A 56,719-nucleotide genomic window follows, 5' to 3' on the forward strand; every position below is an offset into this window, starting at 1 on the left:
GCTGGCTTGGCGGCTGGTTTCGCAGCAGCAGGTTTAGCAGCTGGCTTGGCGGCTGGTTTCGCAGCAGCGGTTTTGGCAGCAGGCTTGGCGGCTGGCTTGGCGGTAGCTTTGGCCGGAGCTTTCACGGCAACCGCTTTTGCAGGGGTACGCGCGCCCAACACTTTGGCTACGGCTTCCTTCACACGACCAACGCCCTGGGCCAGTTTCAGGCTTTCTTGAGCGTCTTTTTTGAGTTGGGAAATGTAGGTGCGGGTTTCAGCTTGGCGATCCTTGAGGGCGTCCAGCAGGTCCTCAAGTTCTTTGACAGCGTCTTTGGCTTTGGCTTGTGCCTTGGCCTTGCCGGCAGTGGCGGCGTCTTGCAGTTTGGTGCGGGATTTGTGCAGCTTCTCTTGCGCTTTACCGCGTTGTTTTTCCAGCTTGGCGAGCAGCTTTTCTGCATCGGCCAACGCTTGGGAACAAGCGCTTTCCAGGTGTTCGAGCAAGCTGCCCGACAGTTGTTGGAGTAAATGCAACGGGGTATTAACAGGCTTCTGTTTGGCCGACATGGTTTACCTCCTGGCTGACGTGGGTGCGGCTCATACTAGCCCTCTGCTCTTACCGCCGCTAGGGCATGTTGACAGTATCGTTTGCGTTGCGTTGCAACGTGCGAAAATTCTTATCGATATAACGAAAAACCGCGCCACTTTTTACCCACCCACACTGGCATAATCCGTCGCACTTTCGGCGGGAGGATGCCCATGTCGCGTTACCTTTTTCTAGTGCTTGGCCTGGCGGTTTGCACAGCCAATGCGGGCGAGCAAACGCCGTCCAAAACGACGGCCCCAGACCCGCACGACCTCGCCTACAGCCTAGGTGCCAGCCTGGGCGAGCGCTTGCGCCAAGAGGTTCCCGACCTGCAGATTCAGGCATTGCTCGAAGGTCTCAAACAAGCCTATCAAGGCAAACCCCTGGCTCTGGACAATGCGCGCATTGAACAGGTGCTCGCCCAGCACGAAGCTCAAAGCGAAGCCGATGCCCAGGTTCCACAAACCGAAAAAGCGCTCGCCGCCGAGCAGCAATTTTTAGCCAAGGAAAAAGCACTGAGTGGCGTGCGCGAATTGGCGGATGGCATCCTGCTCACCGAGCTCTCGCCCGGCAGTGGCAGCAAGCCATTGGCCAGTGATGAGGTACAGGTCAAATACGTGGGGCGATTGCCCGATGGGACCGTCTTCGATCAGAGCACGCAACCGCAGTGGTTCCGCCTGGACAGCGTAATCAGCGGCTGGAGCAGCGCCTTGCAGCAGATGCCGGTCGGCGCGAAATGGCGCTTGGTGATTCCTTCTGCCCAGGCCTATGGCGCCGACGGCGCAGGTGAGTTGATCCCACCCTACTCGCCCCTCGTATTCGAGATCGAACTGCTCGGAACCCGCCACTGACCCCATAAAAAACGGTGCGCCATGCGCACCGTTTTTTTATCTCGCCATCAGGGGTCAGGCCTGGGTGGCGGACTCTTCCTTGTGCGCGTTGTGCAGCACTTCGATCAGGCAATCTTCCAGCTCGAATCGCTCGTGAAGCAGCGCGCCCAGCTCTTTGAATTTTGCCGCCACGCAGTTGCCGGCGTCGCACAGATCGGTGAACGCCAGCAACTTTTCAGTGATGACGTCGATACGCGGATAAATGGTTTCGGCAAGGTCCAGGCCACGCTGATCGTCAAAGGCTTCCGCCTCCTTGGTCAGTTGCTCGTAGACCCCGAAGTGGCCAGCAGACACGTAGTCCACCAAGACCCCACAGAAATCCTGCAATGGTTCGCGGTTCTGGGACAATGCTTCGGGCTTGGCACCGAGAGCATCAAAGGCCCGAACCAGTTCGTGACGTGCCTTCAGCCAGCTGTCGATCAGCTTGTGCACTCCACCCCAGCGTTCCTGAGCATTCTGACAACTTTCCAGCATGATGATCTCTCTTCCCTAGTAGGGGCGCTGCCGCCTGGTGCCCGCGCAACACTTCAAGGATAAAGCAGCAACCGGACAAGGCTGCATCTGACAAACGGTTTTACTGATGCGTGCGGGCCAGATTATGCCCGCATGACTATGGCTTCAAGGTACGCAGGACAGAAAGTTCATACAAGTGTTTAATCCCGTCCTACTACCTTCGGCCCACACTCAGCGCTTTGCCAACCCCGAGGGCTGGCTCAAAAACAGTCGTGAAAACTGCAGGACACCAAGGATCAGCATCGCCACGAAGCACAACAGGCTCCATTCAGGCAGGCTCAAGTCAAACAGCGTCCAATTGATCTCGACGCAGTCCACGGAGCCTTTGACCGTCGATTGCAAGGCCTGCCAAAACGACAGGTTTTCAAGCATGGACTGCAAGCTGGGCCAGCAGTCAGCCGGCTGATCCGATGCGACATTTTGCAGCAACACCTGGCGCACAGCGGTGACCGCTCCCAGCAATGCACACCCCATGCTGGCCACCCCGTACAGGATGACCGCAGAGCGCTTGGGGTTATGAAGGGCGGCCACCAGGTTGATCACGGTGAATGTCGCCACATAAATGCGTTGGACCTGGCACAGGAAGCAGGGGCGTAGCAGCGCGCCGTACTCGACATAAAAAGACGCGCCCAACGTCAGCGCACCCGCCAGGAAGGCCAGGAAAAACAAGGAGCGTGAAGGGGCCAAAGACATTGTTGATCCGTACCGCAGGAGACAGGCCGCTACGGTAGAGGAAAGGCCTGACTCCTTTCAATACGCGCTGGAGCAGACGATTCGGCGAGGGCATGAGGATATGCCGTCAGAGTCTGGATGACTTGGGGCGGCCAAGAGTAGGAATTTGCTTCCTCATCTACTTGCCCCTGTATTTACAGGGAATCGAAGGGCTGGCTCCAGAAAATTCCGAGCCAGCCTCCGCTTGCTTTCCTACTTCACGCTCGCACGGGCACTGGCAAGGGTGACGCCAGCAAACGGTTGTCCAGAAGTCCCAGACCTTCCTGGAACAACTGGTTACTGCGTTCAGTGTCACCCAGTTGCGCAAGCAACCGTGCCAACTCGGCACAGGCTTCAGGATTGCGCTGCACCTGCAGGCTGCTTTCAAGGTAGTCCCGCGCCTTGCCCCACAAACTGTTCTGCAGGCACAGGCGGCCCAACGTCAGCAGCAGGCTGGCATCGCCCGGGTGGTCCTTGAGCCAGCCTTCGGCAAACTTCAACTGGCGGGCCGGATCGCTACCACGCAGCAGACCATAGAGCCGGATCAAGTGGCTGTCATAGCCGCGCTTGATAGCGCCACGCAACACTTCCTCAGCCTTCGTATCGGCACCCAATCGGCGCAGTTGCTCGGCGTAGGCCAAGACCAATGGCGGCTCCTGACGCTGGGCAGACGTGAGTTGTTCCCACGCACGCTCAAGGGACTGCAACCCGGCTTCACTCTGGTCTTCACGCTGGGCTGCCAGGCTGAGGTTCTCACCCCAGGCACGGCGCTCGAGTTCGGCCAGCTCCGGGGGTGGCAAAACCTTGTCTTTGCGCAGCTCAGGCATCAGCCGAATCACCGACGACCAATCGCCGCGCTGCTGATGCAGGCGTTGCAACTGGCGCAGCACCTGGGCGTTATGCGGGTGGCGCTCGTGCATCGCCTGCAAGGTGGTCAGCGCACCCTCGGTATCACCACGGTCCAGTTGCAATTGCGCATGGCTCAGGGCAACCGCCAACTCAGCTTGGGGTTGACGCTCCAGGGCGCGCTCCAACAAACCGTCGGACTCTTCATAACGCCCCTGCTCGTTGGCCGCACGCGCAGCACCGAGGTAGTAAAGCAGCGGCTGGCGCTCGGCTTCTGCGGCACGGTGCAAGTGGCGTTCGGCGCTGGCCCAGCGGCCTTCGGCAAGGTCCATCTGGCCCTGCTCGATCGCAATCTGTACGCGCCGGCTGCGGTTGCGCCGCGACCACGGGTTGACCACCCCACCCGACGTCGTGAGCAGGCTCAGCAGCACGCGGATCAGGTAGATCGCCAAGCCGAGCACAAATACCGCCACCAGCGTGGCCCACAGGCTCGACTCGTAATGCAACAGATGGGGATAGGTAATCAACACGTAGCCGGTGTGTTTCGAAATGCCCACGGCCAGTGCCAGGGCGATCGCAACGGCCAGCACCAGGATCACATAGAAACGCTTCATCGGCTCTACTCCTGGGTCGCCGGCGTACCCGCCGCCGCCTTGGCTTCATCAGCAGACAGGTGACGACGATCCAGGTAGGCCTGCACCGCCGCAAGGCTCGCCGCCAGGTCCGGTGTCACCACCGAAACGGCCTTGGGCTCAAGTTCGGCGATACGCGCAAGCATGGCCTTGCTCTGCGGATTGTCCTGATTGAAGTTGTCCTGCAACACGCTGCGCGCTTCGCCGAGGGCACGGCTGTACACCGCCGTTTCGCCATTGAGCGCGGCCCACTGCGCCTGCTCGAGTGCCAGGCTCAACGCCAGGCGTACCTGGTTCAAGCCCTGGCCGGCGAGCAGCGGACGGATGTTGTCATCCGGGTTGAAGTCGATGCGGAAGTAACGGGAAATCTGCTCCCACCATTGGCTCCAGCGGCTTTCCGTATCGGTGGTCGGGCGCCCTTGCGAGGCCGGCTCGGTGAGTTGGTATTCCGGCGCGATGGCTGCCAGTTGCACCACCTGGTCACGCAACGCTGCCAGTTGCAGGTACAGCCCGGTACGGTCCGGCTGCTCGACACTGCGCAGGGCAACAAGGCTCTTGGCCAACTGCTCACGCGCGGCATAGGAACCTGGGTCGCTCTGCTCACGCAGAATTTCGTCGGCACCCTGCACCAGCGCCTGGGCACTGTTGATGTCCTGCAGGGCAGAAAGGCGCAAGCTGGCCAGACGGATCAGGTGCTCGGCTTCTGCCAGGCGCCAGTCCTGGCGGCTGGCACCCAGCACGGTTTCCAGGCGCTGGCTCAGGCGTTGCTGATCGCCTTGTAGTTGGGCGACCAGACGACGACGCTCCTCCAGTTCATCTGCGGCGGGCAGCTGTGCCAGGCGTGCAGCCAGTTGCTGCTGGCTCTGCTTGAGCGACTGGGATTGGTCATCGAGGGTCTGCACCTGCCCCAGCTGTTGCTGGCTGCTGGCTTGCAGGGCACGGACCTGCCAGATCCCCCAACCGCCGGCAGCAACCCCTGCGGCGCCGAGCAACAGGGCCACGACTGCCAGACCATTGCCACGACGTGGCGCGGTGACCGGTGGCTCAACCGGCGCACTCAGTGCGGGCTGGGCTTCTTCTTTAGGCAAGGCTGTTTCGCTCACGTATCCGTCCTTTGCGTATTCAGAGAGTGGGAGCGGCTTGCCTCATGGGACAGAGCTGCGCAACGCCACTAACAAAGCCGCGGCACTCGCGCCGCGACAATCCACAACTTTTTCTGCGCCCGCCGCCCGCGCCATCTCACAGACTCGCGGGCTCGGCACGAACAACGGCAACTGTGCCACAAGCGGCCAATCCGGGCCGGCCAACGCCTGCAGGTGCAAAAAACCCTGCCCACTGCTGACCACCAGGCCATTCAAGCGTTCCAACTGGATGCGTTGCATCAGCACCCCGACGTCATAGGCCGGCAGGAAACGGCGGTACAACGCCAGATACTCGACACTAGCACCTTGCTCGCGCAAACGCTCAGCCAGCAGCTCCCGGCCGCCCTCCCCGCGCAGGATCAACACCCGTGCACCGGGCCGTGCAATCGCTTCGCGCAGGGCCGGCAGCGCCAGCAAGGCCTCGCTGTCGTCACCGGTTTGCGGATAATGAACGTCCAGGCCCTGGTCGGCCAGTACCTGCGCAGTCGCAGCACCGACACTGAACCACGGCAGTTGCGGCCAGCGTCGGTCCAACCGCTGCACAGTGAGGCGCGCAGCCGGCTTGCTGACGACGATCACCGCGCAATAGCGGCCTAGATCATCGAACACAGCCTGCTGTGCCGGGGTGATGGGTAAAGGTTCGGTGTCCAGCAAGGGCAGGCTGCTGCTGAAGATGCCCGCATCGGACAACGTCGCCACCAGTGCTGCCGACTCCTCGGCAGGCCGCGTCAGCAGCACACGCCAGTCGGTCACTGTGGACCGGCCTCGCCATAGACTTTCTGCAGAATGGCGCCGGCGCCTTTTTCCAGCAGCTCTTCGGCCACCTGGATACCCAGGGCCGTGGCATCGCGTTGCGGGCCGCGCACCTGGGCGGTGAGCAAGGTACCGCCCTCAGGGTCGCCCACCAGGCCGCGCAACCACAGGTTTTCACCCTCAAGCACGGCGTAGCAGGCGATCGGCACCTGGCAGCCGCCGTTGAGGTGCTTGTTCAAGGCGCGTTCGGCGGTCACACGGACTTCGGTGTCGGGGTGATCGAGAGGCTTGAGCAGCGCGTGGATTTCACTGTCGGCGGTACGGCATTCGATGCCCACGGCGCCCTGCCCGCCTGCTGGCAGGCTGTCTTCGACGCTGATGGCCGAGGTGATGCGATCCTCGAAACCCAGGCGGATCAGGCCGGCGGCGGCGAGAATGATCGCGTCATACTCACCCGCATCCAACTTGGCCAGGCGCGTATTGACGTTGCCCCGCAGGAAGCGGATCTGCAGGTCCGGGCGGCGGGTCAGCAACTGTGCCTGGCGACGCAGGCTGGAGGTGCCGACGATGCTGCCCAGGGGCAGATCATCCAAGGAGGCGTAGGTGTTGGAAACGAAGGCATCACGTGGGTCTTCACGCTCGCAAATGCAGTACAGGCCCAGGCCTTCAGGGAAGTCCATCGGCACGTCTTTCATGGAGTGCACGGCGATGTCGGCTTCGTTTTCCAGCAGCGCGGTTTCCAGCTCCTTGACGAAAAGCCCCTTGCCGCCGATCTTCGACAGCGGCGAGTCGAGCAGCTTGTCGCCGCGACTGACCATGGGCACCAGGGACACTTTGAGGCCCGGATGGGCCTGCTCAAGGCGTGCTTTGACGTATTCGGCCTGCCACAAGGCCAGGGCGCTTTTACGGGTGGCGATGCGGATTTCGCGAGAGGACATGGATCAATCCGTACTGAATAGATACGGCAGATAATAACAGCTCAGGCAAATACGCTTTGATTTGAATCAGCAAGTGCGGGGCCTCCCTGGCCGCGCCGCACCGGGATAAGACATTATGGCCTGGCTCCAGCCCTTGGGCTAAAGATGCTGCATCATCTTGCGCACACCGGCCACATGGCGGCGACTGACGATCAGAGCGTCGCCGTTAAGCCCCTTGAGGAACAATTGGAAGTGCCCCAGTGGCGTGCGTTGCAGGCGTTCTATTCGCTCACGGGCAACCAGCGCGTTGCGGTGGATGCGCACGAAACGATCGCCAAATTCATCTTCAAGGGCCTTGAGTGGCTCGTCGAGCAACACCTCGCCGGCCTCGTGGCGCAGCGTCACGTACTTGTGATCGGCAATGAAGTAGACCACCTGGCTCAGGGGAATCAGCTCGATGCCTTTGCGGGTACGCGCACTGATATGGCTGCGCGGTCCATTGCCGCTCTGGGCTGCCGGCTGAGTCAAGGCGGCAAGCTGGACGCGGGTTGGGCGCTCGGCCTTTTTCAGGGCCTTGAGCAAGGCGTCGCCCGTCACCGGCCTGGTGAGGAAGCTGACACCGCTGGCTTCCAGCGTCTCCGCGGAAAACTCTTCAGCGGTTGCGCAAAAGACCACGGCAGGTGGCGACTCTCGCTCGCTCAATCGGGCCGCAACTTGCAAGCCATCGAGGCCCGGCATACGGATATCGAGCAACACCACATCCGGCTTGAGGCTGTCGATTAGCGCCAACGCCTCTTCACCGGTGGTGGCGCTCGGTTCAAGGACTGTATAACCCTCAAGTTCACTGACCAGTCGGCTCAGTCGCTCGCGGGCTTGGGGTTCGTCATCAACGATCAGGACATTCATATTGCGCTGGATTCCTGCGTGAGTCTCGCACAAGGATAGCGTAGACAGGTGCGGTGACTTGCGTCACAGCGATCCACGCTAAGACTAGCGCGAGCGGCAAAAAGTGCCCCGAGAGCGGCACCCATATTTACCCGGACCTGTTCAATTGCGCCCAAGACCTGCTGCCTTCGGGCACTGTCGTAGGGTTTGCTGATACACAATCCGAATACCCCCCTTTTTAAATGGATAGTCTGGGTTCTGACCGCATCACCCGACTTTGGTGCATTCACGCTCTATCAGTGCAACTGTAGACGCTCACTGAGACGACATTGTGCAATCGTCAAATATCGTTTCAATAAACCGCTGCCCCCAGTCTCTTCCCGGACGCGTTCGGCGGCAAGGCACTTAGCCATCCTTCGCACAAATAAAAATGCCGACCACCCGCAGCACCGCGTTCCCGGGCAACCCTGTTATTATCGCCGGCACACCTCAACGCCTCTTTTAAGCAGATCACGAGCGAATCCATGAGCACCGACAAGACCAACCAGTCCTGGGGCGGCCGCTTCAGTGAACCCGTCGACGCCTTCGTCGCCCGCTTCACCGCCTCCGTCACGTTCGACCAGCGCCTCTACCGCCACGACATCATGGGCTCTATCGCCCACGCGACGATGCTGGCCAAGGTCGGCGTACTGACCGACGCCGAGCGCGACAGCATCATCGACGGCCTGACCACCATCCGTGGCGAGATCGAGGCCGGTACGTTCGACTGGCGCGTCGATCTGGAAGACGTGCACATGAACATCGAAGCCCGCCTCACCGACCGCATCGGTGTGACCGGCAAGAAACTGCACACCGGCCGTAGCCGTAACGACCAGGTGGCCACCGACATCCGCCTGTGGCTGCGTGACGAAATCGATCTGATCCTGGGCGAAATCACCCGCCTGCAAAAAGGTCTGCTGGAGCAGGCCGAGCGCGAGTCGGGCACCATCATGCCGGGCTTCACCCACCTGCAAACAGCGCAGCCTGTGACCTTTGGCCACCACCTGCTGGCCTGGTTCGAAATGCTCAGCCGCGACTACGAGCGCCTGGTGGATTGCCGCAAGCGCGCCAACCGCATGCCCCTGGGCAGCGCCGCACTGGCCGGCACCACCTACCCGATCGACCGCGAATACACCGCACAACTGCTGGGTTTTGACGCCGTAGGCGGCAACTCCCTGGACGGCGTGTCGGACCGCGACTTCGCCATCGAATTCTGCGCCGCCGCCAGCATCGCGATGATGCACCTGTCGCGCTTCTCCGAAGAGCTGGTGCTGTGGACCAGCGCGCAATTCCAGTTCATCGACCTGCCGGACCGCTTCTGCACCGGCAGCTCGATCATGCCGCAAAAGAAAAACCCCGACGTACCTGAGCTGGTACGTGGCAAGAGCGGCCGCGTATTCGGCGCGCTGATGGGCCTGCTGACCCTGATGAAAGGCCAACCTCTGGCCTACAACAAGGACAACCAGGAAGACAAGGAACCGCTGTTCGACGCCGCCGACACCCTGCGCGACTCACTGCGTGCCTTTGCCGACATGATCCCGGCGATCAAGCCCAAGCACGCGATCATGCGTGAAGCGGCGCTGCGCGGTTTCTCCACCGCCACCGACTTGGCGGACTACCTGGTTCGCCGTGGCCTGCCGTTCCGCGACTGCCACGAAATTGTCGGCCACGCGGTGAAATACGGCGTAGACACCGGCAAGGACCTGGCGGAAATGAGCCTGGAAGAACTGCGTCAGTTCAGCGACCAGATCGAGCAGGACGTGTTCGCCGTGCTGACCCTGGAAGGTTCGGTGAATGCCCGTAACCACGTGGGCGGCACAGCACCGGCGCAGGTCAAGGCAGCCGTCGCACGCGGCCAGGCCCTGCTCGCCAGCCGCTAGACCTCGTTTTCTGCTGCAACGCGGTCAACCCTCTGGGAGCGGGCTTGGTCGCGAAAGCGGTATTTCAGTCACCGATACATTGACTGATCCACCGCTTTCGCGAGCAAGCCCGCTCCCACATTTTGAGCTGCGCTCGTCGTAATTATTTTTTTGCCGCAATCATCGCCATAAACGCCGGCATCGCGGCTTCCCTGTCCGCCGCAACCTTCTGCGCATTGGGCATGGCATGCAGCTTGTCCAGCAGCGCTTTCGCCTTAGGCATCTCAGCCAGAAAATCCAGCCCAAACAACTTCTCGCCCACCACGCAGGCGAGGTTCATGCTGTACATGAAATACAGATCGGCAAGCGTGAAGCTCTCCCCGGCGACATAGGGTGCGAACTTGCCATGTCGCCCCAGCGCCCCCACCCCCAGCAGCAATTCGGCCTTGGATTTGTCCTTGATCGCCTCCGGCACCGGCATACCGAAAAACGCTTCAGCGAAACAGGCGCGGGCTGGCAACTCGATGTACAGCTCGATTTCCCGACACAGCGCCAGCACCTGAGCGCGCTGGAACGGCTCGGCGGGCAGCAGTGAAGGACCTTCCTGGGTTTGCTCGAGGTATTCGAGGATCACGCTGGTCTCGTTGATAAACCCCTGCTTGACGCCCAGTACCGGCACCTTGCCTCGCGGGCTGACCGCCAAGGCTTCGGGGGTTTGGCCAGCGTAAAAAGGCACCTCTTCGAAAGGCAGCCCTTTCTCCAGCAACGCCAGCTTGACCATGTTGTAGTAGTTGCTGACCGAAAAACCGTAGAGCTTGAGCATTGCAGGTGCCTCCAGGCCGGGTATGGGGTTGGCTGCATGAGTTATAGATCCGAAGCGTCCACCTGACCAGCAGCATCACCCGCCTGAATGGGCGTAGACTGGCGCCCTTTCCTTGAGGAGCCTGCCATGAGCGAGCCGACCGATATCGACAACGACGAAGAAGAATTCGCCGAGACCACCCTGATCGAAGCGATCGAAAACCAGATCGAAAGCGAAAACCCGCCTGCCGCCAAGGCCACGTTCAACAAGCTGACCCTGGTGGGTTACGAGCGTGAAGACATCCTGCAAATGATGGCCCACGTGCTGGCCGTCGAGATCGACGCTTTGCTGGAAGAGGACCGCGCGTTCAATACCGAATGGTATGAAACTGCACTGCGCGCGCTGCCGACGCTGCCGCCTGAAAAGCAATAACCCCGGCACACTCAACACGCTGGACAGTTCGGCAAAGTGCGTTCACCTTATGGCCTGCTAGCCTCTAATAAATTCTTAGAAAGTCTGGAGTCCTTATGTCGTATACCCCTGAGTTGGTTGCCGAACTGGAAATCCTTGTACTCTTCCCCCTGGACAGCACCAAAGAAGGCCTGAAAGTCCATCAGACCGCCTCCCCGACTGCCATCGCCGCTGCCAAACGCCTCCACGCCAAAGGGCTGATCGACCAGCCAGACGGAGGCTACCTGACCAGCCTCGGCCGTGACGCTGCGGAGCAGGCCCAAACCCTGCTGACCATCTTGACCACCGCCCATACCAAAGAAGCTGCCTGACACGTGATATCGCCCATGGAGTCCGCCGATTGCGGATTCCGAGGGCGTTGCTGTGGGTCGATAAAATTCTGACGTCAAAAACCTTTTACCTCTAAACCTCCTACGCTTCTGACTGTAAACTCCTACATGGCCGCCCACGTCGGGCCCTGCAGCCTGCGAAGCCGAAATGACCCGCACCCATGAAATCCGCCCCGACCTGGACGAAGGCATCGACCGCAAGGTGCTGGCCCAGTTGCGCGCGCGTTTCATGGCCCTCAACGAAGGCCGTATGGCCAGGGCAATCGAGGGGCTGACACCGCGTCAGCAAAGCGTGCTGACACTGCTGCCGCTGTTTTTCCACGTCAACCACCCGCTGTTGCCAGGCTATGTTTCGGGCAGCACGCCTGCCGGGCTGTCGAACTTCGAACCCGACGCCCAGGCCCTGACCGAAGCCCAGCGCCTGACCCGTTCCTTTTCCTATAAGCCGCGCCATGGCAACCCGCCCCGCCCTATCCACGGCCTGTTCCTGATGGGCAGCCTCGGCACCCTGGCCCAGGCGGACCAGAGCGACATGGACGTGTGGGTGTGCCACGCGCCGGACCTGGGCGAAAACGAACTGGCCGAACTGCGCAAGAAATGCCAGTTGCTGGAAACCTGGGCGCTGAGCATGGGGGCCGAGGCGCATTTCTTCCTGATCGAGCCCACACGCTTTGTGCTGGGTGAGCGCGACACCCAGCTCAGCTCCGACGACTGCGGCACCACCCAGCACTACCTGCTGCTGGACGAGTTCTATCGCACCGCCATCTGGCTGGCCGGGCGCACGCCGATCTGGTGGTTGGTGCCGGTGTATGAAGAAACCCGCTATGCCGAGTTCACCCACGCGCTGATCTCCAAGCGCTTTATCCGCGCGGATGAAACCCTCGACCTCGGCCACCTGGCGCACATTCCTCCGGGGGAGTTCATTGGTGCCGGCCTGTGGCAACTGTTCAAGGGCATCGAATCGCCCTACAAGTCCGTGCTCAAGCTGCTGCTCACCGAGGTCTACGCCAGCGAACACCCCAACGTGCAGTGCCTGAGCCTGCGCTTCAAACGCGCGGTATTCGCCAACCAGATGGACCTGGACGAGCTGGACCCTTACATCGTGGTCTACCGCCGCATCGAGGAGCACCTCAAGGCGCGCAACGAGCCGGAACGCCTGGAGCTGGTACGGCGCGCGCTGTACCTGAAGGTCAATCGCAAGCTCAGCGCCGGCAAGGGCAGCACAAGCTGGCAGCGCTTGCTGCTTGAGCGCCTGGCCCATGAATGGGGCTGGGACCAGCGTCAACTGGCGCTGCTGGACAGTCGCAGCCAGTGGAAAGTGCGCCAGGTGGCGTCCGAGCGCCGCGCCCTGGTCAATGAGCTGAACTACAGTTACCGCTTCCTGACCCAGTTTGCCCGCACCGAACAGACCGTCAGCCTGATCAACAAGCGCGACCTCAATGTGCTGGGCCGGCGCCTGTACGCAGCGTTTGAACGCAAGGCCGGCAAGGTCGAGTTCATCAACCCGGGGATCGCCCCGGATCTGGCCGAAGACACCCTCACCCTGGTGCAGTCGCCCAACCGCAAGGAGCCGGGCCAGCACCATTGGGGCCTGTACAACGGCAACCTCACCGCCCTGGAATGGGAGCACTTTGCGCCGATCAAGCGCAGTCGCGATCTGTTGGAGATGCTGACCTGGTGCCATCGCAACGGCGTGATCGACACCAGCACACGCCTGGCCCTGCACCCGGGCACCAGCGACATGACCGAGTTCGAGCTGTTCAACCTGCTCGGCAGCCTGCAGCAGACCATCGCCCTGCCCCTAGCCAGCGTCGACGAAGAACGCCTGCTGCGCTCGGCGGTGCCGGAGGACGTGTTGCTGCTGATTAACGTCGGGGTCGACCCGCTCAAGCATCACCGCGACCTGAACATCCTGATGACCACCGAGCGTACCGACTCCCTGAGCTACGCCGGGGTGCGCGACAACCTGGTGCTGACCCTGGACCAGGTCACGCTCAATAGCTGGAACGAGGTGATGGTCAGCCGCTACGACGGCCCCCACGCCTTGCTCGACTGCCTGCGCGACTACCTCAACCAACTGCCGTCAGATCACCTGCCCCGGCTGCGGGTGCGCTGCTTCTGTCACAATCGTGCGCAATTCATTGCACAGCGCGTCGAGGAAATTTTCGACACGGCGCAAAACCTGCTGCTGGGCCAGGGCAACCATCGCTACCTGCTCCAAGTGCAGCAGCATTATCACGTCATGGAGCTGATGCCGGGGCAAGCCACCCATGTCTCGTTGCCGACCCAGGAGGCGCTGATCGCCTACCTCAGCGAAGAGCTGGCCAGCTACAGCCCGCTGCACCTGGACGCCATGGCCCTGGAGGACCATGACCTGGCACTGCTGCTACCCATGGGTCAGGCCGATTGCGTGCAGGTGTTCTACAGGGTCAACGAGGGGTTCGCCGAGCTGTACGTGCTGGATGAGTTCAATGCGCTGTGGCAACAGCGCCTGCCATTTCATGATGAACAAAGCCTGTTGGCGCCGTTGCAGCGCTTCCTGCAATCGATCATCTATCGTCGCGAGGCGCTCTCGCCCCTGAACACTCAACACCCCTTGGGCGGTGTGCAAACCCTGTATTACCAGTTATTACCGTCTGGCAGTACCCGTGCTCGCGGCATCGAACCACGGCCAGCGCCGCAGAACCCGGCGAACAAGCCGTTCTACGATGTGCAGGCGATCATCGGGAAGGCGGCGCCGGGTTTGGTTGGCATCACCCTGTATTGCAACCAGCGGGAATTTTCCGAGTTGGAATTTGGTGACCAGTTGTTTGCCGTGGTGGCCCAGGAGATTGTCGGGCAGCGCCGCGAGACCGAGCGCTACCGCTGCTACATCACCGACCTCGACCTGTCCGGCCTGCTCGGTGATGTGCAAAGCCCTAGCAACCTGTACCTGCGCTACAAGGCCGAGCTGGAGCTGTCGCTCAACGAGGCGTTGAGCCAGCTTTAGAGAGGAAACGCGCCGCCGTCTTTCGGCTGGCCTTCAACGCTGAGCAATTCCAGCTTGAGGGTCTTGCCACCGGGAGCCGGCCAGTCGATGTGCTGGCCCACTTGCAGGCCCAGCAAGGCGCTGCCCACCGGTGCCAGGATCGAAATCTTGCCCTCGTCGGCATTCGCGTGCTTCGGATAGACCAGGGTCAGATGGTAGTCCTTGCCACTGCCCTGCTCACGGCAATGCACGCTGGAGTTCATGGTCACGACACCCGCAGGCACTTCATCGTGGCCAACCACGTCTTCGGCGCGGTCGAGTTCGGCTTGCAACGCTTCGACGCCGGGAGATTCGTCGCCCAGGCGGTCGATCAGTTGCTCCAGACGCTGCACGTCAAGACGGGTGAGGATGATGGACGGTGCGGTGGTCATGATTCAGGCAGACTCCTTTTTTCTGCACAAAAAAGCAAAACCCCGCCAGAAAAAGGCGGGGTTCTCACGGGCCTCGATGAGTTGAGGCGTACCCGGACACTACCACAGCGTCACAAATAAACAAGACGACCTCAGGCGCGCGCCTTGCGCTGTTCGGCCTCGGCGCAGATCACCCGGCGCCGCGCATCGTCGGCGGAGCGCCATTCCCGGATGTCTTCCACGTGGCGGAAGCAACCGAGGCAGACTTTTTGCTCATCCAGGCGACACAAACTGATACAAGGTGACGGCACCGCCGGGCTGACATTACTGAACAGCGGCTTGGGCGGACGGACGGGTGCAGGCTGGGTCACGGTCAGTTCTCGTCCTGCCCCAACTCATCAAAGTCCAGCGCTTCGCCGGTATATTCCTCGACCAGCCGCGCGAGCATTTCACCCAACAGCTCCTCACTCTTGTCGCACTGCCATTTGCCGCTTTCTTCGTCATAGTCGAAGTGAACGCCACCGGAACGTGCTGCCAGCCACAGCTGACGCAAAGGCTCCTGGCGGCTGAAGATCAATTGCTGACCGCTCTCGAACTTGACGGTCAGCACGCCCGCCGAGTTTTCCAGGTCCACGTCCAGGCCGCTGTCGTCGAAAATATCTTCCAGCGCCTGCTGGGTCGAATCCACCAGGTCGTGAAAACGGGCTTCGGTCAAACTCATTGTGGCAACCTCAAAAGTGTCTGGTTTTGCTCAAGCGCCGCACGATACGGGCGAGCTTCGCCGATTGCAAAGGATACCGATTTCATCACAGGTGACGGCATGAAATATCCTCAGCCAGCGTAGTACGCATCCGAACTCTCTCGGCAAAGCCCCGCCAGACGGGTATTCCAGCGCATAGGCAAGCTGGCGGGTGGTCGGTATACTCGGGCGCAATTAATGCATATTCAAGGATTTCGCCATGAAGCGCCTGATCTCTTCTCTTGCTGCGCTCGTCGCGGTCGCTTGCCTCGTTAGTGCCTGTGGTCAAAAAGGCCCGCTGTACCTGCCCGATGACAGCAAAGACCCGAATGAACAGGCGCAATCGTCGCAAAAGCCAGCCAAAGCGCATAAGCACGACACCTACGAATAAGGGAAACCCATGGACGCTTTTAACTACCGGGACGGCGAGCTGTTCGCGGAAGGCGTGGCGTTGTCCGCGATTGCCCAGCGCTTTGGCACCCCGACCTATGTGTACTCCCGTGCGCATATCGAAGCCCAGTACCGTTCTTTCACCGACGCCCTCGACGGCGTGCCGCACCTGGTGTGCTACGCGGTCAAGGCCAACTCCAACCTGGGTGTATTGAATGTCCTGGCGCGATTGGGCGCTGGTTTTGACATCGTCTCCCGTGGCGAGCTGGAACGTGTGCTGGCCGCTGGCGGCACGGCTGACAAGATCGTGTTCTCCGGTGTCGGCAAGACCCGTGAAGACATGCGCCGCGCCCTGGAAGTCGGCGTGCATTGCTTCAATATCGAATCCACCGACGAGCTCGAACGCCTGCAGGTCGTGGCCGCCGAGATGGGCGTTCGTGCGCCGATTTCCCTGCGCGTCAACCCGGACGTCGACGCCGGCACCCACCCCTACATTTCCACCGGTCTCAAAGAGAACAAGTTCGGCATCGCCATTGCCGACGCCGAGGACGTGTACATCCGCGCCGCCCAGCTGCCGAACCTGGAAGTGCTGGGTGTCGACTGCCATATCGGTTCGCAACTGACCAGCCTGCCGCCGTTCCTGGATGCGCTCGACCGCCTGCTGGCGCTGATCGACCGCCTCGGCGAATGCGGCATCTACCTGCACCACATCGACCTCGGTGGCGGCGTGGGTGTGCGCTACCGCGACGAAGAGCCGCCGCTGATCGCCGACTACATCCAGGCAGTACGCGAGCGCATCGAGGGCCGCGACCTGACGCTGATGTTCGAGCCAGGCCGCTACATCGTGGCCAATGCCGGTGTGCTGCTGACCCAGGTCGAGTACCTCAAGCACACTGAGCACAAGGATTTCGCCATCGTCGACGCGGCGATGAACGACCTTATCCGCCCGGCCCTGTACCAGGCCTGGATGAATGTCACTGCCGTGACGCCTCGCCAAAGCGAAGCCCGCGCCTATGACATCGTCGGCCCGATCTGCGAGACCGGCGACTTCCTCGCCAAGGATCGTCAGCTGGCCCTGGAAGAAGGCGACCTGCTGGCCGTGCATTCGGCCGGTGCCTATGGGTTTGTCATGAGTTCCAACTACAACACCCGCGGTCGTACCGCCGAGGTGCTGGTGGACGGTGATCAAGCGTTTGAAGTGCGTCGCCGCGAGACGGTAGCCGAGTTGTATGCTGGCGAAAGCCTGCTGCCGGAGTAAGCCATGCTGCTGCGTTTTACCAAGATGCACGGGCTGGGTAATGACTTCATGGTCCTGGACCTGGTCAGCCAGCACGCGCATATCCTGCCCAAGCACGCCAAACAGTGGGGCGACCGTCACACCGGGATTGGTTTCGACCAACTGCTGATCGTCGAGGCGCCGAGCAACCCGGAGGTGGATTTCCGCTACCGGATCTTCAACTCCGACGGTTCCGAAGTGGAGCAGTGCGGCAACGGTGCCCGCTGCTTCGCCCGCTTCGTGCTGGATAAGCGCCTGACCGCCAAGCGGCAGATCCGCGTCGAGACCAAGAGCGGCGTGATCGAGCTGGATATCCGCAGCGACGGCCAGATCAGCGTCAACATGGGCGCGCCACGCCTGGTGCCGGCAGACATCCCGTTCCAGGCCACCGAGCAGGCGTCCAGCTACGCGGTCGACGTCGACGGCCAGATCGTCGACCTGGCAGCGGTCTCCATGGGCAACCCCCATGCGGTGCTGCGGGTCAATGACATCAACAACGCCCCCGTGCATGAACTGGGGCCGAAGATCGAACACCACCCGCGCTTTCCGGCACGGGTCAATGTGGGCTTCCTGCAGGTGATCGACCGTTCCCGCGCGCAACTGCGCGTTTGGGAGCGCGGCGCCGGCGAAACCCAGGCCTGCGGCACCGGTGCTTGCGCCGCTGCCGTGGCCGCGATCAGCCAGGGATGGATGGATTCGCCCCTGCTGATCGACCTGCCCGGTGGACGCCTGTCCATCGAATGGGCAGGCCCTGGCCACCCGGTGATGATGACCGGGCCGGCCTCGCGCGTATACGAAGGACAGGTCCGTCTATGAGTGAGCCAAGCCAATGACCGATAAGCCTCAAGTACCCGCACATGCGTCCCCGAGCGAAAGTCTGGAGGCCGCCGCCGTCGCGGCGTACCTTGAGGCTAATCCGGACTTCTTCGTCGAACACGAAGAGTTGCTGCCGGCCCTGCGCATTCCCCACCGGCGTGGCGACACCGTGTCGCTGGTGGAGCGGCAGATGAAGATCCTGCGCGAGCGCAATATCGAAATGCGCCACAAGCTCTCGCACTTGATGGACGTCGCCCGCGACAACGATCGCCTGTTCGAGAAAACCCGCCGCCTGATCCTGACCCTGATGGACGCCACCAGCCTGGAAGAAACGGTGATCGCCGTGGAAGACAGCCTGCGCCAGGACTTCCAGGTGCCCTTTGTCAGCCTGATCCTGTTCAGCGACAACCCGATGCCGGTGGGACGCTGGGTCAGCGGCGGCGAAGCGCAGACCGCCATTGGCGGCTTGCTGTCCGAAGGCAAGACCATCAGTGGCACCTTGCGTGAGCATGAGCTGGACTTCCTGTTTGGCGCCGAGCAGCGCAAGCAGATCGGCTCCACCGCCGTGGTTGCCCTCAGCCACCAAGGCTTGCATGGCGTACTCGCCATCGCCAGCCGCGACCCTGCGCACTACAAAAGCTCGGTGGGCACGCTGTTCCTGACCTACATCGCCGAAGTGCTGGGCCGCGTGCTGCCACGCTTCACCACCGCCTTGCGCGCGGTGCGCTAGCCATGGAACGGCAACTGGACGCTTATTGCGCTCACCTGCGCAACGAGCGCCAGGTGTCGCCCCATACGCTGGAAGCGTACCGACGGGATTTGAACAAAGTCCTGGCGTACTGCGAAAAGCAGCAGATCAGCAGCTGGAAGGCCCTGGACATCCAGAGCCTGCGCAGCCTGATCGCACGCCTGCACCAGGCCGGGCAATCCTCGCGCAGTCTGTCCCGCCTGCTGTCGGCAGTGCGTGGGCTCTATCACTACTTGAACCGTGAAGGCCTGTGCGATCACGACCCGGCCAATGGCCTGTCGCCGCCCAAAGGCGAACGGCGCCTGCCCAAGACCCTCGACACTGATCGTGCCTTGCAGCTTCTGGACGGTGCTGTCGAAGATGACTTCCTCGCCCATCGCGACCAGGCGATTCTTGAACTGTTCTACTCCTCGGGGCTGCGCCTGTCGGAGCTGACCGGCTTGAACCTCGACCAACTGGACCTGGCGGACGGCCTGGTACAAGTACTCGGCAAGGGCAGCAAAACCCGCGTACTGCCAGTGGGCAGGAAGGCCCGGGAAGCCTTGCAACTGTGGTTGCCGCTGCGCGCCCTGGCCAACCCCGTGGACGACGCAGTGTTCATCAGCCAGCAAGGCCGACGCCTGGGGCCACGGGCGATTCAAGTGCGGGTCAAGGCAGCCGGCGAACGCGAGCTGGGGCAGAACCTGCATCCCCATATGCTGCGGCACTCCTTTGCCAGCCATATGCTGGAATCGTCCCAGGACCTGCGCGCAGTGCAGGAACTGCTCGGCCACTCCGACATCAAGACCACGCAGATCTACACCCATCTGGACTTCCAACACCTGGCAACGGTGTACGACAGCGCCCATCCACGGGCCAAACGCATCAAGGGCGGCGACTCATGAGTATCAAGCTGATCACCTTCGACCTGGACGACACGCTCTGGGACAACGTACCGGTCATCATCAGCGCCGAAGCGTCGATGCGCGAATGGCTGGCGGTTAACGCGTCCAAGGTCGGCGACTTGCCCCTGGAGCATTTCGCCAGCCTGCGCCAGCAAGTGCTGGAGCGTCATCCCGAGCTCAAACACCGCATCAGCATCTTGCGGCATCGCGTGTTGATGCATGCGTTCGAAGAGGCCGGATATGCACAACCACAAGCTACGGAAATGGCGGATGTGTGTTTTGAAGCGTTCATTCATGCGCGCCATCAACTCACCCCGTTCCCCGAAGCCGAGCCCATGCTCCAGGCCCTGCGCCAGCACTTCCTGCTGGGGGTGATCACCAACGGCAACGCCGATGTGCAACGCGTTGGCCTGGCCGAATACTTCCACTTTGCCTTGCGTGCCGAAGACATCGGCATTGCCAAGCCGGATGCGCGGTTGTTTCAGGAGGCGTTGCAACGTGGCGGCGTGGACGCGAGCCAGGCGGTGCATATTGGCGATCATCCGGGAGATGACATCGCCGGGGCACAGCAGGCGGGGCTGCGGGCGGTGTGGTTCAACCCGACGGGTAAGGTGTGGGACGCGGATAAGCGCCCGGATGCAGAAATCCGCAGCTTGAACGAGCTGCCGCCACTGCTGCGCAACTGGCAGTAACACCAGCGATCAAAATGTGGGAGCGGGCTTGCTCGCGAATGCGGTGGGTCAGCCAGCTCATCTGGTACTGATACACCGCATTCGCGAGCAAGCCCGCTCCCACATTAGATTCACAGTGACTTGTAGAAAAACTTATTCCAGGCATGAAAAAGCCCGCAGCGACGGCGGGCTCTTTCCTACAAGCAGGTGGCTGACCTCAGATAGGTCGGCTGCCGTACTTGTTATCCGGCTTCTTCGGTGGATCTGCCACCACGTTGGCCTCGACTTCCTGCACTTTGCCGCCTTTGGCGAGGAATTCTTCCATCGCACGGGCCAGCGCATCGCGCTCTTTGTTCTTGGCTTCAACGCTCGGCAGTTCGTCTACCGACACAGCAGCCTTGGCTTTGCCTTTGGCGGCTGGAGCAGGTACATCATCGCCACCGTCGTCGTCAGCAACGTCTTCCGCCGCCGCTTCAAGACCTTCTTCGGTGTCGTCTTCGTCACCTACTTCGAGTTCGTCGTTTTCCAGATCATCGTCGCTCATGTTCTACCTCATGACTTGCGAAAAGCAGATTAGTTATAGCCCAGCTTCACCAACTGTCGAAGGCTGCCGGAAAAAAATCAACATCCACTGGATTTCCAGTGGCTTATGCCTCTTCACCGTGCAAGGTGACGAGGACTTTACGAGCACCGCCATGATCACGGTGCTCGCCCAGATAAACACCTTGCCAGGTCCCCATCGCCAAGCGGCCGGCCTTGACCGGCAAACTCAGCTGGCAGCCCAGGAGACTGGCCTTGAAGTGCGCCGGCAGGTCATCCGGACCTTCGTCGTTGTGTTCGAATCCGGCGCGGCCTTGCGGCACCAGCGAATTGAAGTAACGCTCGAAGTCACGGCGAACCGCCGGATCGGCATTCTCGTTGACGGTCAACGAGGCCGAGGTGTGCTGCAGCCACAGGTGCAAAAGCCCCACACGACAGGCCTTCAATTCAGGCAAGCCGGCCAGCAACTCATCGGTCACCAGGTGAAAGCCCCGGGGCTTTGCCCGCAGGGTAATCAGGGTCTGTTGCCACATACAGTTCTCCGCCCATCGGCGCGCATTCTAGCGCGCTCTGGGAAAAAACAAAGTGTCGAATACGCCTACATGCCTGTAAGACATTCGCATGCTCAAAAGTGCCGCGTGCGCCCCATCACAAACTCGACGCAAAAACCGGTACAGCGCCCTATGACTGACAAACACCAGACAAAAAAATGCCCGGCAAGCCGGGCATCTTTTTTTCGCGTACTTACAAGTTGTAGCCGCGTTCGTTGTGTTGCGCCAGGTCGAGGCCAACCGCCTCTTCTTCTTCGGTAACCCGCAGCCCCATCACGGCATCCAGCACCTTGAGGATGATGAAGGTCACGATGGCCGTGTAGATCACGGTGAAGCCGACGCCTTTGCACTGGATCCAGACTTGCGCCGCGATGTCAGTGGTGGCCGCGTTGAAGCCGCCCAGCGAAGGGGCAGCGAACACGCCGGTCAGGATCGCGCCGAGGATACCGCCGATGCCGTGCACGCCGAAGGCGTCCAGGGAGTCGTCGTAGCCCAGTTTGCGTTTCAGGGTAGTGGCGCAGAAGAAGCACACCACGCCCGCTGCCAGGCCGATCACCAGGGCGCCCATCGGGCCCACGGTGCCAGCGGCCGGAGTGATTGCGACCAGGCCAGCCACGACACCCGAGGCAATGCCCAGTGCGCTTGGCTTACCGTGGGTGACCCACTCGGCGAACATCCAGCCCAGGGCCGCAGCAGCGGTCGCGATCTGGGTAACCAGCATCGCCATGCCGGCAGTGCCGTTAGCCGCCGCAGCGGAACCGGCGTTGAAGCCGAACCAGCCGACCCACAGCATCGCCGCGCCCACCAGGGTGTAACCCAGGTTGTGCGGTGCCATTGGCGTGGTCGGGAAACCTTTGCGCTTGCCCAGTACCAGGCACGCCACCAGGCCAGCCACACCGGCGTTGATGTGCACTACGGTGCCGCCAGCGAAGTCCAGCACGCCCCAGTCGCCCAGCAACGAACCCGGACCGCCCCATACCATGTGGGCAATCGGCGCGTAGACCAGGGTGAACCAGACGCCCATGAAGATTAGCATCGCGGAGAACTTCATGCGCTCGGCGAAAGCACCGACGATCAGCGCAGGGGTGATGATGGCGAAGGTCATCTGGAAGGTGACGAACACCGCTTCAGGGAACAGCGCCGCAGGGCCGGTGATGCTTGCCGGGGTGACGCCCGACAGGAACAACTTGGACAGGCCGCCCACGAAAGAGTTGAAGTTGACGACGCCTGCTTCCATGCCGGTGGTGTCGAACGCCATGCTGTAGCCGTAGACAAACCACAGAATGGTGATCAGGCCGGTGATGGCGAAGCACTGCATCATCACGGACAGAATGTTTTTGGAGCGAACCATGCCGCCGTAGAACAGCGCCAGGCCCGGAATGGTCATGAACAGTACCAGCGCGGTGGATGTGAGCATCCACGCGGTGTCGCCGGAATTGAGGACTGGAGCAGGGGCTGGATCCGCCGCCAATGCCAGGGCCGGCATTACGAGGGACAACAGGGCTCCTAGCCCTGCGAATTTACGCAGAGTCATATTGTTTTCTCCTGGGGCGTTGGGGTTTGGCGGCTTAGATTGCGTCGGTATCGGTTTCGCCGGTACGGATGCGAATAGCCTGTTCCAGATTGACCACGAAGATCTTGCCGTCACCGATCTTGCCGGTGTTGGCGGCCTTGGTTATCGCCTCGATAACCCGGTCAAGATCCTTGTCGTCAATGGCGACATCAATCTTCACCTTCGGCAGGAAATCGACCACGTATTCCGCGCCGCGATACAGCTCGGTGTGACCCTTCTGCCGACCGAAGCCTTTGACCTCAGTAACGGTAATGCCCTGCACGCCGATCTCGGACAACGACTCGCGTACATCGTCCAACTTGAACGGCTTGATGATGGCAGTGACTAGCTTCATGAAAACTCTCTCCCGAATTGGTGGACTTGCCCCAGGAAAACAAACCCGTCTCAAGTCTAAGCGCAGTGCCTGGCTTTGTAACGCGTCGTCGCCTCGGCATTTGCCTTTGCGACGCCAGCGAACCACTGGTGACGAAACCTGTACCCCTGATCCGTCGGCGCACTGCATTCGTCACAGCGACTGCATCAGTGCATGGGTCATGATCGTCTAAGCAGAAACCTTGCCAGCTCCGTAAAAATCACTGAAATCAGTCCTTTGCCCACTTATGCCAACCTCTGGGGCTTTTTCGCGGCGGCAATGCGCACAAAAACAGTGCGCCACTGCCCGCCCCACTGCGCGAAAAGCGTGCGCGCCCGCCCGTGAAAAAGACTATAGACGGTGCGTGGTACACTGCCGGCCAACAGTTTTCCGGAATATTTCCCATGCTCGCGCCCAAAGACCTCCTCGACGCCCTGAGCGGCCACGCCTCTCGCCTGTTCAGCGGCGACACCCCGCTGCCCCGCAACGAAATCGAAAGCCAGTTCAAGGCGCTGCTGCAAAGCGGCTTCAGCAAACTCGACCTGGTCAGCCGGGAAGAGTTTGATAGCCAGATGGTCGTGCTGGCCCGTACGCGTGCACGGCTGGAGAGCCTGGAGGCGAAGGTGGCAGAGCTGGAAGCACGGCTGACACCGCCCACTGAATAACGCCGCCCTCTGTAGGAGCTGGCTTGCCAGCGATGAGGCCCTCAGGCTCAACACCTGCCTCCAGGTCGCCATCGCCGGCAAGCCGGCTCCTACAGGTTACCGATACGTTCTGTAAAACCTCCCCCGCCTCGCTCTCTCCCACCTCGTCTACCCTTGAAAAACCGCAGGAAGCGGCCCTCCATTCAAGGAACGAGCATGTCCCTCGCCATCGTCCACAGCCGCGCCCAAATCGGCGTTGAAGCCCCTGCCGTCACCGTCGAAGTGCACATGGCCAACGGCCTGCCATCCCTGACCCTGGTCGGCCTGCCCGAAACCGCCGTCAAGGAGAGCAAAGACCGCGTACGCAGCGCGATCCTCAACAGCGCACTGCAATACCCCGCCCGCCGTATCACCCTCAACCTCGCGCCCGCCGACCTGCCCAAGGACGGCGGGCGTTTTGATCTGGCGATTGCCCTGGGGATCCTCGCGGCCAGCGTGCAGGTGCCGTCGTTGATGCTCGACGATGTGGAATGCCTGGGAGAACTTGCGCTGTCGGGCGAGGTGCGCGCAGTGAAGGGAGTGTTGCCAGCTGCGCTGGCGGCACGCAAGGCCGGGCGCACCGTGATAGTGCCCCGGGCGAATGCCGAGGAGGCGTGCCTGGCGGCGGGGTTGAAGGTGATCGCGGCGGACCATCTGCTGCAAGTGGTGGCGCACCTCAATGGGCATCAGCCCATCGAGCCCTACACATCTGATGGTTTGCAGTACCTGAACAAACCTTACCCGGACTTGAGCGAAGTCCAGGGTCAACTGGCAGCCAAGCGTGCGCTGCTGATCGCGGCGGCGGGCGCGCATAACCTGCTGATGTTGTGTGACAAAACACCCAATCGCTTTTGATAGAAGTTCCAGTTCTAGGAATGAAACGGTTATAGTGAGTCCGGCTGTGACCCCAACACTAAAACGGATGTGACTTTATAAGGATACATAATGCAAGTTTCGATTATCGCGCAGCCCGGCCAACAACTTGGGAACGAAATATCAAACCTATTAGACTCGGGCTACATTTTCCAAGAAATAGCGTTTGTATCCGCATTTGTTGGGTTACGGGCTGTTCTTCGACTGAAAGACAAATTTCAAAATCACGCCCAAAACAACAGTCGCATTAACTTCACTGTCGGAATTGATCTTGGTGGCACAAGCAAAGATGTCCTAGAAGAACTGAATTCCTGGCCAGCAACAACTCACATCGTTCACAACCCTATTCCAAGAATTACATTTCATCCGAAACTATACTACTTCAAGTCACAAAACTTTGCTGTTTTGTATGTGGGGTCAAACAACTGGACAGATGGCGGACTTTACACAAACTACGAATTAGCCACCAAATATGAATTCGCCTTCCCCCAAGACGAACACAATTTTCATAACATAATTATGCAGTTGCAACAATTCCTAAACCCCAGTGGACTAACGACTCAATTGCTTACATCACAATTGATTCACGAATTGTCACAACGTGGAACCATTGTTTCGGAGCAAGAAGCAAGAAGACGGCGCAACTATACGGTTAACCCAGTGGGCGCTGGACTCCCGCCAAATCCGTTTAGTCCAATGGCACATCCCTTGCCACCGCTGCTGCCTAGCCACTTGCGCGCACGCGAGCAAGCGGTTGCTCCCGCTCCTATGATTCAGAACCCACCAGTATTTCAGCCAAATGTCAGGCCTACCGGAGTACTTGTATGGCGTAAACTGCTCTCAGCGAGTGACGTTCTATCTACAAGGCCAGGATCGAACCCTGTAGGGGGCGTACGCTTGACCCAGGCGCGCTTTGAGGTAGCGAATGAACGCATAGATCAGACCGAATACTTCCGAAATTTGTTCAGCAACTATCATTGGCAGCAAGAACTGGGTAGAAATCGAAATTCCAGTCAAGAAGTCGCAGTCATCCCAATGAGGATTTCAATTAGAAATCACGATTATGGAGTGCATTTCTTCGAAGTTAGTCACAAGCCCGACGGCGAAGCAGGTCAGAACAACTATACAACGATACTGCGCTGGGGGCGGGAATTCACACCAATTATCCCAGGTCTAAATCTGACGGATCACTGGCTATCCCTCTACGAGACAACGGACCCTGAGGTCCGATTCTATATTGACATCCCGTAGAGGAGAACCACTCCAACTAGGCGTATGTTAAATGAGCTCATCCAGTGGCTCGCTAGTCGACCTCTGACGACGATCACGAAGCATACGCCAACCTTCTAAAATCTGATCTTGATCGGCTCTAGAGACACCAAGCCCACCCAAAACCAACCATCCTTGGCGAGTCAAAACCTCATGCGTCGAACGAGTTCTGATTGACTTATCCAATTCTAAAAGGTCAATCGAAACGTTAGGCGTTGGTATTACCAGTTTGTTAATTTCAGACGGAATTAACTCCAGCACCCCCCCTCCATAGTGTCGACTTTCCAATTCAGCACTTAGTGCTGTCAGCGGGTTAATGAAGCAGCCAACAAGCTGCTCTGCCGCAACGCCGTATGACTTAATTCGATAGGCCGTATCAGTAGTATATGCCCCCAACTGGTTCAATATTAACCGTGGAGTGTTATGCGATCGTTTCAGCATACCTATCTCACTGTAATGAACAGAGGGGACTTTAAACCATGGCGTCCGAATTCTGCATTTGTAACGAGTATGCAGATTTTCAGCTTCTCCTTGTGCTATGTAAGACCTTGCATTTTCATCAAGCCCTTCAAGACCATCCTTGAACCACAAAAAGTTTGTTGGGGAACCTTTTTTCGCGTTCGCTTTATGTTGACGATCATCGTAAATTATACCAGGGCAATGCTCACTACGACCGAACATTGGATATGCCCACTTGTGCAGCTTGTTTAACTCTACAGTTTCATCAGAAACGAGGAAAAACTTGTTTGCACCCGTTACAATTCCAACTTCCACCTTCGCTATATCTTTGAATCGATGTACATCTTTATGTCTGGATATTTCGTTAAATAGATTTCTAGTGCTCACATCAAGTAACGCGCGAGTCCATTTCCCCGCTACCGTTTCTCCGTTTATAGCCTTGGGTGCACGAAATACTTCCGATGGGTTCAAGTGAACAAAGTCCCGCCCTTTCACCGGGTATATACCCAGTCCTTCTGTTATTTCATCAGGGTCTAGCTTTTTTTCCGCCATCAGAATCACAGCACCTTGCAACGTCCCTTCAAACCACAGGTCCTCAGGATCAACTATGACAATTCTGCTGCACTCATGACCCATGTATGACCGCAACGATTGAGCGTGTGTCACATGGATAATTTCAGCGGGAACTACCATTGCAAGACGACCACCCGGCCGTAATAACTTTAACGATGCAAGGATAAAAGGAACCCAAGCATTTGTATGCTTTGTGAATGGAAGACCTAGCCCTTTAAAGATCAGCTCTGCGTTCGCCTGAAACGGTTCCGGCAGGTATTGGTAGCGAATAAAAGGCGGATTACCAAGTACAGCGTCAAACCTAACGTTGCTTGACCACATACTTCTGATGGACCAACCCAGAAAATCTTCATTGAGTATGGTAGTACTCTTCGACCCTGCCTTTTTTGCTCGATCATGAGCCTTCGCTGCCTCATCTGGCTCCAGCTCAAAGCCCATGACCTCGGCATTACGTACTGCCGAAACTTCCGCCACTGATTCTAAAAAGACACCATCACCACAGCTTGGCTCTAGAATTCTTTTGGGTGCAATTTCGCCCACCCATCGCGTGAGAAACAATGCCAAGTCAAACGGGGTGTAATATCCACCGCGAAGCTTTTGGGCCGTTTCGTTTTCAATAAAGTTCATGAATGCCGCCCTTATAAATTCGCTGTAACTTTAGGTGATCCCACGTTACTACCGCGAAATTTACCCTTATTGCTTCCGCCTCGCGGCTTACACGGTGAAAAATCGATTCTAGTTAGCACGGTCCGATAATCAATGCCCCGCTCCGCCATTTCAGCCATTAACGCAGCGATAACGGCAATATGTGGTGGTACGCCCCCCTGCACTGCGTGATTCGAAATCGAGTTGGGGTTTTGCTTGATCAACTCTGCGAACGCCTTTACCGATAAGCCAGCTTTACCGAGCTGCCTACGAAACTCTTCATAGGTCATTTGTACCAGCCCCAAATGTCAGTTCAGCATTATCTCACACATCAAGCAATGTATGCAACACAGCATTTGATGTGTTCGATCATTCCATACCACATGACGCACCATGACGCCTACACCAAACGCGCCTCCCGCTGACGGGCACAGCCCACTGAAATAACCGAAAATTTCGCACTCAATGTTTAGAATCAACTTTTTGTCGGTTATTCTGATTTGACAGAGCGAAAAGCAAACCGCTTTTGCCCAATCGAAAATCCTTTGCACGCCGCCAACAGTACTGCTTTGAGCGTATATCCCTGCGTGCACTCTTTTAATATCTATGAACATGTACCTATAGGCATAGCCTTATCTAACCCATAACATTCTATACATTATGACCATAATAATATAGAACCAAAAACAAGGTAACAAATCGAAAAATGAAAATGAAAGAAAGTTTCAATGATACATTCAAAGGCCTTAAAGTAAATGCCAGCAAAGCCAAGCGCTACGGCGTATATCCTGTCATTTTAGATCGTATGTACAGCCAAATGATTAATCTGCAGAGCTACCACTCTCGTATAACAGTGGTTCGAATCGATCTGCATTTTCCAGCAAGCCACACGCATGACCATAAGTGCGAAAATACGATCATCAGTCGGTATATCAAAACTTGTAAAGCTGATCTTGGTTCAAAGGATTGGAGCAAGCATAAACGTGTTATTCATGGGTGGGTGAAGGAAATTGGTAATTCTGGTAAGCCACACTATCATTTGTTTTTCGGATTCCAGACCCTGCACCGCAACCTGGGGTTGATTTCAGGTGATGGTCATACAGGCATGTGGGAACTGTTCGAGCGACGCTGGAAAGAGCTTACAGGCGGTTCTGTGCAGCTCATCAGGCCGCACTTCTTAGAGCGTGATCACGGCCAGGAGTTTGCCGATTGTTTTTACCATCTCAGCTACCTTGCCAAAATCAGGGATAAACATTTTGGGACTGGCGAAACGCACCGTCGATTTGGGTTTTCGAAACTAACACCAAAGCAGATGCCGCCAACTGTACTGGAAGAATTAATGGCAGCCTGAATAGCCTAATGCCATTCAGGCTATCTGCAAGCGCGCAGGAGCGGCTTTAAACATTTGGCAATGGCACGCCAGCCCTGGGAGCTTCGTGGCCTCCCAAAAGCTGCATATGCGCCGCGTGCGTTCTTTTGTAAACAGTATGACTGCTTTAACTTTATGCCACCGCATTTGTCATAAAGCTAAATCTTCTGGTGTAAATGTCATACCGAATGAACGGTATGCTTTGATGTCCCTTGGATTCATGCCCTGAACTTCATTCAATCGACCAATATTCTTGATAGCTACTACCACAGAATGATCGTAAGGGGCATCTCCGCTCGACTTTGTGATATCCGCCGATGTGATCGTTCCGTCGGCAGCCATACCGATTTGAACTGTGGTAGCCAAGTTGCGCCGCGCACTTGGAGGACGGGTCCAGCCCTCGGAGGCTCTGGCTTTGACCAAGTCACTAATACTCGCGGCTTCCAGATCGTAGATCACATCAGGTCGAGCCTTGCCTAATGCAATGCTCGGTGGAAGCGCGATGCAGTTAACAAGATATACACCCATCCCGAATTCAGCCCGCATGCACTGAAAGTACATTTCACGACCGACATCGATATTGGCAGCGAACTCCCGATTAGGCTGTAACTCGGCAGCCTTTAATTGGTTACCAACGACCGACCAAGATGCGGCTTGAACCGGTGCCAGAGTAACGGTCACAGCCGTTTTCTTTCCGAAATCCAAGATGAAATTGGCATTACCGTTGTCCGCGACGATTTTATCGATACGACCGTGGTAAAGCCTAGGTTGAGAATATTTGATTTCTGCACGCGCTTGATTTGCCCGCCAATCGTTGAAGATTTGGGTAGCGCCTACGGCTTTTGAAAAATTCCAATCCGTGGTTTCGACGACATTTAACAACCGTGTATTGAAGTAGCTCGACGCCCCATTATCGTAGTCAGCTTGAGCCACGAATGAGACCGACAGCAACGCGACCATCAACGAATATTTCATCTGCGCTCCTGTTACGGACGGGGAAGGACTTGGGTACGCAGACGCCGCAGAGACGAGGGAATCCCTGCCAAAAACAAGGTCAAGGCCACCAACAGCAGCACAGAGGCCACCAGGACGCCAACGCCAAATGCTTGTCGGAAGCTGGAAACGTAGCCGAACTCCAGCGAGCAAATTCCCGCGATGCTGGCTAGCGGCATGGAGACCGCTGCAATGAATATGGAAATGTAAAGCTTCATACCTGCTTCCTTCTTATGCCGGCCCACCAACTGTGGATGCCTTGGCAAGCATAATTTATCTGAAAATCAGATATCTGAAAACCAGTTATAGATTGAGAGCTGCTCAATTTGAGACAGCCTTATGCCAAAAGCTATTTACCGGCCTGAATACGACGTATTTCTATCATTGCTCAAGCAGCGACGAACTCTCGCAGGCATGACACAAGGGGAATGTTCCAAGGCACTAGGACGACCGCAATCTTTCATGAGCGACGTCGAGCGTGGTATTAGACGACTTGATATTATTCAAATCCGAGACCTATGCGTTGTTTTACGCTGTAACTTTGTCGAGTTGATTCAGGATTTTGATAAACAAATAGATGTGAAATAGTTTCCTTTCCAACCCATAGGGTAAGCATCGACCGGCAACCTCCACACACCTATGAAGGGCAATTATCGTGTCAGACCCAAATGAATCGATAGCGAATGCATTGGAACTGCTACTTATCAATCAAAATGGGATCGGTGCTGCCATTGAAGAATTAGCGAAATGGGTAGCTGAACGTGGCTCTACAGACACGGCCCGCAACGTTTTGGGAGCTTTAGAAACGCTGGATACAAATGCCGAAAGCATAGGATCAGCTATAAGGGCTCTGCGAAGCTAGCCCAATTCTCATTATCAAAAGACTCTACTTTTTTGGTAGTCCGACGGAACGTGGTTCCGATCTATCAAAAACCTATTGCGGAAAGCTATATGATCAAATTATCATTGATCTATCAAAACATACTATAAAGGATAACAAAATTTGAAAGCACATCTGTACCTGCGTGCCAGCACCAAAGACCAAGATGCGTTGCGAGCTAAAGCTAGCTTGGATGCATTTGTAACTGAAAAAGGCCTTGTCATTGCTGGGGTATATTCTGAAAACATCAGCGGAACAAAGCTAGACCGCCCAGAATTGATGCGGTTGTTGGACGCAGCACAACCCGGTGAATGCATTGTATGTGAAAGCGTCGACCGTCTAAGTCGTCTGTCCCAGTCAGATTGGGAAACTCTGAAAGCCAAGATCAAAGCAAAGGGTTTACGCCTTGTGATTGCAGATTTGCCTACAAGTCATATGTTGATTGAAGACAAGGGAATGACTGGTCAGATAATGGAAGTAATCAACAGTATGCTGTTGGACCTCATGGCGACGATGGCTCGCCTAGACCAAGAAAAACGTGTGGAGCGAATCAAGCAGGGATTGGAAAACAAACGCTTGGCAGACCCAGCCTGGACGCCAAAGGGGAAAAGCAAGAATGTTGAAAAGTGGGCTAAAGTACAAATGTTAATGGCTAAACACCCAACAATGTCAGCAGAAAATATTGCCAAACTTGCAGAAGTTGGCGTTGCTACAGTATACCGAATCAAGCGTGGGGCTTAGTCCCCCCGTAGGCCCGGAGGGGTTAGATTTAGGTACCATCCACGGTTCCATGCGACGAAGATCAATTCAAACATTCGGCACCCTTCAACTCCCCCCTTTATCCCCACCTCGAGATTGTTTCACAAACATCTTCAATAACTTTTGATTAGCAGCTTCGTTATCTGCCGCACTGAACTGAAACTGATGCACATCAATATCACCCGGCACATTAATTTTGTATGCTGCCATCGACTCGTCTGATAACGCTTCTTTCAGCATTCCACCAGGCTTGGTGATAAATCTTGTCGCTTGCAAGTCATTTTGACGGATACCGGCACGCAGTAAGTCACTGGAAAAAGGTACAAATAGAAGGGCTTGCCCATGGTCTGCCATATAGAAAAATTTCGGAAATTCTCCCACCATCACACCATATTGAACACGGATATCATCGTGTTTAATTCGAACCTTTACTCCTAGCCGCTGTACCTGCTGATTTGCTAAGTATCGACCCTCATAAGAAACCAAATCAAGCTTCTTGAAGAAATCAAATTTGTCGGCCACATACTCAGATGAAAGATCGAGTTTGCATTGATCAAGTTCAATCTCCATTTTTGACATATTACCTTCGATATTTGCAGCGGCTTCTGCAAGTGTTCTTGAGGGGTGCGACTCCATCAATGCAGACATATCTACAAGCTTCACCCTTGCCGATTCTAACCTTCCATCAAGTTCACTAATACGTTTGCGTAGCAATTGCGCATTATCCTTGATCAAGGATGTCATATTCAGTTTGGCAAGCATTTCTTTGAAAACCAGTTCGCTTACATCTAATCGAACTGACCGATTAATACATGCTCCCTTCGCGGATTTAGAACAACGAAGATATTTCTGGCCCTTCGGTGGCGCCCCTTTATTAACCAAATGCATCGGCGATTTGCAGTATGCACATAAAGCAATTTTTGCCCAAACATTGAAGTTCGATGTCGTCTTCGTTATTTTTGAAACGTCTCGAGACCTACGACCATCCAACGCCGCATAATACAATTCTTCATCAATTACTGCCGGATAGAAACCCTTGATTGGCTCGCCAGAAGTACGACGCTGACCCTCGGTCCAAATGTTTGGTTGATATTCTCCAAGCACTGATCTGTTTGTCAGTATCTTGGCGATTGAGCTATTCCCCCACAGCCCAGATTTGTTCCTATTTTCAGAACCAAAAACCGGCACACCTTCACTATTAAACAACTTAACAATCGCACGCTGCCCATAACCCTGAACCGTCAGGTCGAACACCCTTCTCACAGTTTTTGCACGGTCAGCAATGACCCTATACGCCTCACCATCAAACGATAACCATTGGGGACATGCAGCCCCAAGCGGCAGACCTTCAGATCGGGCCAACGACTGTTTCTGCTGCCATGCTTCCGAAACCCTCTTACCCTTTACCGAAGATTCGGAATGAGCACGAGACATATGAAATATGGACATGACCAACTGCATCGGTTCGGCAGACTTACGGTAAACAGTGCCGTCGCCGAAAGTAACGACAACGATCCCACTGTTTAAAAGGTCCAGAAATCGTGGCAACGCTTCCGTTACCTGTTCTCGACTAAGCCTATCAAGTGATTCTACTAACAAGTAAGAACCAGAAACAATCTTGCCTTGTTTCACATAGTCATAAAACCGACCAAGACTACTTGTAACCCGATTAACATTAGTTCCCCTATACGCACTTACACCTGCATCCAAGAAAGCGTAGTTGCTGTCCTTTACCAGCTCTAAATCGTGCCTGTCTGCATATTCAATAGCGGCCTTGTACTGGCGCCTACGACTATCTCCCTTCGCCTGCTCTGGGGTTGAGAAACGCACGTAGCTGTAGGCTTTAGGTCTGCTGGTCATTGGCCAATACGTCTATATTGAATTGGGTGTATTTTACCACAACTTGCTGTTGAGCGGGCCACCCGGTACGGGCAAGACCTTGCTCGCCAGCCGCCTGCCGGGCCTGCTGCCACCGCTGAGTGAACAGGAAGCCCTGGAAGTCGCGGCAATTCAGTCCGTCGTCAGCCTGGCTCCCTTGAGCCACTGGCCTCATAGGCCATTTCGTCAGCCCCACCATTCGGCGTCCGGCCCGGCCTTGGTGGGGGGCGGGTCGAAGCCGCAGCCGGGGGAGATCACACTGGCCCATCACGGTGTGCTGTTCCTGGATGAACTGCCGGAGTTCGATCGCAAGGTGCTTGAGGTGCTGCGTGAACCCCTGGAGTCGGGGCACATCGTGATTTCCCGCGCTCGCGACCGGGTGAGTTTCCCGGCACGCTTCCAGCTGGTGGCGGCCATGAACCCCTGCCCTTGCGGCTACCTGGGCGAACCCAGTGGGCGCTGCCGCTGCACGCCGGAACAGATACAACGCTACCGCAACAAGCTCTCCGGGCCGCTGCTGGACCGCATCGACCTGCACCTGACCGTTGCACGGGAAAGCACAGCGCTGAACCCGACACCGCAGGCCGGCGACGATACCGCCAGTGCCTCCAGGCAGGTCTGCGCAGCCCGTGAACGCCAGCAACGGCGCCAGGGTTGTGCCAATGCCTTTCTGGACCTGCCGGGGTTACGCCAGCACTGCCAGCTGTCGAAGGTCGATGAAGGCTGGCTGGAGACCGCCTGCGAGCGGCTGACCTTGTCCCTGCGGGCGGCTCACAGGCTGCTGAAAGTAGCGCGGACCCTGGCCGACCTTGAGCAGACAGACGCAATCGCACGCCATCACCTGCAAGAGGCCCTGCAATATCGGCCGGCAGCCATCACCTGAGCGCAACACCTACCAGGGTAGGAGCCGGCTTGCCGGCGATGGCTGCCTCAAGGTTTGCGCGAGGCCTGAGGGCCTCATCGCCGGCAAGCCGGCGCCTACAGGGGGCGGGGTGTCAGCGGAAGCGGTCGACCTCTTGGCGTAAGCCCGCCGCCAGGGTTTCCAGTTCCTTGGCGGTGATCGCCAGGTTCGACACCACTTCACGCTGTTCGCTGTTGGCCAGCGCAATGCTTTGCAGGTTGCTGCTGAGCACGTTCGCGGTGCTGCTCTGTTCCTGGGTCGCGGTGGTGATCGCCGCAAATTGCTGGCCGGCCGAGCGGCTTTGCTCGTCGATGCGCGCCAGGGCCGAAGCCACGTCGGCGTTACGCGACAGGCCTTCTTGCATCAACACATTGCCGCGCTCCATGGTGCTGATGGCGTTGCCGGTTTCCTGCTGGATGCTCTGGATCATCCCGGAGATTTCATCAGTGGCCTCACGGGTACGCGACGCCAGGTTGCGCACCTCGTCGGCGACCACCGCGAAACCACGGCCTTGCTCGCCGGCCCGCGCAGCTTCGATGGCGGCGTTCAGCGCCAACAGGTTGGTCTGCTCGGCAATCGAGGTGATCACTCCCACAATCCCGCCGATTTCCTGGGAGCGTTGGCCCAAGGTGTTGATCACCGTGGCCGTGCTGTTCAGTGCCGTGGCGATATGTTCCAGCGACGACGAGGCTTCTTGCATCGAGGTGCGACCGATGCGCGTCTGCTGGGCATTTTCCTGGGCCAGGCGTTCGGTGTTGCCCATGTTGTCGGCGATGTTCAACGAGGTGGCACTGAACTCCTCCACCGCACCGGCCATGCTGGTGATCTCGCCGGACTGCTGTTCCATGCCTTCATAAGCGCCACCGGACAACCCGGACAAGGCCTGTGCCCGGCTGTTGACCTCTTCGGCCGCCTTGCGGATGTGCGAGACCATGGTCGACAAGGCTTCACCCATCTGGTTGAAGCTGCGCGCCAACTGGCCGATTTCGTCATGGCTGGCCACGTTCAAGCGTGCGCTCAAATCGCCGGCGCCCAGGGCTTCGGCCTGGCGCACCAGGTCACTCAACGGCTGCAGTTTGCTGCGCAGCAGCCAGACCGCCGCGCCGACCGCCAGCAGCATTGCCAGCACGCTGCCGATCACCAGGCGAATACCTACCGCCCAAGTGACTGCGCGGATCTCGGACTTCGGCATGCTTGCCACCACCGACCACGGGCCGCCTTCGAACGGCACCGAGACGCTGTAGAAATCTTCGTTCTTGTCACTCCAGAAGCGGCCTTCACCGGGCTTCTTCGCCAGGTCGAGCATCACCGGGATCGCCTGATCCAGCGCCTGCACGCCCGCCGGTGGCACCAACCAATGTTTCTGTTCGTCCAACAGCGCCAGCGAGCCGGTCTGGCCGATACGGAAGCGCTTGAGGTTGTCGAACTGGGCCTTCTGCTCGTCGGTGTAGTCAAAGCCGATGAACAACACGGCGATGACCTTGCCGCTGGCGTCACGCACCGGGGTGTACTGGGTCATGTAGGAGCGGTCGAACAGCACGGCCCGGCCCACGTAATTCTGCCCTGACAGCAGGCGCTGGTACGCCGGGTGCTGGTGGTCGAGCACGGTACCGATGGCCCGGTTGCCGTCCTGCTTGGTCAGCGAGGTGCTGATACGAATGAAGTCCTCGCCGCTGCGCACGAACACCGTGGCCACGCCGCCGGACATCTGCTTGAACTCATCCACTTCATCAAAGTTGTTGTTCAGCACCTCCTCGCCCAGGTACAGGCTTGGGGTTTGCACGCCGGCCACGGTGACTGGCTGGTCTGCACGCACGCTCAGGCCGGCGCCGAAGCGCTTTTCGAACAGCCCGCTCAAACGCTGGGTACTCTCGCGCAAGGTGCTGTGGAAGGTATTGAGTTGGTCGGCCAGCAAACGCGCCTCGCTGGCCAGGTGTTCCTCGCGGGTGTCGAGGTTGGCCGAGTCGAGGGAACGCAAGGCAAAGACGGTACTGCCGCTGATGACGACAGCCAGAATAACGGCCAAGGCGAGGCCTAGTTGGGAGGCGATCCGAGCGCGAGGTTGAGACATGACAGCTCCTGGCCGAGGCCAGGATCATCCTGATCTCATAGCGCTGCTCGGCAAATTATCTGGTGGGAAACGTTGGTGCACGATGGTTCCAACACACCTTCTTCGGCGGGCGCGGGCAATACTTGAGCGATTCACAGGGATATCGCGCAAACGATTGCACGAACGGTAGGCCGCGCATCAGTCGAGGCGCTGCACCTGAGGCAATTCCATCGCCTTGACTTCGCCCTGAAGAAACTCCGCCAAACGTCGCAGCCGCTCTCCCCCGGGGCGGGTTTTCGGCCACACCAAGTAATAGTTTTCACCACTGGCGACTGCGGTGGGCCACGGCAGGCTCAACCGCCCCTGAGCCACGTCCTCGGCCACCATCAGCAGGTCGCCCATGGACACCCCGTAGCCCCGCGCGGCAGCGATCATGCCCAGTTCAAGGGTATCGAACACCTGCCCGCCCTTGAGCGACACCTGGGACGACAAGCCCATGCGCTCCAGCCAATTGCGCCAGTCGCGACGGTCGGGCGTGGGATGCAGCAACTCGGCGGTGGCCAGGCGCGCTGCATCCCAGGGCCCATCCTCAAGCAGGTTGGGCGCCCCCACTGGAATCAGCAACTCGGGGAACAGGTAACTGGCTTCCCAATCGGCCGGGAAATGTCCGTAGCTCAGCAGCACCGCACAATCGAACGGCTCCTGATTGAAGTCCACCTCATCCACGCTCATCCACGCACTGGTCAGTTGCACCTCGTTGCCCGGCTGCAACGCCCGGAAACGACTGAGCCGCGCCAGCAGCCAGCGCATGGTCAGAGTCGAGGGTGCTTTCATGCGCAGGATGTCGTCTTCGGCATTCAGTGTATGGCAGGCCCGTTCCAGCGCGGCAAAGCCTTCACGCACGCCGGGCAACAGCAGGCGCGCCGCTTCGGTGAGTTGCAGGGTGCGCCCGCTGCGCTGGAACAGGCGACAGGCAAAATGCTCTTCCAGCGTACGGATATGCCGGCTGACCGCACTCTGGGTGATCGACAGCTCCTCGGCGGCGCGCGTGAAGGAGTTATGCCGGGACGCAGCCTCAAATGCACGCAGGGCATAAAGCGGAGGGAGGCGGCGCGACATACGGAAAACTCCTACAAACCAAAGCAGCACCCTAGCAGAATCCGTATACATGAGTATTAGTCATGCGAACGATCGCTTTTATCCTTTTGTGCAATGCACCAGGAGCGCCGAGAATCGACCCTTCCCCACCCCTCTGACTTTTCGAGCGTGATGATCATGCAGCATCCGGCGCGTACCGAACTCTGGGCCATCCTGCGGCTGTCAGGGCCGTTGATTGCCTCACAGTTGGCGCACATGCTGATGGTGCTGACCGACACCCTGATGATGGCCCGCCTGAGCCCCGAAGCCCTGGCCGGTGGTGGCCTGGGCGCGGCCAGCTATTCCTTTGTGTCGATTTTCTGCATCGGCGTGATTGCTGCCGTGGGCACCCTGGTGGCCATTCGGCACGGCGCGGGCGATATCGACGGCGCCACCCGCCTGACCCAGGCCGGGCTGTGGCTGGCGTGGCTGATGGCGCTGGCGGCGGGTCTGCTGCTGTGGAACCTCAAGCCGCTGTTGCTGATGTTTGGCCAGACCGAAGCCAACGTGCACTCGGCCGGGCAATTCCTGACGATCCTGCCGTTTGCCCTGCCGGGTTTCCTCAGTTTCATGACACTGCGCGGTTTTACCAGCGCGATTGGCAAGGCGCAGCCGGTGATGGTGATCAGCCTGTGCGGTGCGGTGGCCAACTACCTGCTCAACCACGCACTGATCGAAGGCATGTTCGGCCTGCCGAAACTGGGGCTGATGGGCATTGGCCTGGTCACCGCCCTTGTCGCCAACAGCATGGCCCTGGCGCTGTGGTGGTACATCCGCAGTAATCGGACCTACTCGGCCTACCCGCTGGGCAAAGGCCTGCTGCGTCTCAACACCCAGTATTTGCGCGAGCTGTGGCGCCTGGGCCTGCCGATCGGCGGCACCTATGCGGTGGAAGTCGGATTGTTTGCCTTCGCCGCGCTGTGCATGGGCACCATGGGCAGCACGCAGTTGGCGGCGCACCAGATTGCCCTGCAGATCGTGTCGGTGGCCTTTATGGTGCCGGCCGGCATGTCCTACGCGGTGACCATGCGCATCGGCCAGCACTACGGCGCCGAGCAGTTGCTGCAGGCACGCCTGGCCGGGCGGGTGGGCATCGGGTTTGGCGCGGCAGTGATGTTGGCATTTGCGGCAGTGCTGTGGCTGTTTTCCGACCCGCTGATCGGGCTGTTCCTCGACCATAACGATCCGGCCTTCCACGACGTGATCGTGCTGGCTGTCAGCCTGTTGGCAGTGGCGGCGTGGTTTGAGCTGTTCGACGGCGTGCAGACCATCGCAATGGGCTGCATCCGTGGGCTGAAGGACGCCAAGACCACCTTCCTAGTGGGGTTGGGTTGCTACTGGTTGATCGGCGCGCCGTCGGCCTGGTGGATGGCCTTCCACCTGGGCTGGGGCCCGACCGGGGTGTGGTGGGGGCTGGCCCTGGGCCTGGCCTGCGCGGCCATCAGCCTGACCTGGGCATTCGAAGCGAAGATGAAACGCATGATCCGCAAAAACCCTGAGACCCGCGCTGAATTCCAGGCTATGCAGCCTGACTAGAGGACGTGCGCGGTCAGATAACTCATCTGGTGCTGATACACCGCCATCGCAGGCAAGCCAGCTCCCACAGTTTTATCCGCGTTGTGTCAGACGGCAGCGGCGCAGATCAGGATTATCGCCTGAAGAAGCTGGGGATCCACCGGTCCAAATGTGGGAGCTGGCAAGCCGGTTCCTACAGTTGGTGGGGTTCGCCATTCAGCCCAGCAGGGCCTGCTGGCCCTTGCCGAAGGTCAGGTATTCAACCAGCTCCGGCAACGGCAACGGTTTGCTGATCAGGTAACCCTGGGCCTGGTCGCAGCCAAACAAACGCAACAGCGCCAGTTGCTCAGGAGTTTCCACACCTTCGGCCACCACTTCCAGGTTCAGGTTGTGGGCCAGGTTGATCATCGCGTGCACCAGCTTGCGGTTCTCTTCACGCTCTTCCATGCCGCCGACGAAGCTCTTGTCGATCTTCAGCAAGGCAATCGGCAGGCTGTTGAGGTGCACGAACGAGGAAAAACCGGTGCCGAAGTCATCCAGGGAAAACCGCACGCCCAAACGGCCGAGTGCGTCCATGGTCTGCTTGACCAGATCACTGCGGCGCATCACGGCGGTTTCGGTCAGCTCGAACTCCAGCCATTGCGCTTCAACACCGCGCTCGGCAATCAGCCGGCTGAGGGTGGAAAGCAACTGGCTGTCCTGGAACTGGCGGAACGACAGGTTGACCGCCATGTGCAACGGCGGCAGGCCGCGTTCGCGCAAGTCCTGCATGTCGCGCAGGGCCCGGGAAATTACCCAGTAGCCCAGGGGCACGATCAGGCCGCTCTGCTCGGCCAGGGGCACGAATTCACTCGGCGGCAACAGGCCGCGCTCACCGTGGCGCCAACGCACCAGGGCTTCCAGGCCGACGATATGCCCATCGTCCAGGTCCAGGCGCGGTTGGTAATGCAGTTCCAGTTCATCCCGACGCAGGGCGCGGCGCAGCTCACTTTCCAGGTCGGCCAGGCTGCGCGCATTGCGGTTGATGCGCTCGTTGAAGATATGAAAGGTGCAACCCTGGGTGCTCTTGGCTTGCTGCATGGCGATATGCGCGTGCCACATCAGCGGGTCAGCACCGGCACGGGCGCGAGCATGGGCCACGCCCAGGCTGCAGCCGATCAGCAGGCTCTCGCCATCGACCCAGTAGGGTTCGGCCATGACTTCGGTGATGCGCTCGGCCATCCACTCGGCGCGCTGGGGCGCACGGCGGGTGTTGATCAGCAGGGCGAATTCATCGCTGCCCAGGCGTGCCAGTTGGTCCCCGGCCTCAAGCTGGCTCTTGAGCCGCGAGACCACTTGCAGGATCAACCGGTCGCCGGCCTGGTGGCCGAGGGCGTCGTTGGCGTGGCGGAAATTGTCGAGGTCCAGATGCCCGAGGGCCAGGCCGCGGCCTTCGTTCTCGGCCAGTCGCGCCGCGAGCAAGGTCTGGAAGCCCTGTCGATTGGCAATACCGGTGAGCGGGTCCTGTTCGGCCAGGCGCTGCAAGGTGTTTTCCAGCACACCCCGCTCGCGCACATGGCGCAGGCAGCGGCGCAGTGTATCGGCGTCCAATACATCACGGATCAGCCAATCGCTGACACCGAGGGGCGAAACCAGCGGCTCCTGCTCCAGCAGCAATACACAAGGCAAGCTGCAGCGGCCCGGACCGGGTTGCAGGTGGGGAGTGGTCAACAGCACGGCACCGTGGTCGTCATCGAACAGACGGCTCACGGAATCCCAATTTGGCGCACTGATCAGCACAGCCCCATCGCCCATCGGCGCCAGGCACTCGCGCAATAACGCTGCCCACGCGGGCTCATCGGCCAGCAGCAGCAAACGCAAGGGTTCGACAGGCGTAGACAAGCTAGCTCCCTAGACTCTGCAAGAATTCGTTGGCGGCGGGCATTATGACGTGCGGCCTGATAATCACCAATGATAGGGGTTATCAAATACGCCGGCTGTAAACATTCGTCTTGGCCCAAACCACAAAAAGCCCACCACATCCTGCGGCAAAGTATCAAAACCGGCAAATTTAGATCGAGTGGTACGTCACACTGTCGTTCTGACAGAGCAGAATCCTGCGAGCCTGTTAAAATGCCCGCCCTTTTGAATAACGACTCCTGAAATTCTGTATGTCCCGACTCAATCCCCGGCAGCAAGAAGCCGTGAACTACGTCGGCGGCCCTCTATTGGTGCTCGCCGGCGCAGGCTCCGGCAAGACCAGCGTGATCACCCGCAAGATCGCGCACCTGATCCAGCACTGCGGCATCCGCGCCCAGTACATCGTCGCCATGACCTTTACCAACAAGGCGGCACGGGAAATGAAGGAGCGCGTCGGCACCCTGCTCAAGGGTGGCGAAGGCCGTGGCCTCACCGTGTGTACCTTCCACAACCTGGGCCTGAACATCATCCGCAAGGAGCACGTGCGCCTGGGCTACAAGCCCGGTTTCTCGATTTTCGACGAGACCGACGTGAAGTCGCTGATGACCGACATCATGCAGAAGGAGTACGCAGGCGACGACGGCGTGGATGAGATCAAGAACATGATCGGCGCCTGGAAGAACGACCTGATCCTGCCCGCCCAGGCCCTGGAAAACGCGCGCAACCCCAAGGAACAGACGGCCGCCATCGTCTACACCCACTACCAGCGCACGCTCAAGGCGTTCAACGCGGTAGACTTCGACGACCTGATCCTGCTGCCCGTAAAACTGTTCGAGGAACACGCCGACATCCTCGAAAAGTGGCAGAACAAGGTGCGCTACCTGCTGGTGGACGAATACCAGGACACCAACGCCAGCCAATACCTGCTGGTGAAAATGCTGATTGGCAAGCGCAACCAGTTCACCGTGGTGGGTGATGACGACCAGTCGATCTACGCCTGGCGCGGCGCCCGCCCGGAAAACCTGATGCTGCTCAAGGACGACTACCCGTCCCTGAAAGTGGTGATGCTGGAGCAGAACTACCGCTCCACCAGCCGCATCCTGCGTTGTGCCAACGTGCTGATCTCGAACAACCCCCACGAGTTTGAAAAACAACTGTGGAGTGAGATGGGCCACGGCGACGAGATCCGCGTGATCCGCTGCCGCAACGAAGACGCCGAAGCCGAGCGCGTGGCCGTGGAAATCCTCAGCCTGCACTTGCGCACCGACCGGCCTTACAGCGATTTCGCGATCCTCTATCGCGGCAACTACCAGGCCAAGCTGATCGAGCTGAAATTGCAGCACCACCAGGTGCCGTATCGCCTGTCGGGCGGCAACAGCTTTTTCGGACGCCAGGAAGTAAAGGACCTGATGGCCTACTTCCGGTTGATCGTGAACCCGGACGACGACAACGCCTTCCTACGCGTGATCAACGTGCCGCGCCGCGAGATCGGCTCCACCACCCTGGAAAAACTCGGCAACTACGCCACCGAGCGCAAGATCTCGATGTACGCCGCCACCGACGAGATCGGCCTGGGCGAACACCTGGACACACGCTTCACCGATCGCCTGTCGCGCTTCAAGCGTTTCATGGACAAGGTGCGCGAGCAGTGCGCCGGCGAAGACCCGATCAGTGCCCTGCGCAGCATGGTCATGGACATCGACTACGAGAACTGGCTGCGCACCAACAGTTCCAGCGACAAGGCCGCCGATTACCGCATGGGCAACGTCTGGTTCCTGATCGAAGCGCTGAAAAACACCCTGGAGAAAGACGAAGACGGCGAAATGACCGTCGAAGACGCCATCGGCAAGCTGGTGCTGCGCGACATGCTCGAGCGCCAGCAGGAAGAAGAAGATGGCGCCGAGGGCGTGCAGATGATGACCTTGCATGCGTCCAAGGGCCTGGAATTTCCCTACGTGTTCATCATGGGCATGGAAGAGGAAATCCTCCCGCACCGCTCCAGCATCGAAGCCGACACCATCGAGGAAGAACGCCGCCTGGCCTACGTGGGCATTACCCGCGCACGTCAGACCCTGGCCTTTACCTTTGCCGCCAAGCGCAAGCAATACGGCGAAATCATCGATTGTGCCCCCAGCCGGTTCCTGGATGAGCTGCCGCCGGACGACCTGGCCTGGGAAGGCAACGACGACACCCCGACCGAGGTGAAGGCCGTTCGCGGCAACACCGCGCTGGCGGATATACGCGCGATGTTAAAGCGCTAGAATCGACTACTTTTTAATCTACTTTCGGCGCCCGTTGCGTCAACAGAGGAAGCTTTCCGTGGAAGCACTGCACAAGAAAATTCGCGAAGAAGGCATCGTGCTTTCCGATCAGGTACTCAAGGTCGACGCCTTTCTGAACCACCAGATCGACCCGGCACTGATGAAACTGATCGGCGACGAATTCGCCGCGCTGTTCAAGGACTCGGGCATCACCAAGATCGTCACCATCGAAGCCTCAGGGATAGCACCGGCCATCATGACCGGCTTGAACCTGGGCGTTCCGGTGATCTTCGCGCGCAAGCAACAGTCCCTGACCCTGACGGAAAACCTGCTGTCGGCGACGGTGTACTCCTTCACCAAGAAGGTCGAGAGCACCGTGGCGATCTCCCCTCGTCACCTGACCAGCAGCGACCGCGTGCTGGTGATCGACGACTTTTTGGCCAACGGCAAGGCGTCCCAGGCGCTGATTTCGATCATCAAGCAGGCGGGCGCTACCGTGGCCGGCTTGGGGATCGTGATCGAGAAGTCGTTCCAGGGTGGTCGGGCGGAGCTGGATGCACAAGGTTACCGGGTTGAGTCGCTGGCACGGGTGAAGTCGTTGGAAGGCGGCGTGGTCACCTTCATCGAATAATTTGCCACATGGCAAATTCCCAGTGAACACGGATCAAAATGTGGGAGCGGGCTTGCTCGCGAATGCAGAGTATCAGTCGCTGAATTTATTGACTGGTCCACCGCATTCGCGAGCAAGCCCGCTCCCACATTTGATTTGCATTGTTTGTTAGTGTGCGGTGGCTTGTAGGCCGGCGAGTAGCAGGCGCTGGTAGAGGTCTTCTTTCAAGCCTTCGGGCTTATCCAAACGCATCCGCTTCAAATGCTCGGGAAACGCCTCTGGCTCCGGCGCGTCCAACGCAGCCTTGCCCAACTCCAGAATCTCCGTCAGCTTGAATTTGCTCTTGAGCCAGTTCAACGCCCGCAACAGATCCCGCTCCTCCTCCGTGAAATCGCTGCCCAGCGGATACTCCGGAAACAATCGCCGATGCCGCGCCTGAATGCCTTTGAGCCGCTCCGGGGTGTTGTCGGTAAAACGCGGCGCCAACTGGAAACCTTCGGGCAGTTTGCCGGCCTTTTGCGCTTGCTCGATCAAATCATCCTGGAAGCGTGAGTCGGTGATCTTGAGCAACGCCTCGATCACTTTGGCATCCGTCTGACCACGCAGGTCGGCAATACCGTATTCAGTGATGACAATGTCCCGCAGGTGTCGCGGAATGGTGCAGTGGCCGTAGTCCCAGACGATATTGGAACTCACCTCCCCCGCCGATTCGCGCCAGCTGCGCAAAATCAGGATCGAGCGTGCGCCTTCCAATGCATGGCCCTGGGCGACAAAGTTGTATTGCCCGCCCACACCACTGAGCACACGGCCGTCTTCCAGCTGGTCGGCAACGCCCGCGCCCAGCAGCGTGACCATGATCGCGCTGTTGATAAACCGCGCATCCAGGCGCTGCAGGCGCTTGAGTTCTTCCTGACCGTACAGCTCGTTGATGTAGCTGATGCGGGTCATGTTGAATTCGAGGCGCTTGGTGTGGGTCATCTCCTGCAAGCGCTGGTAAAAACTGCGCGGCCCGAGGAAGAAGCCGCCATGGATAGACACGCCGTCGGGCTGCGCGGCGTCGTCCAGCGTGCCAGCGTTGGCCTGCTCCTGGGTGGCCACATCCGGGTACACCTTGCGCCGCACGATCCCGGCATCCGCCAGCACCAGCAAGCCGTTGACGAACATCTCGCTGCAGCCATACAGGCCCCGCACAAACGGCGCGACGCCGCCTTCATGGCTGATCAGCGGCGCCCATTGGTACACATCAAGGTCGGTCAGCAGCAGGCGGTAAGCCTCGTTATCGGCCTGGCGGGCCAGCAAGGCGGCGGTCAGCGCGTCGCCCATGGAGCCGATGCCGATCTGCAACGTGCCGCCATCACGCACCAACGTGCTGGCATGCAGGCCGATGAAATGGTCCTGGAACCCCACCGGCATGTTTGGTGTGGAGAACAGCGTGGTGCTGTCTTTTTCATCGATCAGGTAATCGAACGCATCCATGCCCAGCTCGGAATCCCCCGGCATGTAGGGCAAGTCGCTGTGGACCTGGCCCACCACCAGGATGGTTTCCCCGGCGGCGCGGCGCTTGGCGATCATCGGCAGCAGGTCGAGGGTGATATCCGGGTTGCAGCTCAGGCTCAGGCGGTCGGGGTGTTCGGCACTGCTGGCGACCAGTTGCGCCACCAGGTTCAGGCCGGCGGCGTTGATGTCGCGGGCGGCGTGGCTGTAGTTGCTGCTGACGTAGTCCTGCTGCGCCGAACGGCTGTGGAGCAAACTGCCGGGCTGCATGAAGAACTGCTGCACGTGGATATTGGCCGGCAGGCTGTCCTTGTGCAGGTCGGCGAGAAAATCCAGCTCGGGGTAGTCGCCGAACACCCGCTCGATAAAGGGCCCGAGAAAGCGCTTTTGCAAACCATCGCCGAATGGCGGACGGCCCAGGCTCAAGGCGGTGTAGAGCGTCAGTTGCCGCTCGGGCAACTTGGCAATACGCCGGTACAGCGCGTTGACGAACAGGTTGGGCTTGCCCAGGCCCAACGGCATGCCCATGTGTATATGCGCGGGCAAGCGCGCCAATACGTCGTCAACGGCTTGCTCAATTGAACACAACTGCACCATCCGACCCTCCCGAACATTCCATGATTAGGGGTTGGACCGAGCTTGCCGGGTCTTTGCTGCAATGAACAGCGCCGAAACACAAATGGGGGGCACAAAAAAGCCGCTTACAAGCGGCTTTTTTGACGAAGATCGGCGGATCAGAGGCCGGACATCTTCTTGATCGCGCCTTTGAGGTCATCATCCGAGCAATCGGCGCAGGTGCCTTTGGGCGGCATGGCGTTCAGGCCGGTAATGGCCTTGGCCAACAGGCCGTCGAGGCCACCCTGGTGGTCGGCGCGGTCTTTCCAGGCGGCGGTGTCACCGATTTTCGGGGCGCCCAGCAAACCAGTCCCGTGGCACGCGTTGCAGTGCTTGGCAATCACGTCATCCGGGGTCTTGGCAGCACCGCCGCCACCTGCGGCCACGGCCACTTCCATGCCCTTGCATTCCTGGCCTTGAACGCAGACCTGGCCCACGGGCTCCAGGCGCTTGGCAATTTCATCATTGGTCGCAGCTTGAGCGCTGACAGCCCATAGGGCCAGTACGGTTGCTGGTGCAGCCAGCATTTTCATAATTAGGTTCACGCGTTCACCCTCAATGGTGGCTATTCACGCCTGCGGCCACGGTTTCGCAGGCGGCGAAAGTATAACGGTTAGCCCGCCCGGCCGAAACAACCCTATTAAATAAAGGGAGATTCGGCGTCACGGTTACAGCGACGGGTGTGTCTGCAACGCTGGCAGCACGCCTCTTCTGTCAAAAGTTCGCCGGTGTGGCTGCGCTGATTAGTCGCGCCGGCACATCGAACGGGTTGCGAAAACGATGGGGCTTGGTGCTTTCAAAGTAGTAGCTATCGCCGGCTTCGAGCACAAAAGTTTCAAGACCGACCACCAACTCCAGGCGACCTTCCACCAGAATCCCGGTTTCTTCGCCCTCATGGGTGAGCATTTCTTCGCCGGTGTCGGCGCCTGGCGGGTAGATCTCGTTCAGGAATGCAATTGCCCGGCTGGGGTGCGCCCGGCCTACCAGTTTCATGGTGACGGCACCGTCGGAAATGTCGATCAGCTCATTGGCTTTATAGACGATCTGCGTCGGTATTTCCTGGAGGATCTCCTCGGAAAAGAACTCGACCATGGACATGGGGATGCCACCCAGCACCTTGCGCAAGGAGCTGATCGAGGGGCTGACGCTGTTTTTTTCGATCATCGAAATGGTGCTGTTGGTGACACCCGCACGCTTGGCGAGCTCACGCTGGGAAAGACCCTTGAGTTTACGGATGGATTGCAGTCGTTCGCCGACGTCCAATGCAGGAGCCTCCTAGGATTCAGGCGTTGTTGTAATTGAGCGTTATCATGGCGACAGCGTTCAGTATTTACAACACTTGGGCCTAAATCCCGGGCACCTGCGTTCGTACCCGGCGGTCAAGCGCCGGAATAGAGCCTTGGCACGCGGCGCAGGTTGCAGAAGATCTGGTAGGGGATGGTCTCGGCGGCCACCGCAACATCACTGGCCAGGATGTTTTTGCCCCACAACTCCACCGTAGAACCAAGGCCGGCCTGGGGCACGTCCGTCAGGTCGATGCACAGCATGTCCATCGAAACGCGGCCGAGCAATTGGCTGCGTTGCCCGGCGACCAGTACCGGCGTGCCGGTCGGCGCATGACGCGGGTAGCCATCGGCATAGCCCATGGCTACCACGCCTATGCGCATCGGCTTGGGTGTGATGAATTTGGCGCCATAGCCCACCGGCTCGCCGGCCGGCAGTTCACGCACAGAAATCACTTTGGACTCCAGGGTCATCACCGGCTGCAAACGTGCGGCCACCGCCTGGTCTTCGCCAAACGGCGTGGCGCCGTAGAGCATGATGCCCGGGCGTACCCAGTCGCTGGACACATTCGGCCAGCCCATCACCGACGGCGAGTTGCGCAGGCTGACGTCGGCCGACAAGCCTTGGCGCGCCGCTTCAAACACCGCCACTTGTTCATTGCTGCGCACGCAGTCGAGTTCATCGGCGCGGGCGAAGTGGCTCATCAATACGATCTTGGCGACTTTGCCACTGCCCAGCAGGCGCTGGTACGCCTCATGGTAATCCTTGGGATGCAGGCCAACCCGGTGCATGCCGGAGTCGAGCTTGAGCCAGACGGTCAGCGGCTTGCTCAGCCTGGCCTGCTCGATTGCCTCCAACTGCCACAACGAATGCACCACGCACCACAAATCATGCTCGTTGATCAGCGGCAGCTCGTCAGCCTCAAAAAAGCCTTCGAGCAACAGCACCGGCGCTCGAATGCCGGCTGCGCGCAGCTCCAATGCCTCTTCGATGCACGCCACGGCAAACCCGTCGGCCTCGGCTTCCAACGCCTGTGCCACACGCACGGCGCCATGGCCGTAGGCATCGGCCTTGACCACGGCCAGGGCCTTGGCCCCCGTGACTTCGCGGGCTAATTGGTAGTTGTGACGCAGGGCTTGGAGATCGATCAGGGCACGGGCAGGACGCATGGCGGCAGGCTTCTAGGCGGCAGAGTAAAGAAAAACCGGCACCGACCGACAACGTCGGCACCGGGAGAGGGATCCAGGTTTAAGGCAGCGCCGCCACGACGGACAGCTCTACCAGGATTTCCGGTTCGCACAACTTGGCTTCAACCGTGGCACGGGCCGGAGCGACGCCTTTGGGCAGCCACTTGTCCCACACCGCGTTCATGCCGGCGAAGTCGGCGTCGATGTCTTTGAGGTAGATCGTCACCGACAGCAACTTGCTCTTATCGGTGCCGGCCAGGTCCAGCAAACGCTCGATATTGGCCAGGGTTTCACGGGTCTGCTGTTCAATTCCGGCACTCATGTCGTCGCCGACTTGCCCTGCCAGGTACACGGTGCCGCTGTGGACAACGATCTGGCTCATGCGCTCATTGGTGAGCTGGCGCTGGATTGACATGTTTTGCGGACTCCTGGTGGTTGCCGTAACGGGAAATATCGAGACCTGCGGCACTGATTTGCGGCGTTTTCTTCGCCATCAGGTCGGCCAGCAGGCGGCCGGAGCCACAGGCCATGGTCCAACCGAGGGTGCCGTGGCCGGTATTCAGGAACAGGTTCTTGAACGGTGTGGCACCCACAATCGGCGTGCCGTCGGGCGTGGTCGGGCGCAGGCCGGTCCAGAAACTGGCCTCGGTCAAATCGCCGCCCTGAGGATAAAGGTCGTTGACGATCATCTCCAGGGTTTCACGTCGACGCGGGTTCAGCGACAGGTCAAAACCGGCTATTTCAGCCATGCCGCCGACACGGATGCGGTTGTCGAAACGGGTGATCGCGACCTTGTAGGTCTCATCGAGAATGGTCGAGGTCGGCGCCATCGCGGGGTTGGTGATCGGCACGGTCAGCGAGTAACCCTTGAGCGGGTACACCGGCGCCTTGATCCCCAGCGGCTTGAGCAGCTTCGGCGAGTAGCTGCCAAGGGCCAGCACGTAGCGGTCGGCGGTTTCCAGCTTGCCGTCGATCCAAACGCCGTTGATGCGGTCACCGGCGTAGTCGAGGCGCTGGATGTCTTGCTCGAAACGGAACTCCACGCCCAACTGCTTGCACATGTCGGCCAGGCGGGTAGTGAACATCTGGCAGTCGCCAGTCTGGTCGTTCGGCAGGCGCAGGGCGCCGGCGAGGATGTCGGTGACACTGGCCAGGGCCGGTTCGACGCGAGCGATGCCGGCGCGGTCGAGCAACTCAAACGGCACGCCGGACTCTTTCAGCACGGCGATGTCTTTGGCGGCACCGTCCAACTGGGCTTGGGTGCGGAACAACTGGGTAGTCCCCAGGCTGCGGCCTTCATAGGCAATGCCGGTCTCGGCGCGCAGTTCGTCGAGGCAGTCACGGCTGTACTCGGACAGGCGCACCATGCGCTCTTTGTTCACCGCATAACGGCTGGCGGTGCAGTTGCGCAGCATCTGCGCCATCCACAGGTATTGATCGATATCGGCGGTGGCCTTGATGGCCAGCGGCGCGTGGCGTTGCAGCAGCCACTTGATGGCCTTGAGCGGTACACCCGGCGCGGCCCATGGCGACGCGTAGCCCGGGGATACCTGGCCGGCGTTGGCGAAACTGGTTTCCATGGCAGCGGCAGGCTGACGGTCGACGACCACGACTTCAAAGCCGGCCCGAGCCAAATAGTAGGCACTGGTCACACCAATGACGCCGCTACCCAAGACCAGAACGCGCATTTTTATATCCTCATCGCGGGCATGGCCGCTGACGTGTGTTGTTCGAGCAATGATGTGCGCAGTGTAAAAAACTATTGCCAGTGCATTTCACTATATAAGTGCCTATATTTGGCGACAATTCTTGGCAAAAACCCTTTTCACAGAGGCGTATCCCCTATGCGTACCAACACCCAGACCAAGCGGGAGCTGGACAAGATCGACCGCAACATCCTGCGCATCCTGCAGACCGATGGGCGAATCTCGTTCACGGAACTGGGAGAAAAGGTCGGGCTGTCCACCACGCCGTGTACCGAACGGGTCCGTCGGCTGGAACGCGAAGGGATCATCATGGGCTACAACGCACGGCTCAACCCGCAGCATTTGAAGGGCAGTTTGCTGGTATTTGTCGAGATCAGCCTCGATTACAAGTCTGGCGACACCTTTGAAGAATTCCGCCGCGCCGTGCTGAAACTGCCCCACGTGCTGGAGTGCCACCTGGTATCAGGCGACTTCGACTACTTGGTGAAAGCGCGGATTTCCGAGATGGCGTCCTACCGCAAATTGCTGGGTGACATCCTGCTCAAGTTGCCCCATGTGCGGGAGTCCAAGAGCTACATCGTGATGGAAGAGGTGAAGGAGAGCCTGAACCTGCCGATTCCTGATTAACCAACTGACACAACTGGGTCAAATGTGGAGCTGGCTTGCCTGCGATAGCGGTGGTGACTGACCCACCGCCATCGCAGGCAAGCCAGCTCCCACATTAACCGAGTTAAACCAGCACTTGCCGAGTGCTGGCCATGTACTCGTGGATCTGTTTCTCCACCCGCGGGTGAATCAGCTCCACGGGCCGCCGCCCATTGGGGCAAGGCAACGTCTTGGTGGTGCCGAACAACCTGCAGATCAGCGGGCGCTCGTCATACACCGTGCAGCCGTTTGACCCCAGGTGCACGCAGTTCAGCGCGTCCATGGCCGCATCCTGCTCGGCAGCGGTCTTGCGTGGCAGGCGCGACATTTCCTCGGGCGAGGTGGTCACCGGCCCACAGCAGTCGTGGCAACCCGGGACGCACTCGAACGATGGGATCTGACGGCGCAGCGCGCTGATTTTCTGACTGTTGCAACTCATCGAAACACGTACCGAACGGCGAATAGGCGTGGATTCTGCCGCAAAAGCCTGCGGTGAGACAGCTTCGCCCGACCGCTGTATCCTGCGTCAAATTTTCCAAACAGGGATGCTCCCCATGACCGCCAGCGCCCGGCACACCGCTTCCTACTACGCCGCCAGCAGCGTGCCGCAACCCGATTACCCGGCGCTGGCCGGTGAAGTGACGGCGGATGTGTGCGTGATCGGCGGCGGTTTTTCGGGGCTCAACACCGCGCTGGAATTGGCTGAGCGTGGCTTGCGCGTGGTGCTGTTGGAAGCGCGCAAGATCGGCTGGGGCGCCAGTGGGCGCAACGGCGGCCAGTTGATCCGAGGCGTCGGCCATGGCCTGGACCAGTTCACCCACGTGATCGGCACCGACGGCGTGCGCCAGATGAAGCTGATGGGCCTGGAAGCGGTGGAGATCGTGCGCGAGCGTATCGAGCGTTATCAGATTCCTTGCGACCTGACCTGGGGCTATTGCGACCTCGCCAACAAACCCCGCGACCTGCTGGGCCTTGCCGAGGACGCAGACGAGCTGCGCAGCCTGGGCTATCGCCATGAAGTACGCCTGCTGCAAGCCGACGAGATGAGCAGCGTAATCGGCTCCGACCGCTATGTGGGCGGCATGATCGACATGGGTTCCGGCCACCTGCACCCGTTGAACCTGGCCCTCGGCGAAGCAGCTGCCGCGCAGCAATTGGGCGTGAAACTGTACGAACAATCCGAAGTGACCCGCATCGACTACGGCCCCGAGGTTAACGTGCACACCGCCTCGGGCAACGTGCGCGCCAAGACCCTGGTGCTGGCCTGCAACGCCTACCTGAATGACCTCAACCCACAGCTGGGTGGCAAGGTGCTGCCAGCCGGCAGCTACATCATCGCCACTGAGCCGCTGAGCGAAGCGCAGGCCCATAATCTGTTGCCACAAAACATGGCAGTGTGCGACCAGCGGGTGACGGTGGACTACTTCCGGTTGTCCGCCGACCGACGCTTGCTGTTCGGTGGTGCCTGTCACTATTCCGGCCGCGATCCCCAGGACATCGGCGCCTACATGCGTCCGAAAATGCTCAAGGTGTTCCCGCAACTGGCCGACGTGAAAATCGACTACCAATGGGGCGGCATGATCGGCATCGGTGCCAACCGTCTGCCGCAGATTGGTCGGTTGGCCGACCAGCCCAATGTGTATTACGCCCAGGCTTACGCGGGCCATGGCCTCAACGCCACCCACCTGGCGGGCAAGCTGCTGGCCGAAGCCATCAGTGGCCAGCAGCAGGGCCGTTTCGATCTGTTCGCCCAGGTGCCGCACATCACCTTCCCGGGCGGCAAGCACCTGCGCTCACCGCTGCTGGCGCTGGGCATGCTCTGGCACCGCCTCAAGGAACTGGTCTGATCAATCGCGCCAGAACGGCTTCAGGCCTTCCTGGCGTGCCTGTTCCACGGTCAGCCCGACATCGCGCAACTGCTCGCGAGTCAGGTGCAGCAATGCCTTGCGGGTGTGGCGGCGGTGCCAGAACAAGTCCCAGCGACTGATATTGCGCGGCGCCCTCGCCCGCTCTTCTCCGGCCTCCAGTTCCTGGCTGTATAACGCCAACCGCACATCGCTCATGCCGCTCATTTTGCTGCCCCTCATTTGCTTGTTGCCATGAGTGACTAGAATGGGCGGTGAGCCAAAAGCGATACAGATTCAACCCGTGTTTATTAAATCCATACAGATACTGCCTATCGACGCCTGAATCCTGTATTTTCCCCCTATCTGTACTGGTCTCTTGGGAGCGACCGCCATGACCCTTTACGTCAACCTCGCCGAACTGCTGGGTACCCGCATCGAGCAGGGCTTCTACCGCCCGGGCGACCGCTTGCCCTCAGTACGGGCCTTGAGCGTGGAGCATGGAGTCAGCCTGAGCACCGTGCAGCAGGCCTACCGCCTGCTCGAGGACAACGGCCTGGCGATGCCCAAGCCCAAGTCCGGGTACTTTGTGCCCGTCGGTCGCGAGCTGCCGGCACTGCCGGAAGTGGGTCGCCCGGCACAGCGCCCGGTGGAAATTTCCCAGTGGGACCAGGTACTCGAACTGATTCGTGCCGTGCCACGCAAAGACGTCATACAGATGGGTCGTGGCATGCCAGACGTATTGTCGCCCACCATGAAACCCCTATTGCGCAGCCTCGCACGGGTGAGCCGGCGCCAGGATCTGCCGGGCCTGTATTACGACAATATCCTCGGCTGTATGGAACTGCGCGAGCAGATTGCACGGCTGTCATTGGATTCGGGCTGCCAACTGACCGCCGAAGATATTGTGATCACCACCGGTTGCCACGAAGCGCTGTCCGCCAGCATCCACGCCATCTGCGAGCCCGGCGATATCGTTGCGGTGGATTCGCCGAGTTTTCACGGTGCCATGCAGACCCTCAAGGGCCTGGGCATGAAGGCCCTGGAAATCCCTACAGACCCGGTCACCGGGATCAGCCTCGAAGCCCTTGAACTGGCCCTGGAGCAGTGGCCGATCAAGGTCATCCAACTGACGCCCAACTGCAACAACCCCCTGGGCTACATCATGCCGGAGGCCCGCAAAAAAGCATTGCTGACCCTGGCGCAGCGCTTTGACGTGGCGATTATCGAAGACGATGTGTATGGCGAGCTGGCCTACAGCTACCCCCGCCCGCGCACCATCAAGTCGTTCGACGAAGACGGCCGCGTGCTGCTGTGCAGCTCGTTCTCGAAAACCCTGGCGCCCGGGCTGCGCATTGGCTGGGTGGCGCCGGGGCGCTACCTGGAACGGGTGCTGCACATGAAATACATCAGCACCGGCTCCACGGCGACCCAGCCGCAGATCGCCATCGCCGAATTTCTCAAAGGCGGGCACTTCGAGCCGCATTTGCGGCGGATGCGCACCCAGTACCAGCGCAATCGCGACTTGATGATCGACTGGGTCAGCCGCTACTTCCCAGCCGGCACCCGGGCCAGCCGCCCCCAGGGCAGCTTTATGCTCTGGATCGAGCTGCCCGAAGGCTTCGACACGCTCAAGCTCAACCGTGGCCTGGTGGAACAGGGCGTACAGGTGGCGGTGGGCAGTATCTTTTCTGCCTCGGGCAAATACCGGAACTGCCTGCGCATGAACTACGCTGCCAAGCCAACCCCGCAGATTGAAGACGCGGTGCGCAAGGTCGGTGCCGCCGCAATCAAGTTGCTGGCCGAGGCGGCCGACTGACCTTTCGCGGGAAATGGCCGTCATATGCCCACAACCGCCCTGAACTGGAAGCAGCGCCCTTGATGATTCGACGGCTTTTACCGTTTTTAATGCTGGGCGCCCTGGCCCTGGGTGGGTGTGCGACGGTGGATGTACCGCGTGTCCCCAGCGACGCGCTGCCCGCCGAGCAATCCTCATTCGGCCGCTCGATCCAGGCCCAGGCGGCGCCCCATCAAGGGCGCTCGGGCTTTCGCCTGCTGCCCAACAGCAGCGAAGCCTTCATGGCCCGCGCCGAACTGATCCGCAACGCCCAGGTCAGCCTCGACCTGCAGTACTACATCGTGCACGACGGCATCAGCACCCGCATGCTGGTGGACGAGCTGCTCAAGGCCGCCGACCGGGGCGTGCGCATCCGCATCCTGCTGGACGACACCACGAGCGACGGCCTTGACCAGATCATCGCCACCCTCGCCGCCCACCCCAAGATTGAGATTCGCCTGTTCAACCCCCTGCACCTGGGGCGTAGCACGGGCGTAACGCGAGCCATGGGCCGACTGTTCAACCTGTCGCTGCAACACCGTCGTATGCACAACAAGCTGTGGCTGGCCGACAACAGCGTGGCCATTGTGGGCGGGCGCAACCTGGGGGATGAGTATTTCGACGCCGAGCCCAACCTGAACTTCACCGACATCGACATGCTCAGCGTGGGCCCGGTGGCCGAGCAACTGGGCCACAGCTTCGACCAGTACTGGAACAGCGCGCTGAGCAAACCCATCGATGAGTTTGTTTCCAACGCCCCGTCCAAAGGCGACCTGGCCGCAGCCCGCGTGCGCCTGGAAGCCTCGCTGGCCGAATCGCGCCAGCAGAACCATGCGCTGTACAACCGCTTGCGCACCTACCAGACCCAACCGCGCATGGATATTTGGCGCCGCGAACTGATCTGGGCCTGGAACCAGGCGTTGTGGGATGCGCCGAGCAAGGTACTGGCCACGGCCGAGCCGGACCCGCGGCTGCTGCTGACCACCCAATTGGCGCCGGAGTTGGAAGGCGTCAATCACGAGCTGATGATGATCTCGGCGTACTTCGTGCCGGGGCCGCCCGGCCTGGTCTACCTGACCGGCCGCGCGGATGCGGGCGTCTCCGTAAGCCTGCTGACCAACGCTTTGGAAGCTACGGACGTGCCTGCCGTGCACGGTGGCTACGCACCCTACCGCAAGGCGTTGCTCGAGCACGGCGTGAAACTCTATGAGTTGCGTCGCCAACCGGGCGATGCCGGAGGCGGCAGCGGCCCGCACCTGTTTCGTCGCGGTACGTTCCGAGGCTCGGACTCGAGCCTGCACAGCAAGGCGATGATCTTTGATCGCGAGAAGTCGTTTATCGGTTCATTCAATTTCGACCCGCGTTCGGTACTGTGGAACACCGAAGTCGGCGTGCTGGTGGACAGTCCCGAGCTGGCCGAGCACGTGCGCGGCCTGGCGCTGCAAGGCATGGCGCCGGCGTTGAGCTATGAGGCGAAATTGCAGGATGGCCAGGTGGTATGGGTGACTGAAGACAACGGCCAGTTGCACACCCTGACCCGCGAGCCGGGCAGTTGGTGGCGTCGCTTCAATGCATGGTTCGCCACCTCAGTCGGCCTTGAACGTATGCTGTAAGAACAATGGAGATTGAATGTGGGAGCTGGCTTGCCTGCGATGCAGGCACCTCGTTTTTTCAGTTACACCGAGGAGATGCCATCGCAGGCAAGCCAGCTCCTACAAATTGATCGCATTTCAAGGTCAGGCCGGTTGCGCGGCGCCGAATGCACCTTGGCGCAACAGCAACACCACCAGGCCCAACGCCCCGGCAGCCATCAACAGTGGCAACGCATGCCCGCTGATCCACTGGCTGCCCGCGCCGGCCACCAACGGCCCGATCAGGCAACCGATCCCCCACAACTGCGCAATGTGGGCATTGGCGCGCACCAGCGCGTCATCGCGATAACGCTCGCCGATCAAGATCAACGACAGGGTGAACAACCCGCCCGCACTGGCACCGAACAACACCCACACCGGCCAGATCAGCAGCGTGTGCAACACCACGGGAATCGCCAGGCTCGACGCCAGCAACAGCACCGCACAACTC

General features: G+C 59.3%; 54 protein-coding genes and 3 pseudogenes (1 of these 57 cut by a window edge). 25 read left to right on the forward strand and 32 right to left on the reverse strand.

Features of this window, described 5'->3' with window-relative positions; translation table 11 throughout:
* A partial coding sequence (locus HX803_RS10160) for an AlgP family protein (protein ID WP_218646998.1) occupies positions 1-545 on the reverse strand: 545 nt, incomplete at its 3' end.
* Positions 546-737: 192 nt separating this feature from the next.
* On the opposite strand from HX803_RS10160, the gene HX803_RS10165 reads away from it, so the two are divergent.
* On the forward strand, positions 738-1,415 hold the full coding sequence (locus HX803_RS10165) for an FKBP-type peptidyl-prolyl cis-trans isomerase (protein ID WP_178920272.1): 678 nt from the start codon (positions 738-740) through the stop codon (positions 1,413-1,415).
* Between the two features lie 54 nt (positions 1,416-1,469).
* Here the strand turns inward: HX803_RS10165 and rsd are convergent, their stop codons facing one another.
* The 7 genes from rsd to HX803_RS10195 form a co-directional block, all read right to left on the reverse strand.
* Positions 1,470-1,928 carry a sigma D regulator gene (rsd, locus tag HX803_RS10170; RefSeq protein WP_178920275.1) on the reverse strand — a complete coding sequence of 153 codons (459 nt, stop codon included), beginning with the start codon at positions 1,926-1,928 and terminating at the stop codon, positions 1,470-1,472.
* 210 nt (positions 1,929-2,138) lie between these two features.
* Positions 2,139-2,660, reverse strand: a complete 522-nt coding sequence (locus tag HX803_RS10175; RefSeq protein ID WP_178920276.1) for a disulfide bond formation protein B — start codon at positions 2,658-2,660, stop codon at positions 2,139-2,141.
* A 236-nt stretch (positions 2,661-2,896) separates the two neighbouring features.
* On the reverse strand, positions 2,897-4,138 hold the full coding sequence (locus tag HX803_RS10180; RefSeq protein ID WP_178920278.1) for a heme biosynthesis protein HemY: 1,242 nt from the start codon (positions 4,136-4,138) through the stop codon (positions 2,897-2,899).
* 5 nt (positions 4,139-4,143) lie between these two features.
* Positions 4,144-5,259, reverse strand: coding sequence for a uroporphyrinogen-III C-methyltransferase (locus HX803_RS32670; RefSeq protein ID WP_259172365.1), 1,116 nt, complete (start codon positions 5,257-5,259; stop codon positions 4,144-4,146).
* A gap of 42 nt (positions 5,260-5,301) precedes the next feature.
* A complete protein-coding gene (locus HX803_RS32675) occupies positions 5,302-6,051 on the reverse strand; it encodes a uroporphyrinogen-III synthase (protein WP_372339906.1) in 750 nt (249 codons plus the stop codon).
* Positions 6,048-6,989: a hydroxymethylbilane synthase gene (hemC, locus tag HX803_RS10190; RefSeq protein ID WP_178920280.1), complete on the reverse strand. Its 942-nt coding sequence runs from the start codon at positions 6,987-6,989 to the stop codon at positions 6,048-6,050. The genes HX803_RS32675 and hemC overlap by 4 nt, the downstream gene beginning before the upstream one ends.
* Positions 6,990-7,127: 138 nt before the next feature.
* Positions 7,128-7,874, reverse strand: coding sequence for a LytTR family DNA-binding domain-containing protein (locus tag HX803_RS10195; protein WP_178920282.1), 747 nt, complete (start codon positions 7,872-7,874; stop codon positions 7,128-7,130).
* Between the two features lie 503 nt (positions 7,875-8,377).
* Here HX803_RS10195 and argH point away from each other — a divergent pair.
* Complete coding sequence (argH, locus tag HX803_RS10200; protein WP_176994423.1) at positions 8,378-9,772, forward strand: argininosuccinate lyase; 1,395 nt, start codon at positions 8,378-8,380, stop codon at positions 9,770-9,772.
* Between the two features lie 142 nt (positions 9,773-9,914).
* Here argH and HX803_RS10205 read toward each other — a convergent pair whose 3' ends face one another.
* A complete protein-coding gene (locus HX803_RS10205; RefSeq protein WP_178920284.1) occupies positions 9,915-10,574 on the reverse strand; it encodes a glutathione S-transferase family protein in 660 nt (219 codons plus the stop codon).
* A gap of 126 nt (positions 10,575-10,700) precedes the next feature.
* On the opposite strand from HX803_RS10205, the gene HX803_RS10210 reads away from it, so the two are divergent.
* The 3 genes from HX803_RS10210 (at position 10,701) to HX803_RS10220 (ending at position 14,342) form a co-directional block, all read left to right on the forward strand.
* Positions 10,701-10,985, forward strand: a complete 285-nt coding sequence (locus HX803_RS10210) for a hypothetical protein (RefSeq protein ID WP_178920286.1) — start codon at positions 10,701-10,703, stop codon at positions 10,983-10,985.
* 95 nt (positions 10,986-11,080) lie between these two features.
* Complete coding sequence (locus HX803_RS10215; RefSeq protein ID WP_178920288.1) at positions 11,081-11,335, forward strand: TIGR02647 family protein; 255 nt, start codon at positions 11,081-11,083, stop codon at positions 11,333-11,335.
* A 166-nt stretch (positions 11,336-11,501) separates the two neighbouring features.
* Positions 11,502-14,342 carry a class I adenylate cyclase gene (locus tag HX803_RS10220; protein WP_178920291.1) on the forward strand — a complete coding sequence of 947 codons (2,841 nt, stop codon included), beginning with the start codon at positions 11,502-11,504 and terminating at the stop codon, positions 14,340-14,342.
* On the opposite strand, the gene rnk is transcribed toward HX803_RS10220, so the two are convergent.
* The 3 genes from rnk to cyaY form a co-directional block, all read right to left on the reverse strand.
* On the reverse strand, positions 14,339-14,752 hold the full coding sequence (gene rnk / locus HX803_RS10225) for a nucleoside diphosphate kinase regulator (RefSeq protein ID WP_135311347.1): 414 nt from the start codon (positions 14,750-14,752) through the stop codon (positions 14,339-14,341). The two genes, HX803_RS10220 and rnk, sit on opposite strands and share 4 nt — an antisense overlap.
* A 131-nt stretch (positions 14,753-14,883) precedes the next feature.
* Positions 14,884-15,102 (reverse strand): DUF1289 domain-containing protein, encoded by a 219-nt coding sequence (locus HX803_RS10230; protein WP_046070059.1) that lies wholly within the window; start codon positions 15,100-15,102, stop codon positions 14,884-14,886.
* A 2-nt stretch (positions 15,103-15,104) separates the two neighbouring features.
* Positions 15,105-15,452 carry an iron donor protein CyaY gene (cyaY, locus tag HX803_RS10235; protein ID WP_016975873.1) on the reverse strand — a complete coding sequence of 116 codons (348 nt, stop codon included), beginning with the start codon at positions 15,450-15,452 and terminating at the stop codon, positions 15,105-15,107.
* Between the two features lie 238 nt (positions 15,453-15,690).
* Between cyaY and HX803_RS10240 the strand changes: the two genes are divergently transcribed.
* The 6 genes from HX803_RS10240 to HX803_RS10265 are packed head-to-tail and all read left to right on the forward strand — an operon-like array spanning position 15,691 to position 20,276.
* A complete protein-coding gene (locus tag HX803_RS10240) occupies positions 15,691-15,861 on the forward strand; it encodes a lipoprotein (RefSeq protein WP_034110232.1) in 171 nt (56 codons plus the stop codon).
* 9 nt (positions 15,862-15,870) lie between these two features.
* On the forward strand, positions 15,871-17,118 hold the full coding sequence (gene lysA, locus HX803_RS10245) for a diaminopimelate decarboxylase (protein ID WP_178920292.1): 1,248 nt from the start codon (positions 15,871-15,873) through the stop codon (positions 17,116-17,118).
* Between the two features lie 3 nt (positions 17,119-17,121).
* On the forward strand, positions 17,122-17,952 hold the full coding sequence (gene dapF, locus HX803_RS10250; protein ID WP_178920294.1) for a diaminopimelate epimerase: 831 nt from the start codon (positions 17,122-17,124) through the stop codon (positions 17,950-17,952).
* A gap of 13 nt (positions 17,953-17,965) precedes the next feature.
* A complete protein-coding gene (locus HX803_RS10255; RefSeq protein ID WP_178920296.1) occupies positions 17,966-18,682 on the forward strand; it encodes a DUF484 family protein in 717 nt (238 codons plus the stop codon).
* A 2-nt stretch (positions 18,683-18,684) separates the two neighbouring features.
* Positions 18,685-19,584, forward strand: a complete 900-nt coding sequence (gene xerC, locus HX803_RS10260) for a tyrosine recombinase XerC (RefSeq protein ID WP_178920298.1) — start codon at positions 18,685-18,687, stop codon at positions 19,582-19,584.
* Positions 19,581-20,276, forward strand: a complete 696-nt coding sequence (locus HX803_RS10265; protein ID WP_178920300.1) for an HAD family hydrolase — start codon at positions 19,581-19,583, stop codon at positions 20,274-20,276. The genes xerC and HX803_RS10265 overlap by 4 nt, the downstream gene beginning before the upstream one ends.
* A gap of 196 nt (positions 20,277-20,472) precedes the next feature.
* Here HX803_RS10265 and sutA read toward each other — a convergent pair whose 3' ends face one another.
* From sutA to glnK, 4 genes are all read right to left on the reverse strand, one after another.
* Positions 20,473-20,799 (reverse strand): transcriptional regulator SutA, encoded by a 327-nt coding sequence (gene sutA / locus HX803_RS10270; protein ID WP_178920302.1) that lies wholly within the window; start codon positions 20,797-20,799, stop codon positions 20,473-20,475.
* 103 nt (positions 20,800-20,902) lie between these two features.
* On the reverse strand, positions 20,903-21,328 hold the full coding sequence (locus HX803_RS10275) for a secondary thiamine-phosphate synthase enzyme YjbQ (protein ID WP_178920304.1): 426 nt from the start codon (positions 21,326-21,328) through the stop codon (positions 20,903-20,905).
* 211 nt (positions 21,329-21,539) lie between these two features.
* Positions 21,540-22,880 (reverse strand): ammonium transporter, encoded by a 1,341-nt coding sequence (locus HX803_RS10280; protein WP_176994434.1) that lies wholly within the window; start codon positions 22,878-22,880, stop codon positions 21,540-21,542.
* A gap of 34 nt (positions 22,881-22,914) precedes the next feature.
* Positions 22,915-23,253: a P-II family nitrogen regulator gene (gene glnK, locus HX803_RS10285; RefSeq protein ID WP_002555808.1), complete on the reverse strand. Its 339-nt coding sequence runs from the start codon at positions 23,251-23,253 to the stop codon at positions 22,915-22,917.
* Positions 23,254-23,675: 422 nt separating this feature from the next.
* Here glnK and HX803_RS10290 point away from each other — a divergent pair, with 422 nt between their 5' ends.
* From HX803_RS10290 to HX803_RS10300, 3 genes and pseudogenes are all read left to right on the forward strand, one after another.
* A complete protein-coding gene (locus tag HX803_RS10290; RefSeq protein WP_025856328.1) occupies positions 23,676-23,936 on the forward strand; it encodes an accessory factor UbiK family protein in 261 nt (86 codons plus the stop codon).
* 195 nt (positions 23,937-24,131) lie between these two features.
* Positions 24,132-24,776, forward strand: a pseudogene (locus HX803_RS10295) (magnesium chelatase domain-containing protein); the annotation flags it as partial.
* 123 nt (positions 24,777-24,899) lie between these two features.
* Positions 24,900-26,078 carry a phospholipase D family protein gene (locus tag HX803_RS10300; RefSeq protein WP_178920305.1) on the forward strand — a complete coding sequence of 393 codons (1,179 nt, stop codon included), beginning with the start codon at positions 24,900-24,902 and terminating at the stop codon, positions 26,076-26,078.
* A 27-nt stretch (positions 26,079-26,105) separates the two neighbouring features.
* Here the strand turns inward: HX803_RS10300 and HX803_RS10305 are convergent, their stop codons facing one another.
* On the reverse strand, positions 26,106-27,755 hold the full coding sequence (locus HX803_RS10305) for a class I SAM-dependent methyltransferase (protein WP_177058311.1): 1,650 nt from the start codon (positions 27,753-27,755) through the stop codon (positions 26,106-26,108).
* A 724-nt stretch (positions 27,756-28,479) separates the two neighbouring features.
* Here HX803_RS10305 and HX803_RS10310 point away from each other — a divergent pair.
* The gene (locus tag HX803_RS10310) at positions 28,480-29,124 is read left to right on the forward strand and encodes an inovirus-type Gp2 protein (RefSeq protein ID WP_177058312.1); all 645 of its coding nucleotides are present in this window, start codon (positions 28,480-28,482) and stop codon (positions 29,122-29,124) included.
* A 168-nt stretch (positions 29,125-29,292) separates the two neighbouring features.
* On the opposite strand, the pseudogene HX803_RS32680 reads toward HX803_RS10310, so the two are convergent.
* Positions 29,293-29,592: pseudogene (locus tag HX803_RS32680) on the reverse strand (TonB family protein); the annotation flags it as partial.
* 536 nt (positions 29,593-30,128) lie between these two features.
* The gene (locus HX803_RS10320; RefSeq protein WP_177058314.1) at positions 30,129-30,353 is read right to left on the reverse strand and encodes a hypothetical protein; all 225 of its coding nucleotides are present in this window, start codon (positions 30,351-30,353) and stop codon (positions 30,129-30,131) included.
* A gap of 121 nt (positions 30,354-30,474) precedes the next feature.
* Between HX803_RS10320 and HX803_RS10325 the strand changes: the two genes are divergently transcribed.
* Positions 30,475-30,723 carry a helix-turn-helix domain-containing protein gene (locus tag HX803_RS10325; protein ID WP_177058315.1) on the forward strand — a complete coding sequence of 83 codons (249 nt, stop codon included), beginning with the start codon at positions 30,475-30,477 and terminating at the stop codon, positions 30,721-30,723.
* Positions 30,724-31,138: 415 nt separating this feature from the next.
* Positions 31,139-31,756 (forward strand): recombinase family protein, encoded by a 618-nt coding sequence (locus tag HX803_RS10330; protein ID WP_177058316.1) that lies wholly within the window; start codon positions 31,139-31,141, stop codon positions 31,754-31,756.
* Positions 31,757-31,840: 84 nt separating this feature from the next.
* Here the strand turns inward: HX803_RS10330 and HX803_RS10335 are convergent, their stop codons facing one another.
* Positions 31,841-33,634, reverse strand: a complete 1,794-nt coding sequence (locus tag HX803_RS10335; RefSeq protein ID WP_178920307.1) for a recombinase family protein — start codon at positions 33,632-33,634, stop codon at positions 31,841-31,843.
* A 37-nt stretch (positions 33,635-33,671) separates the two neighbouring features.
* Here HX803_RS10335 and HX803_RS10340 point away from each other — a divergent pair.
* A pseudogene (locus HX803_RS10340) lies at positions 33,672-34,535 on the forward strand (YifB family Mg chelatase-like AAA ATPase); the annotation flags it as partial.
* A gap of 112 nt (positions 34,536-34,647) precedes the next feature.
* Here HX803_RS10340 and HX803_RS10345 read toward each other — a convergent pair.
* Complete coding sequence (locus HX803_RS10345; protein ID WP_178920308.1) at positions 34,648-36,624, reverse strand: methyl-accepting chemotaxis protein; 1,977 nt, start codon at positions 36,622-36,624, stop codon at positions 34,648-34,650.
* Positions 36,625-36,801: 177 nt separating this feature from the next.
* The gene (locus tag HX803_RS10350) at positions 36,802-37,722 is read right to left on the reverse strand and encodes a LysR substrate-binding domain-containing protein (protein WP_178920309.1); all 921 of its coding nucleotides are present in this window, start codon (positions 37,720-37,722) and stop codon (positions 36,802-36,804) included.
* A gap of 150 nt (positions 37,723-37,872) precedes the next feature.
* On the opposite strand from HX803_RS10350, the gene HX803_RS10355 reads away from it, so the two are divergent.
* Positions 37,873-39,276: a NorM family multidrug efflux MATE transporter gene (locus tag HX803_RS10355; RefSeq protein ID WP_178920310.1), complete on the forward strand. Its 1,404-nt coding sequence runs from the start codon at positions 37,873-37,875 to the stop codon at positions 39,274-39,276.
* 195 nt (positions 39,277-39,471) lie between these two features.
* On the opposite strand, the gene HX803_RS10360 is transcribed toward HX803_RS10355, so the two are convergent.
* Positions 39,472-41,136: a bifunctional diguanylate cyclase/phosphodiesterase gene (locus tag HX803_RS10360; protein WP_178920311.1), complete on the reverse strand. Its 1,665-nt coding sequence runs from the start codon at positions 41,134-41,136 to the stop codon at positions 39,472-39,474.
* Between the two features lie 269 nt (positions 41,137-41,405).
* Here HX803_RS10360 and rep point away from each other — a divergent pair, with 269 nt between their 5' ends.
* Both rep and HX803_RS10370 read left to right on the forward strand, forming a co-directional pair.
* Positions 41,406-43,415, forward strand: coding sequence for a DNA helicase Rep (gene rep / locus HX803_RS10365; RefSeq protein ID WP_178920312.1), 2,010 nt, complete (start codon positions 41,406-41,408; stop codon positions 43,413-43,415).
* A gap of 58 nt (positions 43,416-43,473) precedes the next feature.
* Positions 43,474-44,046: a xanthine phosphoribosyltransferase gene (locus HX803_RS10370; protein WP_025856334.1), complete on the forward strand. Its 573-nt coding sequence runs from the start codon at positions 43,474-43,476 to the stop codon at positions 44,044-44,046.
* A gap of 147 nt (positions 44,047-44,193) precedes the next feature.
* Here the strand turns inward: HX803_RS10370 and HX803_RS10375 are convergent, their stop codons facing one another.
* The 6 genes from HX803_RS10375 to dadA form a co-directional block, all read right to left on the reverse strand.
* Complete coding sequence (locus HX803_RS10375) at positions 44,194-46,116, reverse strand: acetyl-CoA hydrolase/transferase family protein (protein ID WP_178920313.1); 1,923 nt, start codon at positions 46,114-46,116, stop codon at positions 44,194-44,196.
* Between the two features lie 137 nt (positions 46,117-46,253).
* Positions 46,254-46,667 (reverse strand): cytochrome c5 family protein, encoded by a 414-nt coding sequence (locus tag HX803_RS10380; RefSeq protein ID WP_176994669.1) that lies wholly within the window; start codon positions 46,665-46,667, stop codon positions 46,254-46,256.
* Between the two features lie 181 nt (positions 46,668-46,848).
* Positions 46,849-47,397 carry a cupin domain-containing protein gene (locus HX803_RS10385; protein ID WP_003176893.1) on the reverse strand — a complete coding sequence of 183 codons (549 nt, stop codon included), beginning with the start codon at positions 47,395-47,397 and terminating at the stop codon, positions 46,849-46,851.
* Between the two features lie 116 nt (positions 47,398-47,513).
* The gene (alr, locus tag HX803_RS10390; protein WP_178920314.1) at positions 47,514-48,587 is read right to left on the reverse strand and encodes an alanine racemase; all 1,074 of its coding nucleotides are present in this window, start codon (positions 48,585-48,587) and stop codon (positions 47,514-47,516) included.
* A 79-nt stretch (positions 48,588-48,666) separates the two neighbouring features.
* Entirely contained in the window at positions 48,667-49,020 is a 354-nt protein-coding gene (locus HX803_RS10395; RefSeq protein ID WP_145158111.1) for a RidA family protein, read from the reverse strand.
* Complete coding sequence (dadA, locus tag HX803_RS10400; RefSeq protein ID WP_178920316.1) at positions 48,992-50,293, reverse strand: D-amino acid dehydrogenase; 1,302 nt, start codon at positions 50,291-50,293, stop codon at positions 48,992-48,994. Before dadA ends, HX803_RS10395 begins: the two co-directional genes overlap by 29 nt.
* 156 nt (positions 50,294-50,449) lie before the next feature.
* Between dadA and HX803_RS10405 the strand changes: the two genes are divergently transcribed.
* Entirely contained in the window at positions 50,450-50,938 is a 489-nt protein-coding gene (locus HX803_RS10405; RefSeq protein ID WP_003176896.1) for an Lrp/AsnC ligand binding domain-containing protein, read from the forward strand.
* A 103-nt stretch (positions 50,939-51,041) separates the two neighbouring features.
* Here HX803_RS10405 and HX803_RS10410 read toward each other — a convergent pair whose 3' ends face one another.
* Positions 51,042-51,395, reverse strand: coding sequence for a YkgJ family cysteine cluster protein (locus HX803_RS10410; protein ID WP_178920318.1), 354 nt, complete (start codon positions 51,393-51,395; stop codon positions 51,042-51,044).
* Positions 51,396-51,510: 115 nt separating this feature from the next.
* Between HX803_RS10410 and HX803_RS10415 the strand changes: the two genes are divergently transcribed.
* Positions 51,511-52,803, forward strand: a complete 1,293-nt coding sequence (locus HX803_RS10415) for an FAD-binding oxidoreductase (protein ID WP_178920320.1) — start codon at positions 51,511-51,513, stop codon at positions 52,801-52,803.
* Here HX803_RS10415 and HX803_RS10420 read toward each other — a convergent pair whose 3' ends face one another.
* Positions 52,804-53,028, reverse strand: coding sequence for a DUF1127 domain-containing protein (locus HX803_RS10420; RefSeq protein ID WP_178920322.1), 225 nt, complete (start codon positions 53,026-53,028; stop codon positions 52,804-52,806).
* A gap of 166 nt (positions 53,029-53,194) precedes the next feature.
* On the opposite strand from HX803_RS10420, the gene HX803_RS10425 reads away from it, so the two are divergent.
* Both HX803_RS10425 and HX803_RS10430 read left to right on the forward strand, forming a co-directional pair.
* Positions 53,195-54,619, forward strand: coding sequence for a PLP-dependent aminotransferase family protein (locus HX803_RS10425; RefSeq protein ID WP_178920324.1), 1,425 nt, complete (start codon positions 53,195-53,197; stop codon positions 54,617-54,619).
* A 62-nt stretch (positions 54,620-54,681) separates the two neighbouring features.
* Positions 54,682-56,250 (forward strand): phospholipase D family protein, encoded by a 1,569-nt coding sequence (locus HX803_RS10430; protein ID WP_178920326.1) that lies wholly within the window; start codon positions 54,682-54,684, stop codon positions 56,248-56,250.
* Between the two features lie 123 nt (positions 56,251-56,373).
* On the opposite strand, the gene HX803_RS10435 is transcribed toward HX803_RS10430, so the two are convergent.
* A protein-coding gene (locus HX803_RS10435; protein ID WP_178920329.1) for an MFS transporter crosses the window boundary here: on the reverse strand, positions 56,374-56,719 show its 3' portion. It continues 797 nt past the right edge of the window; 346 of the gene's 1,143 nt are visible here — the last part of the coding sequence; the start codon falls outside the window, past its right edge; it ends in the stop codon at positions 56,374-56,376.

Source organism: Pseudomonas sp. P7548 (assembly GCF_013386585.1).
GTDB lineage: Bacteria > Pseudomonadota > Gammaproteobacteria > Pseudomonadales > Pseudomonadaceae > Aquipseudomonas.

What these genes read in the sequence shown, in the direction of transcription:
- HX803_RS10165 (WP_178920272.1), top strand. Translation starts at nt 738, where the DNA reads ATGTCGCGTTACCTTTTTCTAGTGCTTGGCCTGGCGGTTTGCACAGCC.
- rsd (WP_178920275.1), bottom strand. Translation starts at nt 1,928, where the DNA reads ATGCTGGAAAGTTGTCAGAATGCTCAGGAACGCTGGGGTGGAGTGCAC.
- HX803_RS10175 (WP_178920276.1), bottom strand. Translation starts at nt 2,660, where the DNA reads ATGTCTTTGGCCCCTTCACGCTCCTTGTTTTTCCTGGCCTTCCTGGCG.
- HX803_RS10180 (WP_178920278.1), bottom strand. Translation starts at nt 4,138, where the DNA reads ATGAAGCGTTTCTATGTGATCCTGGTGCTGGCCGTTGCGATCGCCCTG.
- hemC (WP_178920280.1), bottom strand. Translation starts at nt 6,989, where the DNA reads ATGTCCTCTCGCGAAATCCGCATCGCCACCCGTAAAAGCGCCCTGGCC.
- HX803_RS10195 (WP_178920282.1), bottom strand. Translation starts at nt 7,874, where the DNA reads ATGAATGTCCTGATCGTTGATGACGAACCCCAAGCCCGCGAGCGACTG.
- argH (WP_176994423.1), top strand. Translation starts at nt 8,378, where the DNA reads ATGAGCACCGACAAGACCAACCAGTCCTGGGGCGGCCGCTTCAGTGAA.
- HX803_RS10205 (WP_178920284.1), bottom strand. Translation starts at nt 10,574, where the DNA reads ATGCTCAAGCTCTACGGTTTTTCGGTCAGCAACTACTACAACATGGTC.
- HX803_RS10210 (WP_178920286.1), top strand. Translation starts at nt 10,701, where the DNA reads ATGAGCGAGCCGACCGATATCGACAACGACGAAGAAGAATTCGCCGAG.
- HX803_RS10215 (WP_178920288.1), top strand. Translation starts at nt 11,081, where the DNA reads ATGTCGTATACCCCTGAGTTGGTTGCCGAACTGGAAATCCTTGTACTC.
- HX803_RS10220 (WP_178920291.1), top strand. Translation starts at nt 11,502, where the DNA reads ATGACCCGCACCCATGAAATCCGCCCCGACCTGGACGAAGGCATCGAC.
- rnk (WP_135311347.1), bottom strand. Translation starts at nt 14,752, where the DNA reads ATGACCACCGCACCGTCCATCATCCTCACCCGTCTTGACGTGCAGCGT.
- cyaY (WP_016975873.1), bottom strand. Translation starts at nt 15,452, where the DNA reads ATGAGTTTGACCGAAGCCCGTTTTCACGACCTGGTGGATTCGACCCAG.
- HX803_RS10240 (WP_034110232.1), top strand. Translation starts at nt 15,691, where the DNA reads ATGAAGCGCCTGATCTCTTCTCTTGCTGCGCTCGTCGCGGTCGCTTGC.
- lysA (WP_178920292.1), top strand. Translation starts at nt 15,871, where the DNA reads ATGGACGCTTTTAACTACCGGGACGGCGAGCTGTTCGCGGAAGGCGTG.
- dapF (WP_178920294.1), top strand. Translation starts at nt 17,122, where the DNA reads ATGCTGCTGCGTTTTACCAAGATGCACGGGCTGGGTAATGACTTCATG.
- HX803_RS10255 (WP_178920296.1), top strand. Translation starts at nt 17,966, where the DNA reads ATGACCGATAAGCCTCAAGTACCCGCACATGCGTCCCCGAGCGAAAGT.
- xerC (WP_178920298.1), top strand. Translation starts at nt 18,685, where the DNA reads ATGGAACGGCAACTGGACGCTTATTGCGCTCACCTGCGCAACGAGCGC.
- HX803_RS10265 (WP_178920300.1), top strand. Translation starts at nt 19,581, where the DNA reads ATGAGTATCAAGCTGATCACCTTCGACCTGGACGACACGCTCTGGGAC.
- sutA (WP_178920302.1), bottom strand. Translation starts at nt 20,799, where the DNA reads ATGAGCGACGATGATCTGGAAAACGACGAACTCGAAGTAGGTGACGAA.
- HX803_RS10275 (WP_178920304.1), bottom strand. Translation starts at nt 21,328, where the DNA reads ATGTGGCAACAGACCCTGATTACCCTGCGGGCAAAGCCCCGGGGCTTT.
- HX803_RS10280 (WP_176994434.1), bottom strand. Translation starts at nt 22,880, where the DNA reads ATGACTCTGCGTAAATTCGCAGGGCTAGGAGCCCTGTTGTCCCTCGTA.
- glnK (WP_002555808.1), bottom strand. Translation starts at nt 23,253, where the DNA reads ATGAAGCTAGTCACTGCCATCATCAAGCCGTTCAAGTTGGACGATGTA.
- HX803_RS10290 (WP_025856328.1), top strand. Translation starts at nt 23,676, where the DNA reads ATGCTCGCGCCCAAAGACCTCCTCGACGCCCTGAGCGGCCACGCCTCT.
- HX803_RS10300 (WP_178920305.1), top strand. Translation starts at nt 24,900, where the DNA reads ATGCAAGTTTCGATTATCGCGCAGCCCGGCCAACAACTTGGGAACGAA.
- HX803_RS10305 (WP_177058311.1), bottom strand. Translation starts at nt 27,755, where the DNA reads ATGAACTTTATTGAAAACGAAACGGCCCAAAAGCTTCGCGGTGGATAT.
- HX803_RS10310 (WP_177058312.1), top strand. Translation starts at nt 28,480, where the DNA reads ATGAAAATGAAAGAAAGTTTCAATGATACATTCAAAGGCCTTAAAGTA.
- HX803_RS10320 (WP_177058314.1), bottom strand. Translation starts at nt 30,353, where the DNA reads ATGAAGCTTTACATTTCCATATTCATTGCAGCGGTCTCCATGCCGCTA.
- HX803_RS10325 (WP_177058315.1), top strand. Translation starts at nt 30,475, where the DNA reads ATGCCAAAAGCTATTTACCGGCCTGAATACGACGTATTTCTATCATTG.
- HX803_RS10335 (WP_178920307.1), bottom strand. Translation starts at nt 33,634, where the DNA reads ATGACCAGCAGACCTAAAGCCTACAGCTACGTGCGTTTCTCAACCCCA.
- HX803_RS10345 (WP_178920308.1), bottom strand. Translation starts at nt 36,624, where the DNA reads ATGTCTCAACCTCGCGCTCGGATCGCCTCCCAACTAGGCCTCGCCTTG.
- HX803_RS10350 (WP_178920309.1), bottom strand. Translation starts at nt 37,722, where the DNA reads ATGTCGCGCCGCCTCCCTCCGCTTTATGCCCTGCGTGCATTTGAGGCT.
- HX803_RS10355 (WP_178920310.1), top strand. Translation starts at nt 37,873, where the DNA reads ATGATCATGCAGCATCCGGCGCGTACCGAACTCTGGGCCATCCTGCGG.
- rep (WP_178920312.1), top strand. Translation starts at nt 41,406, where the DNA reads ATGTCCCGACTCAATCCCCGGCAGCAAGAAGCCGTGAACTACGTCGGC.
- HX803_RS10375 (WP_178920313.1), bottom strand. Translation starts at nt 46,116, where the DNA reads ATGGTGCAGTTGTGTTCAATTGAGCAAGCCGTTGACGACGTATTGGCG.
- HX803_RS10380 (WP_176994669.1), bottom strand. Translation starts at nt 46,667, where the DNA reads ATGAAAATGCTGGCTGCACCAGCAACCGTACTGGCCCTATGGGCTGTC.
- alr (WP_178920314.1), bottom strand. Translation starts at nt 48,587, where the DNA reads ATGCGTCCTGCCCGTGCCCTGATCGATCTCCAAGCCCTGCGTCACAAC.
- HX803_RS10395 (WP_145158111.1), bottom strand. Translation starts at nt 49,020, where the DNA reads ATGTCAATCCAGCGCCAGCTCACCAATGAGCGCATGAGCCAGATCGTT.
- dadA (WP_178920316.1), bottom strand. Translation starts at nt 50,293, where the DNA reads ATGCGCGTTCTGGTCTTGGGTAGCGGCGTCATTGGTGTGACCAGTGCC.
- HX803_RS10405 (WP_003176896.1), top strand. Translation starts at nt 50,450, where the DNA reads ATGCGTACCAACACCCAGACCAAGCGGGAGCTGGACAAGATCGACCGC.
- HX803_RS10410 (WP_178920318.1), bottom strand. Translation starts at nt 51,395, where the DNA reads ATGAGTTGCAACAGTCAGAAAATCAGCGCGCTGCGCCGTCAGATCCCA.
- HX803_RS10415 (WP_178920320.1), top strand. Translation starts at nt 51,511, where the DNA reads ATGACCGCCAGCGCCCGGCACACCGCTTCCTACTACGCCGCCAGCAGC.
- HX803_RS10420 (WP_178920322.1), bottom strand. Translation starts at nt 53,028, where the DNA reads ATGAGCGGCATGAGCGATGTGCGGTTGGCGTTATACAGCCAGGAACTG.
- HX803_RS10425 (WP_178920324.1), top strand. Translation starts at nt 53,195, where the DNA reads ATGACCCTTTACGTCAACCTCGCCGAACTGCTGGGTACCCGCATCGAG.
- HX803_RS10430 (WP_178920326.1), top strand. Translation starts at nt 54,682, where the DNA reads ATGATTCGACGGCTTTTACCGTTTTTAATGCTGGGCGCCCTGGCCCTG.